Source organism: Synechococcus sp. A15-24 (genome assembly GCF_014280195.1).
Taxonomy (GTDB): domain Bacteria; phylum Cyanobacteriota; class Cyanobacteriia; order PCC-6307; family Cyanobiaceae; genus Parasynechococcus.
In genome coordinates this window covers 1-56650 of record NZ_CP047960.1, presented here as the reverse complement: position 1 = coordinate 56650, position 56650 = coordinate 1, and the positions used below count along the sequence as shown (strand labels likewise).

Genomic DNA, 56650 nt, shown 5'->3' with positions numbered 1-56650 from the left:
GCACCGGCGTGGATGACGCAGTTGCCGATGCTCTCGTGGCCCAGATGCTGTTTCTTGAAGCCGAGGACCCTGAGAAGGACATTCAGATCTACATCAACTCACCGGGGGGTTCGGTGACGGCTGGCCTGGCCATCTATGACACGATGCAGCAGGTGGCCCCTGATGTGGTGACCATCTGCTACGGCCTCGCGGCGAGCATGGGTGCCTTCCTGCTGTCTGGCGGCTGCAAAGGAAAGCGTCTTGCCCTGCCCAACGCCCGGATCATGATCCACCAACCGCTTGGCGGCGCCCAGGGGCAAGCCGTTGATATCGAGATCCAAGCCAAAGAGATCCTTTTCCTCAAGGAAACGCTCAACGCTCTGATGGCCGACCACACCGGTCAGCCGCTGGACAAGATCGCTGAAGACACCGATCGCGACTACTTCCTTTCCCCAGCAGAAGCGGTTCAATACGGCCTGATCGATCGGGTGGTGGACAGCTCCGGGGGCGAAGGAATCGTTACGGAGGGCTGACAAGCCGCTCTCCTGTCCCGATCCTGAGTTTCAGGGAGACCGCCCGGTCGCTTCCTGTTCTCCTGATGTGCCCGGCGTTCGATGGCCAAGTTTGATGCCCATCTGAAGTGCTCCTTCTGCGGGAAGTCGCAGGACCAGGTGCGCAAGCTGATCGCCGGACCGGGCGTGTACATCTGCGATGAGTGCATCGATCTCTGCAACGAGATCCTGGATGAAGAGCTGGTGGACAGCCAGGGCAATCGGGGCCAGGCAGCCGACAACAGCCGCAAGGCAGCGCCTGCTGCCAAGAAGAGTGGCAAGCCCGCGCCGACCCTGGCCTCGATCCCCAAACCGCAACAGATCAAGAGCTTCCTGGATGAGCAGGTGGTGGGCCAGGAGGCCGCCAAGAAGGTGATGTCGGTGGCTGTGTACAACCACTACAAACGCCTGGCCTGGCAGGGAGATGGCCAGGGTGAAACAGAGCAGAGCGCCACCCGGCTGCACAAGAGCAACATCCTCCTGATCGGTCCTACCGGCTGCGGCAAAACCCTGCTGGCCCAGACCCTGGCCGAGATGCTGGATGTGCCCTTTGCCGTGGCCGATGCCACCACCCTCACCGAAGCCGGTTACGTGGGTGAGGACGTGGAAAACATCCTGCTCAGGCTGCTGCAGAAGGCCGATATGGATGTGGATCAGGCCCAGCGCGGCATCATCTACATCGACGAGATCGACAAGATCGCTCGCAAGAGCGAAAACCCCTCGATCACAAGGGATGTGTCCGGCGAAGGGGTGCAGCAGGCCCTGCTGAAGATGCTGGAAGGAACGGTCGCGAATGTGCCGCCCCAAGGAGGCCGCAAGCACCCGTATCAGGACTGCATCCAGATCGATACCAGCCAAATCCTGTTCATCTGCGGCGGTGCCTTTGTTGGCCTCGATGAGGTGGTGCAGAAGCGGATGGGCCGCAATGCCATCGGCTTCATGCCCACGGACGGCCGCGGTCGCAGCCGTGCCAACCGTGAGCTGCAGACCACCCAGGTGCTGCGCCACCTGGAACCGGATGATCTGGTGAAGTACGGCCTGATTCCTGAATTCATCGGCCGGATGCCGGTGAGTGCGGTGCTGGAACCGCTGGATGAAAGCGCCCTGGAATCGATCCTCACCGAGCCCCGCGACGCCCTGGTGAAGCAGTTCCGCACCCTGCTGAGCATGGACAACGTGCAGTTGCAGTTCGAACCAGCCGCCATCCACGCCATCGCCCAGGAGGCCCATCGCCGCAAGACCGGCGCCCGAGCCCTGCGCGGCATCGTTGAGGAGCTGATGCTGGACCTGATGTACGACCTCCCCTCCCAGAGCACGGTGAAGGAATTCACGATCACTCAGGCGATGGTGGAGCAGCACACCGGCGGCAAGGTGCTCCCCCTGCCGGGCACCGAACAGCAGAAGACCGCCTGACGTTCCTCACGCTTCACCATGGCCGCCGCTGACCACCTGCAGGTGCCGCGTCAGCACGGCCTGTTCCACCACCACGGCATCGATCTGGGCGATGGCACCGTGGCGCACTACCTGGAGGGCCGCGAAATCCTGCGCAGTTCCTCGGACGACTTCAGCCAGGGACAACCCCTGACCGTGATCGCCCATGCCGATGCCTCACCGACACGGGTGACCCTGCAGCGGGCCATGAGCCGTATAGGTGAGCAGAACTACAACCTGCTGTTCAACAACTGCGAGCACTTCGCCACCTGGTGCAAGACCGGCCGCCACCGCAGCGGCCAGATCGACTCAGCCCTGGAGCGGGCTCGCCACTGGAGCGGTCTGATGCCGGCCGCCCTGATGCGCGGTTTGGAGGTGCTGGTACAGCGCGGGTTGTTGGATGACAACGCCCGCCAGCTGGCCCGTCAGGGTGTAGCCAAGCTGGAGCGACTGCGACAGAAACTGCTCGGCAAGCTGGAAACCCTGCTGCAACAGGCGGGCGATGGCGGCAACCGAACGCTGCTGCTCAGCGGCCAGAGCCTGGCCGATGAACTGGCGGCGGTGGAGGAGTTGAAGCGGCGGATCGATGCCCTGCTGGAACAGCCAGCTGCCCTGCCGCAGGCTGACAAAGCTGAGTAATCTCCCCGTAACGACTGCAGCGCATGAGTACGGCCTACCAGCCGCTGCATCACAAATACCGGCCCCAACGCTTCGATCAGCTGGTGGGCCAGGAGGCGATTGCCGCCACCCTCGGCCATGCGCTCACCAGCAATCGGATTGCGCCGGCTTACCTGTTCAGCGGGCCCCGCGGCACCGGTAAAACCTCAAGTGCCCGCATCCTGGCGCGATCGCTCAACTGCCTGAACAGCGACGGGCCCACGCCGGAACCCTGCGGCACCTGTGAGCTGTGCACCACGATTGCGACGGGTACGGCCCTGGATGTGATCGAGATCGATGCCGCCTCCAACACCGGCGTCGACAACATCCGCGAATTGATCGAACGGTCGCGCTTCGCACCGGTGCAAGCGCGCTGGAAGGTGTACGTGGTGGACGAATGCCACATGCTGTCCACCGCAGCCTTCAATGCACTGCTGAAAACCCTGGAGGAACCACCGCCACAGGTGGTGTTCGTGCTGGCCACCACGGACCCGCAGCGGGTGCTGCCCACGATTCTCAGCCGCTGCCAGCGCTTTGATTTTCGCCGCATTCCCCTCGATGCCCTCGAGGCGCATCTCAGCTGGATTGCTGAGCAGGAAGCCATCGAGATCCAACCGGAGGCGATTCATGTGGTGGCCCAGCGCTCCCAGGGGGGATTGCGGGATGCCGAGAGCCTGCTGGACCAGCTGAGCCTGCTGCCGCCTCCGATCGAAGCCACCGCGGTATGGGATCTGCTGGGAGCAGTGCCGGAGCAGGAACTGCTGCAACTGGTGCAGGCCATGAGCAGCGCAGAACCGGTGGCCCTGCTGGAAGCCACCCGCAACCTGCTGGATCGCGGGCGCGATCCAGGCGCCGTGCTGCAGGGCCTGGCAGGGATCCTGCGGGATCTGGTGCTGATGGCTGCGGCTCCAGACCGGCCGGAACTGACCGGGGTGTCGCCCCAATTCCGCGACCAGCTGCCGCCCCTCGCCAAAGCCCTGGGCCGCGTCCGCTTGTTGCAGTGGCAGGCGCAGCTGCGGGGCAGCGAACAGCAATTACGCCAGAGCGTTCAGCCGCGGCTGTGGCTGGAGGTGCTGTTGCTGGGCTTGCTGGCGGAGGCTGCAACCACAGTTCAAGCAACAACAACATCAACACCCGTCGCCGCGGCCGTGCCAGCTCAAACAGCTCCAGCGGTTGCACCAACGCCAACACCATCTGCGGCGCCAGCAGCGGCTCCGGAGCTGCCCAAGGTGGTGCCAGCTGCTGCAGAGAACGCAACGCCCAACCTGGCGGAGCTGTGGCAGCAGATCCTCGGCAGCCTGGAGTTGCCCTCCACCCGGATGCTGCTGTCGCAGCAGGGGCAGTTGGTGCGGCTCGATGCCAACCGGGCTGTGGTGCAGGTGGCCAGCAACTGGATGGGCATGGTGCAGAGCCGGGCTGCCTTGCTGGAACAGGCCATGGCCAAAGCCCTGGGGGGATCCCGCCAGCTGGTGCTCGAGGCCAGCAGCGGCGGTGCACCTCCGGTGGTCACCCCACCACAAGCGCCGGTGGTCACCCCTCCGGTGATCAACACGCCAAGTCCAACTCCTGAGCCAACGCCACCAGCCCAGACCAAACCAGCTCCAGCTGCGACTCCGCAACTGCCCGAGGCTGTCTCCCAAGCCCCCAGGCCTCCAGAACCCAAGAGGCCGCCTGCCAACACGAGCGAACCATCAGGGCTCGACCGCCAAGCGAAGAATCTGGCCGATTTCTTCAACGGTCAGGTGCTGGATGTGGACAATACAGAGTTCTAAAGACCTCGACTGGCACGATATCGCTATCATTTAGTACATATTTAGACGCAATATCGTGCCAATCAGACGCCAGCCGTGACGTGCTCGCCTCCGTGGCTGGTTTTGGCCCAGACCAATCGCTTGGGCAGCAACGCCATCCGCAACGTCACCCACGGAATCACCACAAACCAGTGGCTTAGATACACCATCGCCACCAGCAAATGCCACACACCGGGCCGCGGAATCATTGGCCCCTCATTGCGTCCACGACAACCGCGCCAGTAAGCAAGGCCCGACACACCAAACGCCACAAACGACAACGGCCAGTATGTCGGCACAGTGCGGCTGATCACACTCGTGCTCAGGTCGGCAAACGACAACACCGGCAGGCAGTACTGGAGCAGGAAGAAGCAGGCCAGATCCCAACGCTGTCGCAACGTCAACTGCGCTGATATCAGCGTTGGCCAGTAGTCAAAGAAGCGCTGCAAGCCGCCTTCTGCCCAACGCTGCCGCTGCTTCAAGAGGGCCTTCAAGCCCGGCACGGCCTCCTCCTGCACAGGCGGGTCCCAGAGCATGCCCACCAGCGCGCCGTGGGTGAGCAGGCGGAAGCTCAGATCCAGGTCATCGGTGACCGTGTCTTCGTTGAAGCCACCGCTCTCCTCCAGCAGCGAACGGCGAATCAACTGACCGTTACCACGCAGCTCCGCAACGCCGCCATCAGCCAGACGGCCGGTCTGAATCACCGCATCCAAGGCCATTTCCATCGCCTGCGACCGCGTCAGCCAGTTGCAATCGGCATCAATCACCGCCTTACGCAACTGCACTGCTGACCAGCCGCCGTCGAGGGCATAGGGCACCAGCCGCTCCAGCAGATCCTCCTGCAGCTGGGCATCGGCATCCAGCACCAGCAACCAGTCGCCGCTCAGCTGCGCCAGCGCTGTGTTCAACGCACCGGATTTGCCACCGCCGGCATCGCGCGGCCGGTGGATCACGTTCAATCCGGGATGACGTTCCACCAGTTGATCCAGCAACTGGGGGGTGCGATCCAGGCTGCCGTCGTCAATCACCCAGGTGGTGAGGCGATCAGCGGGGTAACGAAGGGCCGTCAACCGCTCCACCAGGCGCGTGACCACACCCTCTTCATCGCGGGCCGCCACCACCACATCCAGGCTGGGCAATGATTCCCGGTCGAGCTCAACCGCCTCAGCCGTATCTCCCCGCTTCAGATCAGCGCGCAGCACGGTGCGCAATCCGTATCCACCCAGCACCATCGCCAGGCTGATGGCCGGCCACAGCGATCGCATCGGATCCAGCCAGTGGGGTGCCGCACCGGCACAGCCACAGGCGAACAGGAAGGCTGCCGACTTCACCCTGCGGTGATCACCAGATCCAGGGGTGGACGCCATGCAACCACTCAGGTGGGGAGGACTCTAAGGGGACTCCAGCGGCGGAAGCAGCGGGCCGTAGACAGTCCCTGGGTAGTAGTGGGCCAGGATCCGCTCGGTTGACCAGCCGCGCCAGGCCAGATCAATGGCACCAGCCTGGGACAACCCGGCCCCATGGCCGAAGCCGCCACCTCGCACCAACCAACGCTGATCACCCTGGGGTTCGATCAAGAACAGGGTGCTGGGCAGACGCCGAATGGTGCGGCGGATGCGATCGAGCTTCAGCACCACCGGCGCACCACCATCCGTGCCGGACACCTGCAGGGCCAGCACCCGTCCACTGTGGCCCCGCGCCAGAACGTCCAGTTGCAAGGGGCCCTTCAATCCGGCAGCAGGCGCTCCAAGGGCCTGGCGGATCCCGCTTGCCGTCAAGGTTCGCGTCCAGCGGAAATGCGGGTGGGCGCTGCCGTAGGCCCCCTCAAGTTCTGCCAGCAGGCTGGCCACCGCAGAGCGCTGCTGCAACGGCAACCCATGGCGTTGCTGCCAGCCGGCATCACCATCAGCTTCCGCCTTCAGGTAAGGCTGAGCGTCCATCGCCCAGGCCTCAGGCCCCGCTGCCATCACACCACCGTTTGTGGCGTGATAAACCGCGCTGATCGGTTTGCCCTGCCAACTGAGCAGTTGCCCCTGGGTTGACGTGATCGCCTGCCGCACCGCTGACCCAGCCTGCCGGGGATCGCTGTACACCTGGCACTGGGTGTCACTGCACAGGTGATAGCCATCAATTCGGAAACGATGGCTGTTAGCCAGGGCCCAGGTGCGAGCCAACACGGTTTGGGCCTGCAGTGCCGCCTCCGGTGAACCCGCGCCGATCTCATGGGGCACCACTCCCTCGAGGTAACGCTCCAAGGGCACCTGTTCCACCAGCGTCCAGCTGCCGTAGGCATCCCGCTGCAAACGGAACGGGCCCTGAAACACCCCTTGGCCCCAACGCAATCCCCCTGGCGCATCGATCTGCAACGGGCCCTTCAGCGTCGTCCCCCCTTCCGGCAGCTGCAGCACCGGCTCAACGGTGAACTCCAATCGGGTGGACCAATCCCGCACCAGCAGATTCTCTGGAGCCAGAGCCCCTGCCGGCGCCCAGACCTCCCAGTCAGCCGGATGGGCCACTTCAGCGGCCACCCCAAGCGCCCGCCAACGCAGCGCCACCCGCTCCGCCGACTCAAAACTGGCGAATGGACCCGCCACCCGACGGGCCAACGCCATCGGTTGCTCCAAAGGAACGGACCGCCAGCTGATCTGAACCGACGCTGCCGACCACCGCCGTCCGGAACGGTCCTCCAGGCTGAGGCTGCCGGATGCTGCCGTCAGCGTGAGTGGTGGCGCATCAACGCAAGCGCCCAGATGGGCCCCCAACGACACCCACAGGAGCGGTTGTCGCCCCGTCACCGCCGGTGGCGCGGCCACCTCGCGATGGGTGAGAGGCTGTTGGGCGTCTGCGGAACGCTGGGATTCGAGGGGAGGCGGGCTGTCCTGGGCGCGGCATCCCGATGCGACCCACAACAAAGTTGTAAGGGCCAGCAACCGAATCATTGGGTAGAGGGGCACATCAAGACGTATTCTTGTTGTTTGTGCCAGGACGAGCAGAGCAATGCCCAAGCTGAAGACCCGCAAAGCTGCCGCCAAGCGGTTCAAGGCAACCGGCACTGGCAAATTCACGCGTCGTCGTGCGTTCCGCAACCACCTGCTGGACCACAAGACCCCCAAGCAGAAGCGTCACCTCGCCACCAAGGCTGTGGTTCACGAGACCGACGAACTGCGGGTGGTGCGCATGCTTCCGTACGCCTGAAGCTTTTTCCGTCCCGATCTGATTCCACCCTTCCAACGTCATGGCTCGCGTCAAGAGAGGCAACGTCGCCCGTAAGCGCCGCAACAAGATCCTGCGGCTTGCCCGTGGCTTCCGCGGCGGCAACGGAACCCAGTTCCGCACCGCCAATCAGCGGGTGATGAAGGCGTTGTGCAACGCCTACCGCGATCGTCGTCGTCGCAAGCGCGATTTCCGTCGCCTCTGGATTGCTCGCATCAATGCCGCAGCACGCATCAATGGCGTGAGCTACAGCCGTTTGATGGGTGGCCTGAAAAAAGCCGACGTTCGTCTGAATCGCAAGATGCTGGCTCAGCTGGCTGTGGTGGATCCCAGCAGCTTCAGCAACGTGGTCGCCACCGCCAAAGGCTGATCAACCCCTGTGAACCTGCTGCCCCAGACCTACCTGCTGGGCCTGGTCGGCCTGCTCGCCATCGCCGCGGTGGTGGTCGGCAGGCAATTGCTGCGTGTGCGTCGTGACGAATCACGGCTGCAGCAGTTGGAACAATCCGGCACGGCCAAGTCTCGCCAGGCTGCCGATCTCTACGAGCTGGGCTCCGTGCAGTTGCGCAAACGGCTGTATCCCCAGGCCACAGCCACGCTGAAACAGGCGTTGAAACGTCTGGGTGATGAACCCGATGAAGCTCGGGCTGTGATCGAAAATGCCCTGGGCTTTGCCTTAGCTGCCCAGAAGAACTACGAGGAAGCCAGCAAGCACTACAAGCTTGCTCTCAAGGCCAAGCCGAATTACCCGGTGGCCTTAAACAACCTGGGATATGCCCAGGACAAACTTCTCAAATCAGAAGAGGCGTTGACGCTCTACCGGCGCACCCTGGAGATCGAACCCGAGAACCAGACGGCGAAGCGGGCCGTCAAAAAGCTTGAGAAACGGGTCTGATCGATTAACGATCAACCAGTCGTCACCAGAGCGGTTGAACGGGCACAGACGTCTCTGCCTGGCAGCTGCTCATGAGAGCGAGGCGGCCACCAAAACCGGTGCTGGGGTCAGCGGTATTGATCAAACGAGGTGACTGCCAGCCGGTGGGACTGAACCCCTGAAGACCAAGAAACAGACCGCCGGGCTCGAGACCAGCAATCAAAGGATCGCCGAGGGGTATCAGATCCAGTTGGTCCGACTTGGCATGGAGATTGCCCTGAACCGGAGTGGTCATTGACCCAATGGTCATGCTGCCGCGCAGGTCCACCATCTGACCCATGGCCGTCACAGCGGTCAACTCCAGGGTCACATCAACGGTAGGATTACCACTATAGGGCTTGAACGTGCCGCACCAGGTGCGGGGAAGCCTGGATGCCAACTCAGCGGCCCTTGCCACAGGGTCAAAGTTTTCCACCTCGCCGTCTTCAATCTCCAGGGGGATCGCCAGCTGAATCGGGTCCAGCGGCAGCTGAGGGTTGCTCTGGAACGGCACCTGACTGCCGACCGGAAGATCCATGGCGAGCAGGACAGGCATGAAGCACGAGAGATGATGGGGTCAAGGTAGGCCTTTTTGCTCAGACGCGTCATGGTTCCCAACCCACCCAGCTCCCCGGCCCAGGGCGATGACCTGATCATCGGCGGCCGCCGCTTCCACAGCCGGCTGTTCACCGGAACCGGGAAGTACCCCTCCATGGAGCTGATGCAACAGAGCATCGAGCGGTCTGCCTGCGAGATGGTCACCGTGGCGGTTCGCCGTGTGCAGGCCGAAGCGGCCGGCCACGCTGGATTGATGGAAGCCATCGACTGGACACGCATCTGGATGTTGCCCAACACCGCAGGCTGCACCAACGCCGAGGAGGCCGTGCGGGTGGCCAGGCTTGGCCGTGAACTCGCGAAGCTGGCTGGTCAGGAGGACAACACCTTTGTGAAGCTGGAGGTGATCCCCGACAGCCGTCATCTGCTGCCGGATCCGATCGGCACTCTCCAGGCAGCCGAGCAACTGGTGAAGGAAGGCTTCACCGTGTTGCCCTACATCAATGCCGATCCCTTGCTGGCAAAGCACCTCGAGGACGCCGGTTGCGCCACGGTGATGCCCCTCGGTTCACCAATCGGCTCAGGCCAGGGATTGAACAATGCCGCCAACATCGCCTTGATCATCGAAAACGCCTCAGTACCGGTGGTTGTCGATGCCGGCATCGGTGTGCCCAGCGAAGCGGCTCAGGCCCTGGAGATGGGTGCCGACGCTGTGCTGGTGAACAGTGCGATCGCGCTAGCCCGAGACCCTGCAGCCATGGCCGAGGCCATGGGTCAGGCCGTGATCGCTGGACGAACTGCCTTCAGCGCCGGCCGGCTTCCCCGCCGCGAGGAGGCCTCCGCCAGTTCCCCCACTACCGGCCTGGTCAGCAGCTGATTCGGTGAAGAGACATGAAGTGACATGAAGCCTGCGACACATTGACGGTCGATGAGCAATTGGACCCATAACGTCCGTCCAGTCGCATCAGTCCCATGCAGGTCACCACGGAAGACGGCGGACGCCTCAATGCTTTCGCCAAGGAGCCCCGCATGGAGGTGATGGACCTGGAGACCAGCCGCAGCCGCGGTCGCAGCTCTCTTCTAATGGCGGTCGGTGGTGTTGTGCTCGTGGCTGGCCTGATGGCAGTCACCGTTGCCATCAGCTGAACCGCAGTCCACGAAAATCCCTGTAGTAGCTTGCCTGGAATGAGCGTTCCGCTCTTTCCAGCAGGAGTTTGGGGTGAAAGTTCTCGTTCTCGGCGGTGACGGCTTCTGCGGCTGGCCCTGTGCGGTGAACCTGGCGGATCAGGGCCATGACGTGCTGATCGTGGACAACCTCAGCCGCCGCAAGATCGACATCGATCTGGAGGTGGAGTCGCTGACGCCGATCGTCAGCATCGGTGAGCGGCTGAAGGCCTGGGAGGAGATCGGCGGCAAGCCGATGCGCTTCGTTCATATGGATATCGCCCACGAATATCAGCGGCTGCTGGATCTGCTACTGGAGGAGAAGCCGAATTCGATTGTTCATTTCGCCGAACAGCGGGCCGCGCCCTATTCGATGAAAAGCAGCGCCACCAAGCGCTACACCGTCGACAACAACGTCAACGGCACCCACAACCTGCTGGCCGCCATCGTGGAAAGCGGGCAGGACATCCATGTGGTGCATCTGGGCACCATGGGTGTCTATGGCTACGGCTCCCACCGCGGTGCCACCATCCCCGAGGGCTACCTCAAGGTGGAAGTTCCCCAGCCAGACGGCAGCCGTTTCGAGGAGGAAATCCTCCACCCCGCCAGCCCGGGCAGCGTATATCACATGACCAAGACGCTGGATCAGCTGCTCTTCCTTTACTACAACAAGAACGACAAGGTCCGAATCACAGATCTGCATCAGGGCATCGTTTGGGGCACCAACACCGACGCCACCGATCGCGACCCACGCCTGACCAACCGCTTCGATTACGACGGCGACTACGGCACGGTGCTGAACCGCTTCCTGATGCAAGCCGCCATCGGTTACCCCCTCACGGTGCATGGCACCGGCGGCCAGACCCGCGCCTTCATTCACATCCGCGATTCGGTGCGGTGCGTCCAGTTGGCTCTGGAGAATCCCCCTACCCAGGGCGAACGGGTGAAGATCTTCAACCAGATGACGGAAAGCCACCAGGTGGGCGAACTGGCCAAGAAGGTGGCCGCCCTCACCGGTGCGCAGGTGAACAACCTGCCCAATCCCCGCAACGAGGCCGTCGAAAACGACCTGATCGTGGACAACCGCTGCTTCATCGAGCTGGGTCTCAATCCCACCACTCTTGATGACGGACTGTTGAAGGAAGTGGTGGAAATCGCCACCAAGTTCGCCGACCGCTGCGACCGCAACCGCATCCTCTGCACCTCTGCCTGGACCAAGACCCAGGCACAAGCCATCGGCACCGCCTCCTGATCCGGTTCAGCCCGTGAAAATCGCCTTCTTCACCGAAACCTTCCTGCCGAAGGTGGATGGCATCGTCACCCGCCTCACCAAAACGGTGAGGCATCTGGTGGAGGCCGGTGATGAGGTGATCGTTTTCTGTCCGGAGGGTTGTCCGGATGAGTACATGGGTGCCCGGTTGATCGGCGTGCCCGCCATGCCTCTCCCCCTCTATCCCGAGCTCAAGCTGGCCTTGCCACGGCCCGCCGTCTCCGAAGCGATCGACAGCTTTCAACCGGACCTGATCCACGTCGTCAACCCCGCCGTGCTGGGCCTGGGGGGCATCTGGCTGGCGAAAAGCAAATCGATCCCGCTGATCGCCAGCTACCACACCCACCTGCCGAAGTACCTCGAGCACTACGGCATGGGCATGCTCGAACCCTTGCTGTGGGAATTGCTCAAGGCCGCCCACAACCAGGCACTGCTCAACCTCTGCACCTCCACCGCCATGGTGCAGGAACTGAGCGACAAAGGCATCCAGAACACTGACCTGTGGCAGCGGGGCGTCGACACCGACCTGTTCCGCCCCGAACTGCGTTCCGACGCGATGCGGGCGCGACTCCTGGGGGGCCAGGACGACCGTGGGGCCCTGTTGTTGTATGTGGGCCGGCTGTCTGCCGAGAAACAGATCGAACGGATCCGTCCGGTACTGGAAGCCCTGCCCCACGCCCGCTTGGCGTTGGTGGGCGACGGTCCGCATCGCCAACAACTGCAAAAGCATTTTGAGGGCACTGCCACCACCTTCGTGGGCTATCTGGCCGGCGAAGAACTCGCCGGCGCCTATGCCAGCGGAGATGCCTTCCTGTTCCCCTCGAGCACAGAAACCCTCGGCCTGGTGCTGCTGGAGGCCATGGCCGCCGGCTGCCCTGTGGTGGGCGCCAACCGCGGTGGCATTCCCGACATCATCACCGACGGTGTGAATGGCTGCCTCTATGAACCGGATGGAGCCGATGGCGGTGCCGCCAGCCTGATCAAAGCCAGCCAACGCCTGCTGGGTGACGCCGCCGAGCGCCAGAGCCTGCGCAGTGCCGCTCGCTCCGAAGCGGAACGCTGGGGCTGGGCTGGAGCCACAGAACAGCTCCGTGGCTATTACCGGCAAGTGCTGGAGCGGGAGCTCAGCGCGGCGGCCTGACCGTCACTCCTGACGGGTTCGGTTCCATTCCGCTAGGACCGCTTTGGCCATCGGCAGGGCATGCACGGATCCACCGCCAGGGGTGTTCTGGGCGAAAGCGACCACAACAATCTCACCATTGGGGTACGGGGCATAGGACCCAAACCAGGCATGGTCCGGACCGCCGGTGCTGTCCTCCGCGGTGCCGGTCTTGCCGGCTGCCGTTGGAATGCCTGGTCCGTTGAGTCCAAACCCCGTTCCCGCCGACACCACCTTGCGCAACCCCGCTCGGATCGTGGCCAACGTGGACGCTTTCATCGGCACCTTGCCGCGGTGATCAGCATCCAGCCAGTCGGTTGTTCCCTGGGCCAGATGCGGTGTCACCAACCAACCGCCATTGGCAAACACGGCGTAGGCACGGGCCAACTGCAACGGCGTGATCTGCACCACGGACTGACCGATCGACGCACTGGCCATGTCCTCAGGAATCCAGGGAACCGTCCCCGGTTCCGCCCAGCCACGACCCGCCGCGGCCCAGGTCTCATCGCCCACCAATCCGACACTTTCCTCCCAGCCGATCTCGATGCCGGTTTTCTGTTGAAAGCCCAGCTGATCAGCCGCCCGTTTCAGCGCCTTGGACCCGGCACCGACTCCCACTTGATAGAAAAAGGTATTGCTGGAGAAACGCAGGGCATCGGCATACCCGATATGGCCGAATCCCACACCGTTGTGATCGGGGAAGCAATGGCCGCCGTAGGTGATGCAAGCCGTGGTGTGCAACTTGGTGTCCGACGGGAACTTGCCTGATTCCATCCCGGCCATCGCCGTGACCGGCTTCCAGGTGCTGCCGGGGTCGTAGGGGTTCATCGCCCTGGACAGCAATGGCTTCTTTGGATTGGAAAAAAGCGCGTCGTATTCCTTCTGTGTGGTGATCAGCTTGGAGAAGAAATTGGGGTCAAACCCCGGTTTGCTCGCCAGCGCCAAAATGGCTCCATCCTTGGGATCAAGGGCCACCACCGCCCCACCGGGCTTGTCCGCCAGCGCTGTTTCCGCCGCCTGCTGCAGATCGAGATCCAACGTGAGGGTGAGGTCCTGCCCCGCCACGGACGGGCGATCACCCAGATTCCGCTGCACCTCCCCCATCGCGTTCACCTCCAGCATCTGACCGCCCCACTTGCCGCGCAGATGGGACTCGTAGGCCGCTTCCACCCCCGTCCGTCCGATGCGGTCGCGGATTCTGTAGCCCCGTTCGGCAAGGGTTTCGTACTCCGATTCCGTGATCGGCTGGGTGTATCCCAGGGCATGGGCAGCCAGAGTGCCATGGGGGTAGTGGCGCAGGATGTCCACATCCACCTGGGCCCCCTTGAGACCACGCGCTTGCTCGCGGAAGCGCAGCACCTGCTCTGGGCGTAGATCCAGGGCCAGGGTGGTGCGATAGCCATCCCGATCCGGTCCGCGCTGACGTTCCTGATCCAGCTTGGCGGGGTCGAGGTTCAGCAGCCGCGCCAGACGATCCCTTAGATCCGGCCAGTCCGCGTCTCCCACGAGCCGTGGCTCGAGATACAGCGAGTAGCTGAGTCGGCTGGTGGCCAGCACCCGTCCCTTGCGGTCCAGCAAACGTCCACGGATCGGCGACCGCGGCACCAGACGGATGCGGTTCTCATCGGCCAGTTCCCGATAGCGCGCCCCCTCCAGCAACTGCATCCACACCAGGCGACTCACCATGGCGCCGCAGAACAGCAGCACCACCAGCAACAGCACCAACGGTTGCTGACGTAGGCCGGTCTGCCGCTGCTGGATCAATCCCGCCACAGTTCAGTCGGCCTGGAGCTGAGCCTTCAGGGCTGCCAGGCGTTGATCAATGCGCTGCAAGGTGACCAACAACTCCTCCCGCTCATCTTCGGGCTCCTCCACCGACACCACCACGGGCATCACAGGATTACCCAGTCCAGGGCTAACGGCATCAAGCTGTTCGCGCACACTGCGGGCCGTGGGCTCTCCCTCCTGGCGCAGATCATCCAACGGGTCTGCGGACCCCGTCGTGAAGGCCTCCACCACCTTCGATGGCCCCCCCTGACGGGCCCGCTCCACCACCGCCAAACCCACAGGCAAAATCTCCTGCATCAACGACAGACGTAGTTGGTCGAGGGGATTGTCCGAGCCGGATTCGGCGGCCATGGGGCCTATTCAGCGAACCCCAGTCTGTACTGACGGCAGGGTGAGTGTCGGGCAGGCCGACGGACTGGCACCAAGTGACCAACCACCAACCGCGCTGAGCACCATCAGCATCACCATCGGCACCAGAGCCTTGTGGGTGGTGTCCATGGCGATCCACTCCCGCCAGGCCTGCCAGGTGCGGTTGCGCTCGAAACGGCGATGTTCACGGACCTCCTCGCGGCTGCGGCGACGCAGCGCTTTATCCACCCAGCGCTCGAAGGCCTTCTTCTTAGTAATCGTCATCTTGCGCTCCACCTCGAGCATCTGGCCGGACCCCAGCTCGGGGTGGAAGGTGCTGATCAGGTCCAGGCTCTTAAGGAACATCTCCACCGCACCGTCATGGACAGCGGTCTGGTGGTCATCCAACTCACCCCAATCCAGTTCGGGATAGAAGCGACGGCGGTTGGCGGTGATCTGATCCTCCGTCAACTGGCCCGGTTCCCGCAGCCAGCGGTCGGTGTTGCTGTCGAACCGTCTCCAGTACAGGAATGGGTTCAGGTAGACGGTGCGCCCACCCAGCTGAATGCTGTCCTGCTGCAAACGCCGTTGCAGCTGCAGGTCCTGCGGTTGGGTCGCCGTCACATCAAGGAAGCCGGTGGCCCAAGGTATCGACCCCGGACCACTGGATCCAGCCCTATTCCCACTCGATCGTGCCCGGCGGTTTGCTGGTGATATCCAACACCACCCGGTTCACCCCCTTCACCTCATTCACGATGCGATTGGAGATGGTTTCCATCAGGTCGTAAGGCAACCGTGACCAATCGGCGGTCATACCGTCTTCGCTGGAGACGCAGCGCAGCACAATCGGCCAGGCATAGGTCCGCTTGTCCCCCATCACCCCCACCGAGCGGACGGGCAGCAACACGGCGAAGGCCTGCCAGATCTCGTGATAGAGCCCTGCCTCGCGGATTTCCTCCCGCACGATCAGGTCGGCATCCCGAAGGCAGTTGAGCTTCTCGTCGGTGACCTCCCCCAGGATGCGGATCGCCAAGCCAGGGCCGGGGAAGGGATGGCGGCGGACGATCTCCTCCGGCAGGCCCAAGGCACGCCCCACCTTGCGCACCTCGTCCTTGAACAACTTGCGCAGCGGTTCCACCAGCTTGAACTGCAGATCCTTGGGCAATCCGCCCACGTTGTGGTGGCTCTTGATCTTCACCGCCACCCTCTCACCGGTCTTGGGATCGACGTTGGTACCGGCGCTCTCGATCACATCCGGATAGAGGGTTCCCTGCGCCAGGTAATCGAACGGTCCAAGGCGCTTGCTCTCCTCTTCGAACACACGAATAAATTCCGTGCCGATGATCTTGCGCTTCTCCTCCGGATCGGTGATGCCCTTCAGCTTGCCGATGAAACGTTGGCGGGCATTGATGTACTCAACATTGATGTTGAACTTCCGATCGAAGAAGTCCATCAGGAACTCCGGCTCCCCTTTCCGCATAAAGCCCTGATCGATGAACATGCAGGTGAGCTGATCACCAATGGCTTTCTTCAGTAGGAAAGCAAGGGTTGAAGAATCCACGCCACCGGACAAGGCCAGCAGGACCCGCTTCTCGCCCACCTGCTCCCGGACCACTGCGACGGCCTCATCTATGAAGGCGCTGGTGGTCCAGTCCGGCTCACAGCCACAGATGTGGTAGACGAAATTGCGGATCAGGGCCATGCCGCAGGTGGAGTGCACCACCTCGGGGTGGAACTGCACGCCGTAGAGGCGACGCTGTAGATGAGCAACCGCGGCTTCCGGGGTGTTGGCGGTGTGCGCCAGGCGAACAAATCCCTCGGGCAGGGACTTCACCGAGTCGCCATGGCTCATCCACATCGTGGATCCACCGGTGACGTTGGTGAGCAGATCGGTGGGATCGTCCACCTCCAGCGGTGCCTTGCCGTATTCGGCCTTGCCGCTGGCGGCTTCCACCACACCCCCCAGCTGCTGAACCATCAGCTGCATGCCGTAGCAGACCCCCAGCACCGGGATGCCCAGCTCCCAGATCGCCGGATCACAGAGTGGCGCGTGCTCGGCGTACACCGAACTGGGACCGCCGCTGAGGATGATCCCCTTCGGCTGCATTGCCCGCAACTCCTCCGCTGAGGTGCTGTAGCCGAGCACCACCGAAAACACCTCGGTTTCGCGCACGCGGCGGGCGATCAACTCCGAGTACTGGGAGCCGAAATCAAGGATGACGATGGCCGGCTGACGCTGACCGTCGGACGAAGGCTGGGACATCGCTCCTGAAAGGTTTCTCTCGCTCGCAGTCGAGCGTCAATCCTTCAGCGTAAAGAAGCGCTCTTCCGCCATCGGCCCACGCCAGCGCAGCGTCCTGCTCCGGTCAAACAGAACAGCCGCAATGCGCAAGGGCCAATCGCCATAGCGGGCGATGTAAGCCTGGCTGCGCTGTTCCACCGTCGCCGCCAGCAACCGCCCCAGATCCGTCGCCGTTTCAGGATTCAGGCGTTGGAATGCATCCTCCACCGATGCTGCGGAACGCAGTTGACGCAGCTCTTCGAGGCTGAGGCCTGCGTCGAGCCCCAGTGCCGTCAGCACTTCCAACCGGCCGTCTGCCAGGTGGTGGTGGGTGTGAAAGATGCCACCAGCCAGTTTGATCAATTTGCCGTGGTAACCCAGCAGCAACAGATCCTTCACACCGGCTTCCGCAGCAGCCACAAGCACCGGTCCAAGCCAGTTGCCCACCTTCAGCAATGGCGATAGCCCCGCCCGTCGCGCCAGATCCAGACCGTTTTCACCGATCACCAGCGCCACAGACCCTCCGAAGCCCGGATCGGCCACCAGAGCCCGAAGCGCACGAAGCACCTGCTGCAACTGCTCCGGTGCCGCGCTCTGCTGCACCTCCGCCTGGGTTCCGATCAGTGCCAAACCATCCACCACACCGAAGGCGGCATTGCTGGTGCGCTCCGCCAGGCTGCGACCGCAGGGCAGCACCGGTTCCACCACCAGGCCGCGCCCGGGAGGCAGCAACGGCAGCAGGGTGCATTCCAGCAGCTCTCGGGCATAAGTCGACAGGCAGGCATCTCCGCCGGGACCAAACCGTCCGACCCCCTCACCGGGCATCAGCACAAGGCCTTGATCCGCACTGGGGGTCCAGGCGACGCGCACCCAGATCTCCAGATCACGGGTGAGGTCCAACCCTGGGCCAGGATCACAGCGGCTGATGGCCAGAGCCTGGTCGTCGCTCAACCGAGCCGCCGAACGCACCGTCACCAGCAGAGGCTCACCACCATCGGGCTGCAACACCTGCTGCTTTGGCTCAAACGGGTTCCCCAACAACGCCTGCAGGGCTGCCCGCGCCGCTGAGGCCACCCACACCGGCAAGGTGAGGCCACCGGACGTACCGCTTGAAGCAGAAGGTGCGATGGGACATGAGACGCTGTTTTCTAGACTGGCCGATTGGCTCCCTCCACGCCGTGCAGGACAAGCTCACCCTGATGATTCCGGGCCCGACCCCGGTGCCCGAGTCAGTGCTCAAGGCCATGGGGCGCCACCCGATCGGCCACCGCAGTGGTGAGTTCCAGGCCGTTGTTCAACGCACCACGGAACAGCTGAAGTGGCTGCACCAGACCCAGGGTGATGTGCTGGTGATCACCGCCAGCGGCACCGCCGCCATGGAAGCCGGCATCATCAACACCCTCAGTCGCGGCGACAAGGTGCTCTGCGGCGACAACGGCAAATTCGGTGAGCGCTGGGTGAAGGTTGCGCGCGCCTACGGCCTGGAGGTGGAGGTGATCCAAGCCGAGTGGGGCCAACCCCTCGACACGGAAGCCTTCCGCCTGGCCCTGGAAGCCGACAGCGCCAAGGCGATCAAAGCAGTGATCCTCACCCATTCCGAGACGTCCACCGGAGTCATTAACGACCTGGAGACCATCGCCCGCCATGTGAAGGCCCACGGCACCGCCCTGACCATCGCGGACTGCGTCACCAGCCTCGGGGCCACCGATGTACCCATGGACGCCTGGGGCGTGGATGTGGTGGCCTCCGGATCCCAGAAGGGCTACATGCTTCCACCCGGCCTCAGCTTTGTGGCCATGGGCGAACGGGCCTGGCAGGCCTATGAACGCTCGGATCTGCCGAAGTTCTATCTGGATCTGGGCCCATACCGAAAAACCGCCGCCAAGAACAGCAACCCCTTCACGCCGGCGGTCAATCTCTATTTCGGCCTGGAAGCTGCTTTGGAGATGATGCAGAAAGAGAGCCTGGAAGCAATCTTTGCCCGTCATGCTCGCCACCGGTCAGCCGCCCAGGCGGGCATGAAAGCGATCGGGCTGCCGTTGTTTGCGGCTGAAGGCCACGGCAGTCCAGCCATCACCGCTGTAGCTCCCGATGGCATCGATGCCGAGCAATTGCGTAAAGCCGTGAAGGAGCGCTTCGACATCCTCCTCGCCGGCGGTCAGGATCACCTGAAGGGCAAAGTGTTCCGCATCGGCCACCTTGGTTATGTCTGCGATCGCGATGTCTTGACCGCCGTGTCCGCCATTGAAGCCACGCTTCAGTCGTTGGGTTTACAAAGCGGCAGCATGGGAGCAGGCGTCGCAGCAGCAGCAGCAGCGCTCAGCTGAAACAGAAGACGGCGAGAGTGATCTTGCCAGTTTGCGGGTGTAATTCAGTGGTAGAATGTCAGCTTCCAAAGCTGAACGTCGCCTGTTCGAATCCGGTCACCCGCTTGATCATCAAAAACTCAGCCACGGGGTTTGATGAGCTGCAAAACCTGCGGTCCACTGCCTTGTGCGCGACGCTCCTGATCAAGAGCTTTCAGGATTAACGACCCTGCTTCCGAATATTGACCAACTTCAGCTATGAGCTTGGCTTTATTAAATAAGCTCTGAGCAGCTTGTGAATACGCTTCACGCTGATCAGACAGTGATTCAGTCTTCGAAGACGAGAGCATCAATATCAGCAGTGAACAATATTCCTGTAATCTAACTGGCAAATTTTCAACTTTCCACTGATCGCTTGTCAGGTTCCCGGCTCTTCAGCATTGCCGCCAAGGTCTGCAATTCGATCACGGAGGGTGGAACAGCGCGACATATCGCCTCGTGCCTCAGCAATTGCCAAAGCAAACTCAAGTTTCTCAAGCTGGTGACCACCTTCAATGAATCCCGAACGGGAGGACCCGACGGACATGCTGTGAAGCGTGGTGGTGGAATGGGTCACGGTGCAAGCACCTGAGGCAGGGATGGTGGGGGCCATAGTTGCCTTTCTTTTTATTTTGGCACCTCCTGCCACCCCTATGCGGCCATGTCACCGTGGTGGTGATGGACGTGGTGATCATGCGCCTCATCTCTGAGGTCTGAAGGGTGCAGCGCGAGTGAAGAATCCAGCGTGTCCGTGGATTGCAACAACTGGCGGGTTTCCTGCAGCAGCTGCTCGATGCCATCGAGTGTGGCCAGCTCCTCGTCCGGCACCTCATGCACGGACTGAAACTGCTGACGCACCTGAAGCTCCAACGCTTCCTGGCGTTGCTCCAATTTCACCAAACGCTGGGTGATGGCGGTGATGGTCTGAGCTAGGTCTTCAGCGGTGCGCGTGATCCTGAACGACACAGATGAGGTCATGGCCGGGGACAACACTGCGCCGATGACAACACAGGAACGTCGGTGGCTCAAGATCAAGGAATCCCACGCCACCGCATCCGATGCCCCCTCTGGCAACGCTGCTGCTTTACACGCTGGCCGGCACGACGGTGGGGTTGCTGGCGCTGCTGAGCGGGATTCCCGCCGCGCCTCTGGCCGGTGCGCTCCTGGGCGCTGGTCTGCTGAGCATGAGCGGCAGCCTGGAGCAGGCCTCCTGGCCATCAGGAACCCGCACAGCCCTGGAAATCGGAATCGGCACCGTGATCGGAACCGGCCTCAGCCGAACCTCCCTTGATCAATTGCAGACGCTATGGCGGCCTGCGCTGCTGATCACACTCACCCTGGTACTCACCGGCATCGTGGTGGGCCTGTGGAGCAGCCGCCTGCTGGGGATCGATCCCGTCATCGCTCTTCTGGGAGCTGCCCCTGGCGGCATCAGTGGCATGAGTCTGGTGGGGGCGGAATTCGGCGTCGGCGCAGCCGTGGCTGCACTGCATGCGGTGCGCCTGATCACCGTTCTGCTGGTCTTGCCGCTGGTGGTCCGACTGTTCAGCTCTGGACAGTGACCATGCCATCGATACCTTGAGATCAACTCAGCCACGGTGTCCTTTCATGCCCCGCTCCATCGCCCATCGGATTCTGTGCAGCGCCGGCGTGATCGTCGGATTGCTGGGTGGATCCAGCGCAGTATGGGCAGGCACCGACAACGAACAAAAGGGTGCCCAGGTGTATTGCTTCATGCGCAGCAGCGGCAATGCCCATGACGTGAGCTGGAACGCCGCCTACGCCCTGATCAAGCGGCAGAGCAGCGGCCTGTTCAAGACATCACCGGAACATGCCTCTGTGATGATCACCGAAGCTGTGGTCAAGGACCCCGGCACGTTCCCTGACTGCGGTCAGTTCCTCGGCGATCTATTCGGCGGGGCAACCACCGCCACTGCAGCAAGCCTTGGCAGCACATCAACGGCAACCCAGACCGACACCTCCGTCAGCAGCGATGGTTACGCCGCCAGCGAGGCCGAGCGTTACAGCTACTGAACACCGCTGGCGTCCTCACCTCGCACTGGCCCTTGGTCTGCTGCTGATCAGCGGCTGTCAGAGCGCACCGCAACCAACGCCTGACTCGACCCTGGCCACCAGCAGCTGCCTGGAGGACCTTGCATCCAATCAGCTGCATTCAGCACTTCAACGCTGCAACGGCAGCGTTGAAGCATTCCGGGATCAACCGGAACCCTGGCGGGATCGCTCGCTGGTGCAGACCCTGCTCGGTCAGCACGACCAGGCCTGCCGTGATGTGGAACAGGCCATCGCTCTCATGGATGACCGCGCGGATCCGATGCTCCGCCATGAACTCACGGTGCGTCAGGACACCTGCAAACAACGCCGCACCATCAACGGCAAGGATTGACGGTCGAGCGTCAAACGACGGGGACCCAACAGGATCTCAATCCGTTCCGCCTTGCTGGCTACCAAACCATCCACAAGCTGATCCGCCGGCCCCAGCTGCAACCAGTGACAGGTGAGCACCTCATCTGCCATCCCCAGGCGATGACAGCGGTCTTCGGCCTGCGCCACATCACCCGGCGTCCAGGGGCGCTCCAGCAACACCACATGCCTGGCGCGGTGCAGGGTGAATCCAAGAGCCCCGGTACCAAAAGTCGCCAGCAGCAGATCCTCTCCCCCCTGCTGAAAGCGATCCACCGCCTGCTGCCGCTCACCCGGCCGTTGACGACCGGTGAGCAGGGCTCCACCCAACCGCTGCTGCAACAACTGCAGCGGTTCCACAAATCCGCTGAACAGCACCACCGCCTCGCCGGCTTGCAACAGCGTTCGCAGGAGGGATTCCGCCCCAGGGAGCTTGAACTCGGCTGCAACCCGGCGCAGTGCGGTCAGCACCGCCAACGGTTCCGCATCGGACCGCACCTCACCCTTGAGGGCTCTACGCCGAAAGTCGTCCACCACCAGATCAATGCGATGGTCGAACCCAAGAGATTCGGCATCTGACAACGCAATGGTGTGCTCACGGCGTTGCTTGGGCGGCAGCTCCAGCACCTGAGCCTTGCGGCGATGGAGGATCAGTGGTCGTGTGAGACGGCGTAATTCTTCGAGCTGGGTGGCACCACTGGCCTGCCAACGCCGTTGCCCCCGCTGCTCACGCCAATGCCCCTGGCAATACCGCTCCTCAAACTGGCGTTGATCCCTGGCAATCGGATGGTCCATCGCAGCAAGCAAGGGATAGAGCTGAGCCGGACGACCGTTTTTCATCGGTGTGCCCGTGAGCATCCAGATCGCTCGTAGCCGGGGGTGACGCGCCAGCCGCAATAGGGCTGCCGTGCGGTTCGCCTGCAGGGATTGGGCGAAATGCGCCTCATCCACCACCAACAGCGTTCCAGCCGGTGGAAGCTCAGCAGGCAACCGCGCCCAGCTCACCAACTCCGGCTGGAGATCCACCGTCTCCGCTTCCCGTCGCCAATGGGCATGCAGCCCCACCGGCGCCACCACCATCACTCTCAGCTCAGCGCAGCGGACCATGGCTCTGACCGCCAGCAGTGCCGTCAACGTTTTGCCAAGCCCCATCTCATCGGCAAGAACAGCTCCGCGTCTCGCCAGCAGCCAACGGGCTCCACTGCGTTGATGGGGGAGTGGCCGCCGGCCATCCCGCAACGCCATCGTCAGATCGGCGGCCGCCACCAGATCACGGTGGGGAGGCAATGGCGGCAAGGGGTGGTGACACCACTCCAGCCATTGCTGCAGTTGAGGGGTGACAGGAAATCGCGTCGCAAAACCCTGGATCAATGCTTCAGCTGCCGCCAGAGGAAACTCCCAGCCCCTGGACGGCCCCATCCAACGACCACGGGGCCGGATCCGCCGCAATTGCGCCTGGGTGACGGCGTCAAACGGACAGACCACACGGATGAGTCCGGCAGCCGAGAGGTCAAGCCCGCAGGAGAGCGATCCGGAATCGGAAATCCAATCCCCCACAAACCATCATTTTAGTTTGGCTAAGGTGGAACACAAGGGCTCGCAAAAATCTTCAACTCTTTGGCCAAAGATCGCCAAAAATGCAGCCTTCGACACATTGACGGCCGGCACTTCCGAGGCAAACTTTGTTCAACCGAAAACATTCGGATGCATAACCGGGATGCAGTTTTTCTAGATGAACTCTGTCCCAAATTGCGCGTCCGACGCTGGAGACAATCACTCCATATTTACACCGGTAAAAGTTGCATTTATTGCGGCAAACCTTCTGAATCCATTGATCACATTCTCCCCCGTGCCCGTGGTGGCTTAAGCGTCACTGAAAATTGCGTCCCTGCATGCCTGTCCTGCAACGGTCATAAATCCGATGCCGATGTTTTCGACTGGTACCGCCGACAGCGCTTCTATGACCCAAGACGTGCCATGGCCATTCGCGCCTGGATGGATGGCGATCTGCGCCTCGCCCTGCGGTTGCTGCAGTGGGCGCACCCCCAGGACGCTTCCTTGCCAAAGCCTGATGGTGGCATGGAATTGAGCTATCAACCGGCCTGAGGTTCACCAGACACGGCAAACCTCAGCAGAATGGTGACGCTGGCAAATGGACGCCTGAGCTCGAGGATCTTCCGGCGCCAAGGTCATCGCTCCGACCAGAACAGCCAGAGCGACAATGACCCGTGTTCCAATCACGCGTCGTTGAGCTGGTGCGGTTGGCAGACAACTCGCAGTCATCACGGCAGCGGCGAACTAATACAGGTGTACTGATGCTGGCTGATCTTGTCAACCGATCCCAACCACTCGCCTCGGATGCACGAGTGCTGGTACTCGGTGGCGGTTTCAGCGGTGGTCACGTAACACGGCTGCTCAGGGCCCTCGGCACCACCGTGCGCTGCAGTCGCCGCAGCCTCAGCTCTCCAGGAGCCGATCTCCTCTTCGACAGCACAGCCAGGCTGATCCTAACGTCGAGCGATCTGGACGGCATCACCCACGTGCTCTCCACCATTCCCCCGACAGCCGAGGGACACGACCCGGTGCTCACCCACCTCGGGTCGCAGCTGAAAGAGCGATCACTCACCTGGGTTGGCTATCTCTCCACCACCGGGGTCTACGGGGATCAGCAGGGGCGCTGGGTGTCGGAGGACGATCCCGCTAATCCAGGCCAGCCGCGCAGTCAGCGGCGCTACGCCTGTGAACAGGCCTGGCTGGACTCCGGCCTCCCGGTGCAGATCCTGAGACTTCCCGGCATCTACGGACCCGGCCGCTCGGTGCTCGACAGTCTTCGGGCCGGAAAGTCACGGCGAATTCTGAAGGCCGATCAGGTGTTCTGCCGCATCCATGTGGATGACATCGCCGGCGCCTGCCTGCATCTGATGCATCAGGCCACATCAGGCCAATGGCCGGCCATCGTCAATGTCAGCGATAACTGCCCTGCAGCGCCTCAGGAGCTCCTGCAATACGGCGCAGCCCTGCTGAGCTGCGAGCTTCCCAAAGAGGAACCGTTCGAATTAGCGAGCCGTTCAATGTCTGCCATGGCACGGTCGTTCTGGAGTGAGAACCGCCGGGTACGCAACACCCTGCTGTGCCAACAGCTCGGCTATGTCCTGCTCCATCCGGATTTCAAAGCCGGCCTGCAGGATTGCCTGCGAGAGGAGGCTAAGTCCCGCTCCTGATCGCCGATGATCAAACGATTGAAATCAAAGGGCTCTGAGTTGTCAGGTGCCGGAAGGCCGAGGTCATCTGTGAGCTTGAGCCAGTCAATCACCAACCATTGTTGGCGCAGTCCTGTTGCCAGACCCACCAGCATCAGGCCTAGAAGCAACAGTCTCAGCACAGACCATGCGATCACCGTTGGACCCCAACGCTAGCCAGCAGCTGCTGATCGCCCTTGGCGATCCCGCAGGCATCGGCATGGAGGTCACCCTCAAGGCACTGGCGAGCAGCAGGCTTCCTGCGTCACTCCAGCCTGTTCTGGTCGGCTGCCGTCGCAGCCTGATGGCCACCCACGCCCGCCTCCTGCAGCAGGGCATCACAGCTGTCGCCGATCCCGATCAGCTGATCATTGACGACCAACCCCTGGAGGTGTCCGTTCAACCCGGACAACCGACAACAACCGGTGCCGCAGCGGGCTTCCGTTGGCTGACCCGCGCCGTTGCGTGTGTGCAGCAAGGACACGGTCGGGCCCTGGTCACCGCACCGATCGCTAAGCACCTCTGGCATGCCGCAGGCCATCACTATCCCGGGCAGACGGAACGGCTGGCTGAACTCGCCGGTTCAGCGCAATCCTCAATGCTGTTCACAGCCATCGCACCACATGGGACCTGGAGACTCAATACGTTGCTGGCCACCACGCACCTTCCCTTCAGCCAGATCGCCGCAGCACTGACGCCGGAACTGGTGGAGCACAAACTGAACGTGCTGCTGGACTTCTGCCGGCGGTTCCGGCCCGACCCTCATCTGGTGGTGGCAGGTCTGAACCCCCATGCCGGTGAAGCGGGTCGGCTCGGACAGGAGGAGGACACCTGGCTGACTCCACTGCTGAAGCGCTGGCGTCAGAACCATCCTTCCGTGCGGCTGGATGGCCCCGTCCCGCCCGATACCTGTTGGTTGAGCGCAGCTCAGGCCTGGAACCAACCGGACTGCTCAGGCCCGGATGGATATCTCGCGCTGTACCACGATCAGGGCCTGATTCCAGTGAAGCTGATGGCGTTTGACGCCGCCGTCAACACCACCCTGGAACTGCCCTTCCTCCGCACATCACCCGATCACGGCACAGGATTCGATATCGCTGGTCAGGGTTTGGCCCGACCGGACAGCATGATCGCGGCCCTGCAGGCGGCTTGGGATCTCACAGCGGCCTAGGCCGGCCGCACGCGCATCAGCACCTGACCGAATTCCACTGGTGTGCCGTTGTCCACCAGGATCTCCACCACCTCTCCACTGACTTCGGCTTCGAGCTCGTTCATCAGTTTCATCGCCTCCAGGATGCACACCGTCTGGCCGACATCAATGCGATTGCCGACTTCAATGAACGGTGCCTCTCCCGGTGCCGGTGCGCGGTAAAACGTGCCCACCATCGGAGCCGTGATCTCCAGCAGGTCACTGCGGGTGGCTGTGGCTGCAGGAGGTGGCGACGAAGGCTCAGCCGCGACTGGTGCTGTGGCGGCGGTCACAGGGGCCGACATCACCGGGGCCATGACGGCCTGTCCCGGCAGGTTGCGACGGATCTCCAGCCGGAAGTCATCACCCTCCAGCCGAAACTCCTGAATGTCGCTCTCGCCCAGCACCTCAAGCAGGCGGTGCAGTTGTTCGTGATCAAGCTGCATGGTCATCCGTTCTCGCGACCCAGATAACTGTCGCTGCGGGTGTCCACCTTGATCTTCTCGCCGACGGACAGGAACAGGGGCACCATCACCTGAGCACCGGTTTCCAGGATGGCTGGCTTGGTGCCGCCGGTGGCGGTGTCACCTTTCACGCCGGGATCGGTTTCAGTAATCTCCAGCACCACGGAATTCGGCAGTTCCACCTCAAGGGGACTGCCGTTCCAGGACACCACATTCACCTCCATTCCCTCCTTGAGGTATTTGCGGCTTTCCCCGATCTGATCGGCACTGAGACGCGTCTCCTCATAAGTGGACATGTCCATGAAGACGTAGTCCTCACCTTCCATGTAGGTGTGCTGCAGAGAAGCCTTTTCCAACAAGGCCTGGGGCAACATCTCCCCCGCACGGAAGGTCTTTTCCACCACGTTGCCGGTCTTCACCGCCTTGAGCTTGGAGCGCACAAAGGCAGATCCCTTGCCAGGCTTGACGTGAAGGAACTCCACCACACGCCAGACGGCACCATCGATCTCAATCGTGGTGCCGGTTCGGAAGTCGTTGCTGGAGATCATTCCGGCCGAACGGTTCAACGGACTATACGGCTGTGCCAAAGTCCCGTCAGCACTGGGGTTCCCCCTTGGCCCATCCGCGTTTCAAGGCCGCTCTGATCGCCTTGCTCGGCTTCGCCCTGATCAACCTGGCAGCCCCAGCCTGGGCTGCTCTGCCCCAGGGCAATGCTGTGAAGGATCCGGCGGCGATCCTGCGGGATTCCCTGCCCTTCCAACAGGACGACATTCGCGAACTGCAACATCGGCTGGAGCTCACCAGCGACGATCTGCGTGCGAAACGCTGGGGTGCCCTTGCCAAGACGGTGTCCCGCAGCGAAGCGCTGCTCAGCACCCGCCGCAATTCCATCCTGGAAGCCGTCCCCGCTTCAAGGCGTGATCGTGCTGAGGCCTTTCTGAAACAGGTGGATCAGGGTCTGCAAGCCATGCAGGAACGGATCAACGAGGTCGACAAGCCTGGCTTCATCCGCGATCGTCGCCAGACCCTCAGCCGCATCGGTGATGTGGAAGCTCTGCTGGTGGAGGATGGATTCCAGCGGGAGATCCCCTCTGAATTCGATGCGCTGCCGCGGCTGCAGGGCCGCGCCACCCTCACCATCAGCACCAGCCAGGGGGATCTGACCACCGTGGTGGATGGCTACAACGCCCCACTCACCGCCGGTGCCTTTGTCGATTTAGCTCAGAAAGGGTTTTACGACGGACTTCCCTTCGTCCGGGCTGAAGATTTCTACGTGCTGCAGAGCGGAGATCCGGAGGGTCCGGAGCTCGGTTACATCGACCCAAAAACCAGACAGGAGCGGCACGTGCCGCTTGAGATCCGCGTCCCGGAACAGGAGGACACCATATACAACGATACCTTTGAGGATGTCGGCCTGTTCAAGGCCACCCCAACCCTTCCTTTCGCCACCCTTGGAACCCTGGGATGGGCCCATTCGGATCAGGCCCTGGATGATGGCTCCTCCCAGTTCTTCATGTTTCTCTACGAGGCTGAACTGACGCCAGCAGGTCTGAACCTGGTGGACGGCCGCAACGCTGCCTTCGGCTATGTGGTGGACGGTTTTGACGTGCTCGAGGAGCTTGGGGTGGATGACTCCATCGTTTCGATCACGGTGACCGACGGCGCCGACCGGCTGTTGAGCCACGCATGACCCCCACCCTGGCGGAGCTGGGGGAAGCGGAGCTGCTCAAGCGCCTGGCCCGGTTCGCTCCACCAGGGCAACTCGACGACGACACCGCCTGCCTCGGGTCAGATCCACGACCCCTTCTGGTGAACACCGATGTGCTGGTGGATAACATCCACTTCAGTGATGCCACCACCAATGCACACGATGTGGGATGGCGCGCCGTCGCCGCCAACCTGTCCGATCTAGCCGCCAGCGGTGCTGTGAGCGTTGACGGCATCACCGTGGCCCTGGTGGCGCCGGGCACCACCCCGTGGAGTTGGGTTGAGGGGGTCTACAACGGCATCAGTGCAGCTCTTCAGCAGCACGGCGGAACGGTGCTAGGGGGTGACTGTTCGTCAGGCGTAAGCCGCTTGCTGTCGGTAACGGCCCTGGGGCGTCTCGGACCGCTGCGGCTGCTGCGCAGTACCGCCCAACCTGGAGACGTGCTGGTCAGCAGCGGGCCCCATGGCCTCAGCCGCCTGGGTCTGGCGCTGCTCCAGAACGACCCGCAGCTTCAAGCCACTTGCCTCAACGCCTCTTTGCAGAGCCAAGCGATCAGCCAGCACCAACGACCCCGACCGCGGCTGGATGCCCTCAATCAACTGCTCTCATGCAAACCCGCTCACCTGCCCTGGCGGGCAGGCGGAACCGACAGCAGCGACGGACTTCTGACCGCTGTTCGGGGGCTCTGCAGCAACAGTGGCACAGGGGCACGTCTCGACCGAAACCGTTTACCGAAAGCTCACGGGTGGCCCAATGGGGACCCTTGGGAGCGGTGGTGCCTGGCAGGCGGGGAGGATTTTGAACTGATCCTCAGCCTCCCTGAAGCATGGGCCGATGCTCTGGAACAGGCCTTGCCCGGCTGTCAGCGCTTCGGCCGGATCACCGACACTGCAGGATCCGTCATATGGAGTGACGACAACTCCCCCGTCATGGACGAGGGCTTTGATCATTTCGCGCAGGGCTGACGGACGCCCATCGGCCAAAAAAAATCCCTTCCCGAAGGAAGGGATGAATGGATCAATGGAACCTAATCACTTCCAGTTCCGGGCCACCACTTCAGCCAGATCAACGACGCGCTGGCTGTAGCCCCACTCGTTGTCGTACCAGGCCAGGATCTTCACAGCCTTGTCGCCCATGGCGTAAGTGAGGTCGGCATCAAAAATGGTGGATTCGTTGGTGCCGGCGTAATCGGTGGAAACCAGGGGGAGGTCGCTGTACTTGATGATGCCCTTCATGCCGTTCTCGGAAGCGGCCTTGATCACAGCCTTCACTTCGTCAACGCTGGTGGCACGGGACGGTCCGAAGGTGAGGTCAACGGCAGAGACGTTGGGGGTGGGTACGCGCATGGCGAAACCGGTGAGCTTGCCCTTCACCTCGGGGTAAACCAGGGCCACAGCCTTGGCCGCACCGGTGGTAGTGGGAACCATGTTGAGAGCAGCAGCACGGGCACGGCGCAGGTCACGGTGGCTGTTGTCCAGGATCCGCTGGTCGCCGGTGTAGCTGTGGATGGTGGTCATCAGACCCCAGTCGAGGCCGAAGTTCTGATCCAAAACCTTGACGATGGGGGCCAGGCAGTTGGTGGTGCAGCTGGCGTTGGAGAGGATGTTCCAGTCCTCATGGCGGTACTGATCGTCATTGACGCCCACCACGAAGGTGCCGACGCCATCACCTTTGCCAGGGGCAGTCAGGATCACCTTGCTGGCGCCTGCCTCGATATGCATGCTGGCTTTTTCGTCGGTGTTGAACACACCGGTGGATTCGATCACCAGGTCGACACCCCAGTCCTTCCAAGGGCAGTTCAGGGGGTTGCGGTCAGCGAAGAACTTGATCTCCTTGCCGTTGACCACCATGGTGTCATCGGTGGTTTCGATCTTGACGCTGGGATCGAGCTTGCCCAAGATCGAGTCGTAGGTCAGCAGGTGAGCGCTGGTCTTGGGATCAGAGGTGGAATTCATCCCCACGATCTCGAGTCCGGTATCTGCTCCGCGGCTCAGCCAACCCCGCATCACATTGCGACCAATTCGGCCGAATCCATTGATCGCAACGCGCAGGGTCATGGCAGGAGCGGGATTGCCGCGTAAGGGTTTTGGCCGCCGATCATACAGAAATTGGCCAAAAATCTGAGTTTTTTCTTTTGGAGCTCAACCGCAAAGCCGATCCGATCCGTCTCAATCCAGGGAGGACGCAACCTCTGAACTGACTTATCTTTCGTGCCTCTGATGCCGATCCTTGTCCCGTCCGCTTGAGCGCCAGCACCCCGTGCATTTCATTGGCGTCGGCGGGATTGGAATGTCTGCTCTGGCCAAAATCCTTGTTGATCGTGGGCATCCGGTGAGCGGATCCGATCCACGGGACACACCAACCTCCCGTCAGCTAACGCAGCTCGGTGTGACGATCGTCCATGAACAGACCGCAGCGACGATCGAAACACTCCTCAGCGACGGCCGCAGACCCATCGTTGTGATTTCAACAGCGATTCCCACCAGTAATCCGGAACTGAGACGCGCCCGTGATGCCGGACTGGAGATCTGGCATCGCTCGGATCTGCTGGCTGCGCTGATCGATCAACAAGCCTCGATCGCCGTGGCTGGCAGCCACGGAAAGACCACCACCAGCACCTTGATCACCACCCTCTTGATGGAGGCCGAAGAAGATCCCACAGCCATCATTGGCGGCATCGTCCCCTGCCTCGGCAGTAATGGTCATGCTGGTCACGGCCGGCTGCTGGTGGCCGAAGCCGATGAATCCGACGGCTCGTTGGTGAAGTTCCGTCCTCAGCTGGGTTTGATCACCAATCTTGAGCTCGACCACACCGACCACTACAACGGTCTGGATGACTTAATCATCACGATGCGGCGCTTCGCCGACGGCTGCGACCAGGTGCTGGCTAACCGTGACTGCCTCATCCTCAAGGAACACATCCAGCCCGATGCCTGGTGGTCTGTGACCTGCGCCGATGGCGTGGATTTCGCAGCCCTGCCGCTCCAACTGGATGGCGATCGCTGCCACGCGCGCTTTTACGAAAACGGCGCGCCGGTTGGGGACTTCATGCTGCCCCTGCCTGGGTTGCACAACCTCAGCAACGCAGCTGGAGCGTTGGCAGCCTGCCGAATGGAAGGTGTGCCTTTCGAGCGGCTGGTGAAGGGACTAACCGCCTTGAAACCGCCCGGCCGTCGTTTTGATCTGCGGGGCACCTGGGAGGGTCGACACATCGTCGACGACTACGCCCACCATCCCAGTGAGGTGAAGGCCACCTTGGCTATGGCGCAACTGATGGTGAGCAGTGGCCGCAGCCCGTTGCCCAGCCCGCCGCAAAGGTTGCTTGCTGTGTTTCAGCCTCACCGCTACAGCCGCACCCAGGAGTTCCTCGAGTCGTTTGCCAGTGCATTGCAGAACTGTGATTCCCTGCTGCTGGCGCCGGTGTACAGCGCCGGCGAAGAACCGTTGAGGGGGGTTTGCAGCCAGATCCTGGCCGATCGGATCCAGGAGCTCAAGCCGGATCTCGAAATTGCCGTGGCTGACAACCTCGACCATCTCACCCAATTGGTCAAAACCCGCAGCCGGCGTGAGGACCTGGTACTGGCCATGGGCGCTGGGGATGTCAATGGCCTCTGGCCACGGTTAGCGGCCTGATGCTCAGCACACGCCTTGCCCTGCGATCCAGCATCCCCCTGGCGGACTTCACCACCTGGCGGGTGGGCGGTCCGGCCCAATGGCTGCTGGAGCCCGCGTCGCTGGACGAGACCCTGGAAGCTCTGCAATGGGCCCAACAGGAGCACCTCCCCTGCCGTGTGATCGGCGCCGGCTCCAATCTGCTGATTCATGACGACGGACTGCCGGGCCTGACTCTCAGCCTGCGTAAGCTGCAAGGAGCGTCCTTGAACGCAGACAACGGCGTGGTGGAAGCCCTGGCGGGGGAACCGATCCCAACCTTGGCCCGCCGTGCCGCACGCGCTGGGCTGAATGGTCTTGCCTGGTCCGTGGGCATTCCTGGCACCGTGGGCGGGGCCGCGGTGATGAATGCGGGTGCGCAGGGGGGCTGCACAGCGGAGTGGCTGGAATCGGTCCGCGTTGCTCCGCTTGATGGGGGCGAGAGCTTTGAACTCAGCCGCGACGAGCTGGACTTCGATTACCGCCACAGCCGTCTGCAAGACGAGGAGTTGGTGGTGCTGTCCGCCCGCTTCCGCCTTGACCCAGGCCATGACCCTGAGGAGATCACCCGCATTACCAGCGGCAACCTCAGCCATCGCACCAGCACCCAGCCCTACACACAACCGAGTTGCGGCAGCGTGTTTCGCAACCCAGAACCCTTAAAAGCAGGCCGGTTGATCGAAGGTCTCGGGCTGAAGGGCAGTCGCATCGGCGGTGCCGAAGTCTCCACCCTTCACGCCAACTTCATCGTCAACACCGGTGCTGCAACGGCGGCCAACATTGATGAACTGATTCAAAGCGTCCAGCAACAGGTGGAGGCAGCCCATGCCGTGCGCCTTCATCCCGAAGTGAAACGCCTTGGATTCACCGAAGCCGCTTAACCTGCCGACTCCGTCAACAGCACCATGGCAGGGTTCGGACTACCCAATTTCGGCCAGCTCACCGAAGCCTTCAAGAAAGCACAGGAGATTCAGCAGAACGCACAAGCGCTCCAGGACGAACTAGACGGCATGGAAATTGAGGGCAAGAGTGCTGACGGTCGGGCCAGCGTTTGGCTTTCCGGTAATCAACAGCCCCTGCGGGTGCGCCTGGATCCCGAACTGCTGAGCGCCGGTCAGGAAACCTGTGAAGCGGCCACGCTGGAAGCACTCCAAGCGGCCTATGAACAATCCACCGCCACGATGAAGGGGCGGATGGAAGAGCTCACCGGTGGACTGAATCTCAACCTGCCCGGGATGGGCGGCTGAGGTCAGAGCATTCCTGGAGAGCGTCCTCGTAAAACGCAAACCGCTCCCAATCCCTGTTGATCCCACAGCCTGGTTCCTGCCTGTGCAGGCAGTTGCGGAATCGACAGGGCCAGGGGCTCAGCTGGGTACGCAATTCAGGAAACAACACCCCCAGTTCCGAAGGATCATCCGGCAGATCAGGTCGATTGAATCCAGGGGTATCCGCCACTCGAGCGCCAGGGGCAATTGGGAACAGCTCCACATGACGGGTGGTGTGGCGACCCCGCTGCAGTCGACCGGACACCGCACCAACCCTCAGGGCCAAGTGGGGCATCAACCGGTTGAGCACGCTGCTCTTGCCCACCCCAGAGGGACCACAGAGCACCGCCAGCTCGGTGTCCTGCAACCGTTGGCGCAATGCATCAATTCCCGCGCCGGTTTGGCTGGAGACCACCCAAGCGTCGTAACCCCATCCCATCAATCGCTCAACCAGATCGGAGCGTTGGTCCTCCTCCACGAGATCACCTTTGGTCAGCAGGAGCTGGACAGGCAATCCCGTGCGTTCTGCAGTCAACAGAAACCGGCTGGCCTGATCAGGATCAAAAGCCGGCTGATCGACGGCAAGCGCCACCACCACCAGCGAGACATTGGCCACCTGGGGACGGGTCAGCCAGCTGCTGCGCGGCTCAACCCCAGACACCACCGCACGGGCCTGAACAGGATCGATGGCCTCCACCCGCACGCGATCTCCGACGTGAACCGCTTCTCCCCGGTGACTGAGGCGCGTGCGGCGGGTGCAGAGCAGTCGCGAGGGACCCTGCTCAGGCGCCTGATCCAGTTCCACGTCCAGATAGTTGGCCTGCAACGCCACCACGATGCCGGCCGCTTCACTCACGACAGCTCAACCAGCACAGGTGATCTCCAAGGCCACCCAGGCCACATCCTCGGCGGTGACCTCCACCCGATGACCAGCGTCCTTGAGCCCAGGGATCACCATCGCTTCCGGTTCCCCCCGATCCAGATGCACCTGAAGCTGATCACCGGCCTGGAGTGACTCAAGCGCCAATTTGCATCGGATGAAATTCACCGGACAGGGGGTGCCGCGTAAGTCCAGGGAGCGGGATGACCCCATCACTTCTGACCGAACAGTCGAGCAAACAAACCACTGTTGTGGTGGTGGTGCTGCTTGCCTCGAGCAGAATGATGTCCCGCTAACTCCTCGAGCAGCTTCCGTTCGGGATCCGACAGACGGGTGGGGAGCTGCACCGTCACGTGCACCTTTTGATCCCCGCGGGCCACGGGGTTCCCCAACTTGGGAATGCCCTTGTTGGCCAAGGTCAACACGCTACCGGGCTGGGTGCCCGGTGGAATCTCCAGAGCTGTATTGCCATCGACGGTTTCCACTTCGATCGAGTCCCCCAGGATGGCCTGCAGATAACTGACGTTCACGGTCGACAGGATGTTGAGCCCATCCCTGCGCAGCCTTGGATGTGACTTGACCGTGAGGAAGACGTAGAGATCGCCGGACGGGCCCCCACGCAGACCGGCATTGCCTTCTCCGGAAACCCGCAGGCGGGTTCCCGTGTCCACCCCAGCCGGAATGTTGATGCGCAATTTCTTGCGCACCTGATGCACACCCTGTCCGCCGCAGGCGTTGCAGGGATCAGCGATCACCTGCCCGGTTCCACCGCAATTGGGGCATTCCGCCACCTGCGTGAAGCTTCCGAAAGGTGTCCTGGTCGCCCGCCGCACCTGACCGGCTCCTCCGCAGGTGCCGCAGGTGGTGGGACCACTACCTGCCTTGGCTCCGCTGCCACCGCAGGTGTCACAGGTTTCGAGATGGGGGATCTTGATCTCCTGTTCCTGACCGAAGACCGCCTGCTCGAAATCGATCGTGAGGTCGTAGCGGAGGTCATCCCCCTGCTGAGGTCCGCGACGTCCGGAGCGACCGCCGGCAGCACCACCGGGACCTCCGAAGCCCTGGAAGAAGGTCTCGAACAGGTCGGCGAAACCACCCATGTCCCCCATATCGGGAGCGCCGGCGGCACCCCCGAGACCAGCTTCACCGAACTGGTCGTAACGGGCACGGGTCTGGGGGTCGCTCAGCACCTCGTAGGCACGACCAATCTCCTTGAAACGGTCTTCCGCTCCAGGCTCCTTGTTGATGTCCGGGTGGTACTTACGTGCCTTGCTGCGATAAGCCCGCTTCAGCGCATCGGCATCGGCATCCCGTCCGACCCCCAGCAGGTCGTAATAGTCCGCCATCAGGACGCCTCCGCGTCAGCCGAGGCAGCACCCTCAGCATCCGCCGACGGACCTGGACCCATCGACACTTTCACCAGGGCATGGCGGAGAACCTTGCCGTTGAGGTGATACCCGCGCTGCAGCTCTTCGATTACGACATCTTCCGGCTGTTCGGTGCTTTCTTCGCGAAGCACCGCTTCGTGAAGGGTGGGATCAAACAATTGACCAACCACCTCCATGCGAGCCACGCCTTGCTGCTTCAGCACATCAACCAATTGCTTGTAGAGACCCTGGTAACTGCGGTGCAGCGCCTGCGCCTCTTCACCCTCAGGATTCAGCTGCTGCCGCGCCCGCTCAAAGTTGTCCACCACAGGCAGGATCTCGCTGAGGGTGGAGCAGACCAGCTGCTGACGGATGTCGTCCTGATCCCTGCTCTGTCGCTTGCGGAAGTTGTCGAAATCCGCTGCGATGCGCATGTACTGGCTCTGCAGCGTCTCGTGCTCCTGCTTCAGGCTGTGCAATTCCTGCTCAAGCTGCTGAAGACGTTCGGCCGGGTCGGTCAGGGAACCCTCAGCCGGCGTGTCCGTGGAAACCACCTCGGGTTCCGTGGCAGCGGATGCCGCATCCAACGGCTCAACGCTCGGATCCTGCGCTGGGGTGGAAGCCTCGCCGCTCATGCTGACCGCTGGGGAATTGCTGCTTAGACATGTTGAAGGGCGACGTTCACCTCACACAAGCTGCGGAAGCCCGCACCTCCATCAGATGACCTGCCGATGTTCACGGTGTTCGATCAGATCCAGTGACCTGCTTTGCCGCAGCCTGGCCAGCGAGCCAACCACTGGTCCAACAGTGCTGGAAGTTGAATCCCCCCGTCACACCATCCACATCCATCAGCTCACCTGCCAGATGCAGGCCAGGGCAACATCGGCTCTCCATCGTGGCCAGATTGACCTCACCCAAATCAACACCGCCGGCGGTTACGAATTCCTCCCCGAAAGGACCGCGACCCTTCACGGGATACCGACAGAGCTGTAGCTGATCGAGCAGACCTTGTTCCACCTTCGCTGGACAGTCCGCCCAACGCTGATCAGCAGCAGCGCCAACCTCCCTCAACATCGACATCCACAAACGTCGAGGCAGATGAGTAGCAAGTGGTCGTGAAGCAGCCAGCGTGCGGCGTGCGGCCTTGGTTCGTTGCTCTCGCAACGCCGCCAGCAGGTTCGCCTGGGACCAACCACTGCACCAGCTCGCGTTTAAGGTCGCTCGATATCGCGATGCCTGAAGGGCTCGAGCCGCAAACGCCGTAAGCCGCAACGTGGCCGGACCACTCAAGCCCCAGTGAGTGATCAGGACCCGACCGGTCTGCCGGAATCGCTCCCCACCCACCTCAAGCGTGAGGAGCACATCATTAAGAGCAACACCAGCGCAACCCTGCAACTGGGGAGCATCCAACGTCAGTGAAAACAACGAAGGCACAGGGGGAATCAGCCGATGCCCCAACTGCGCCGCCAACCGTCGTCCGCTGGGGTGACCACCCGTAGCCAACAGCACACGATGGGCGTGAAACACGCCACCACCTCGGCAGGAGGCAACAAATCCATCGCTGAGAGCACCAGTCAATGACTGAACGGGAGAACCGGTGATCAACTGAACCCCAGACCGTCGCGCAGCCGTCCTGAGGCAATCCACCACCGCGGAGGAGCGATTGGCCTGAGGAAACATTCGGCCATCGTCTTCTTCCACCAGATCCAGGCCACGGTCGGCAAACCATGTAACGGAATCACCACTGGCAAAGCGGCTGAACGGCCCCCGCAGGGGGCGCTGGCCACGGGGGTAGTGGCCCACCAGCTCGCCAGGATCCCAACAAGCGTGGGTAATATTACAGCGACCACCACCACTCAACCGAACCTTCGTGAGTGGCTCGGCCGTGGCTTCCAGGACCAGCACGCGCTGCAGACCCGCTTCAGCGGCTGTAATCGCCGCCATAAAACCGGCAGCGCCGCCACCGACCACCAGCAGATCAACTTCAGCCAGCGGGTAGGAAGACAAGGGCAACGCCGTTGTTGCAGTAGCGCTTACCCGTTGGTCGGGGTCCGTCATTGAACACATGGCCCTGGTGACCACCGCAGCGGCTGCAGTGGTATTCCGTACGGGGAATGATCAATTTGAAATCTACTTTCGTCGCAATCGCACCCTGCAAGGGCTGCCAGAAGCTGGGCCAACCGGTGCCGCTGTCGAACTTCGCCTCCGAGGAGAACAACGGCTGATCGCAACCGGCGCAGTGATACGTGCCGCTGCGCTTCTCGGCATTCAGCGAACTGGTGAAAGGACGCTCAGTGCCTTCGTTGCGGAGCACGTCATAGGCCTCGGTAGACAACCGCTGACGCCACTGCTCTGTAGTGAGATCCCAGGTTGCATCAGCAGCCTTGGATGCAGCCAGCACAGGCCGCGGCCACCAACTGCTGCCAAACACTCCGGCGATGGAGCCCAACAACAGGGAACGGCGAGACAGGTAAACAGCACTAACGGGCATCGCAGCTTTTAACGGTCGTCGCTGAGGGTTCTAATGGATCCATGACCGCCACCGAAACCGCTGCCTACCGCTTCAGCGTGGCGCCGATGCTGGATTGCACGGACCGACACTTCCGCGTGTTGATGCGGCAGATCAGTCGCCATGCCCTGCTGTATTCCGAAATGGTGGTGGCTCAGGCTCTGCACCACACACACCGCCGCGACAAGCTGCTGGATTTTGATGCCGTCGAGCATCCGATCGCCCTGCAGGTGGGAGGAGACGATCCGACCCTTCTGGCTGATGCCGCACGGCTGGCCAGCGACTGGAACTACGACGAGATCAACCTCAACATTGGCTGTCCGAGCCAGAAAGTACAGGCCGGCAACTTTGGTGCCTGCCTGATGGCGGAGCCAGACCTCGTGGCTCGCTGCGTCGAAGCGATGTCCAACGCCACGTCCCTCCCGGTGACAGTCAAACACCGCATCGGCATCGATGATCTCGACAGCGATGATCTTTTAACCGCCTTCGTGGATCGGGTGGCGAGCGCCGGAGCAAACCGTTTTTCCGTGCATGCCCGCAAAGCCTGGCTGGACGGTCTGGACCCCAAACAGAACCGAACAATCCCACCGCTGCAACACGACCGCGTGCAGGCACTGAAGCAACGACGACCTCACCTCACCATCGAACTGAACGGAGGGTTGGAGTCACCTAAAGACTGCTTGAAGGCTCTAGAAAGCTGCGATGGAGCCATGGTGGGCCGGGCGGCCTACTCCCATCCCCTGCGATGGGCAGCGATGGACCACCTCGTCTTCGGCAAACCACCCCGAGATGTTCTTGCCTCCGATGTGGTGACCGGTCTGCTGCCCCATGCTGCTGCCCACCTCAGTCGTGGTGGTCGACTCTGGGATCTTTGTCGCCACCTGGTGCAAATGGTGGAAGGTGTGCGAGGAGCCAGGCACTGGCGGCGTGAGCTGGGTGAACGAGCTCAACGGCCTGGAGCCGATCTCACAGTGCTGGAAGAGGCCGGCCGGCAGTTGCGCGAGGCCGGCCTCTGAGGGGATCAGCCCTCAGCACCTCCGTAACCGGAATAGTCATCACCGCCACCGCCGCCACCGGATGAGCCGCGACGACGACGGCTGCGGCCATCGTCGTAACCGCCACCACCTTCACCACCGCTGTCACGGGCGCCATAGCTCCGATCTTCCCAGCCACGGGCACCGGAAGGACGATCACCAGCATCACCGCCACCGCCGCCTCGGTAACCACCGCCGCCACCGCCATAACCACCGCCGCCACCGCCATAACCGCCGCCTCGGTAACCACCGCCGCCACCGCCATAACCGCTGCCGCCATCGCGACCACCACCGCCACCGCCGCCTCGGTAACCACCGCCGCCACCACGAGGAGCACTGCCCCGTGGCTCAGCTTTATTGATCCGAAGGGGGCGGCCCATCAGCTCGGCACCCTGAAGCCCTTCAATCGCCGCGTCTTCGACAGCTTCATCCGCCATCTCGACAAATGCGAAACCGCGCTTACGGCCGGTGTCCCGCTCCAGGGGAAGCGCACAGTTAGCGACTTCGCCGAACTGGGCAAACAGTTCAATGACATCCTCCTGCTCAGCGCGGAAGGGAAGGTTGCCGACAAAAATGCTCACGTTCTGAGTGGACCGAGTACGAAAAACAACCGAAGAGGCTTGTGCCTTTGTCAAAGGAGCATGACTTGATCAAGACATGACATCCACTTGACCTATTCAGCGTAGACCCGGTTACGCAAAGCAGTCATCAACCAAATGCAGATCCTTTAAGGCGTTCCTGCCAAAGCATGACCTGCTCATGAACCCGATCAAATCCTGTTCCTCCTTCACTGCGACGAGCCGACACCACCGCCCGTGGAGCGAGTGCCTCGTGCAGATCGCCCTCAAAGGCAGGGTGGAGCTCCTTCCATTGCTCGAGGCTGAGTTCCCGCAGAAGACAACCCTGCTCAAGGCACCGTCGAACAACAGCCCCGACCAATTGATAAGCCTCGCGAAAGGGAACACCACGAGCCACCAAATAATCAGCAACATCAGTGGCATTGGAAAAATCGCTTTCCACCGCCTGATTGAGACGGTCGATGCGGAACTCCAACCCCTCCTCAAACAAGATCGCCATCGCTTCCACACAGTCACGTGTGGTCCGATAGGCATCAAACAGCGCTTCCTTGTCTTCCTGGAAATCCTTGTTGTAAGCCAAAGGAAGGCCTTTGATCATCGTCAGCAGTCCCTGCAGATGGCCAAAGACACGGCCGCACTTACCCCTGACCAACTCGGGCACATCGGGGTTCTTCTTCTGCGGCATCAAGCTGCTGCCCGTGGCACAGCGATCGCTCAGCCGCACAAAACCAAATTCCTCCGATGCCCAGGCGATCACCTCCTCTGCCAGACGGCTCAGATGAGCCATCACCAGGGATGCAGCCGCTGAAAATTCGACGCAAAAATCACGGTCGCTGACGGCATCGAGGCTGTTGGCGTAGATCGCTGCGAAACCAAGATCCTCAGCCGTCCGGCGGCGATCGATCGGTACGGGTGTACCTGCCAGAGCTGCAGCCCCGAGCGGACAAATGTTGACGCGCCCACGAATGTCGCCAAGACGCTGACGATCCCGTTGCAGCATCTCGATGTAAGCGAGCAGATGATGCGCCAGACACAGCGGCTGAGCCCGCTGTAGATGGGTGTAACCGGGAATCATCGTGGACTGGTGCCGATCCGCCTGATCCAGCAAAGCCCTTTGAAGTCGTTGCAGATCGCCATCGATCTCATCGAGCCTGCGCCGGAGCCACAGCCGAAGATCCGTCCCCACTTGATCATTGCGGCTGCGGCCCGTGTGGAGCTTTTTGCCCACGGAACCCACCAAAGCGATCAACCGCCGCTCCACGGCGAAATGAACATCCTCATCCGCAAGGCCTGGATTAAAGCGACCGTCGGCTGCCTCCGTGCGGATCATCTCCAGCCCTTCCACCAGCTGAACGGCCTCCTCCTCTGCAATCACCCCGCAACTCGCAAGCATCCGGGCATGGGCAATGGAACCGTCCAGGTCCTCCTGAAGCAGCGTTAGATCAAAACCGATGGACGCATTAAACGCTTCGATGAAGGGATGGAGTCCCTGTTCGAAACGATCACTCCATGCGCCTGCAGCGCCACCGGTCACACCACCCGCCATGGATTGCTCTGCCAATCCCTTCAGCTTGTCAGGCGGCTGATGGATGGCGACACACTCGGCAGACTGACGGCCTCAGGAACCTTCAAAACGACCATGGACGCATCATCCTCAAGGTGGTGATCCGCTCCGACGAACCGATCAAGTCGATCGAAGAGATGATCCAAAATCCCTTGAGCCCCCTGACCACTGCGGCAGGCACCGTCGAGAGTGCGAATCAAACGGGCCTCATCAAATCGATCACCCGTGATGCCAGGAGCCTCTGTCACACCATCGGTGTAATAGAGGAGAACATCTCCGGGATCGAGCCGAACCTCCCCAAGGCCGTAATCCGCTTCCGGCTGCAAGCCGATTAACAACCCAGCAGCATCCAAGCGGCTAATACTCCGGCGTTCGGCCCGCCACAGCAGAGGTGGATTGTGGGCTGCATTTGCATACCGCAAACGACGGCTGCGGGGATCGAAATCCGAATAAAACAGGGTCACGAACCGGTGGGACTGAGCCAGGTCCTCCTGAGCCAATTGATTCAGGTCGTGCAGGATCCGATCGGGCGGCAAACCGCTGAGGACCTCAGCCCGGAGCATGCCCCGCAGCATGGTCATCAACAGACCAGCTGGAACACCCTTTCCCATCACATCACCCATCACCAAGGCCCAACGGCCGCGTTCCCGACGGCGCCCGATCAACTCCGGCCGAGTAGGAATGAAATCGTAGTAATCACCTCCCACCTGAAAAGCCGGTCGGCAGCGTGCCGCCAGTTCCACGCCCTCAATCACTGGGCAGTGATCCGGCAACAGTTGAGCTTGGATCTCCGCACCGATGCTGAGCTGGCGATCCACCCGCTCATGGCGGCGTGCCTCCTGCAGCATCTGGTCGTTTTCAATCGCGACCCCGGCAAGATCTGCCACCAACTGAACGTGACGACGATGGACATCAGTCCAAACGAGATCTCCTGACGGTTCGAACACGTACAAGCGCCCACGGGAGCGTCCCCTTGCGACCAACGAGGTGGCGAACAGTCCCGCCCCAGGACACAGCCGCTGAACCAGACGATCCATCAGCAGCAGCTGGTCGTCATCGGTGCCAAACCCTGCACCATGACCTGGCTCAAAAGCCGCCAGACGTTGCAGAAGTTCCTGACTGCTTTCCGCGGGAACCGCCTGCAGTTGCTCCCGCCAAAGTCGCCCATCGGACTGGAACGGCACCAGAATTGCCCCTTGCACCCCGACGAGACGGGCCGCAACCACCGGCACCAACTCCAGGAACCGATTCAGGTTGGTGAAGCTGCGCTGGGCAAACGCCAGGGACACCAACAGATCCTGATTGCGGCGTTGCTCACGGCTGAGACTGTCGAACAACTGCCGCAGCGACGCCATAGCCTGCGGAGGTGGTGCAACACCTCTCAGTGAAGGAGTGAAATGCCGACGAGGCGGCTTGCTGCTCAAGGCTCAGCCCCTCAGGAGCCGAAACGTAGCAACGCTTCAGCGTCCGGCCAGCAACGCTTCAACGAATTCATAGCTGTTGAAGGGTCGAAGATCCCGAATGCCTTCACCGGCCCCGATGAAGCGAATCGGCAGTCCAGCTTCCGAGGACACCGCCAGCGCAACACCCCCTCGAGCCGTGCCATCAAGTTTGGTGATCACCACGCCCGTGAGACCAGCGGCTTTGGCAAACGCCATAGCCTGACGAAGTCCGTTCTGCCCCTGGCTGGCATCAAGGATCAACAGCGATTCGACCTTGGCCTCCGGCGCCAATCGATCAATGATCCTGCGAACCTTCTGCAATTCCTCCATCAGGTTGTGCTTGGTCTGCAAGCGGCCAGCGGTATCCACAAGCAGTAAGTCAGTTCCCCGTGAACGGGCAGCACTAATGGCATCGAACACCACAGCCGCCGGATCAGCGTTGCTGCTGGGATTGGAAACCACTGGCACATCACTGCGCTCTCCCCAGACCTGAACCTGCTGCACGGCAGCGGCACGAAAGGTGTCCGCTGCTGCGATCAAAGCTGAATAGCCACTGCGCACCGCAAGGTTGGCCAACTTGCCAAGGGTCGTGGTCTTGCCGACGCCATTAACACCAACCATCAACCAGATGTTGAGCCCATCCCGTTCAGGAGCCAGCAACTGAGCACCACTGGCGGCAATCGGTGCATCCAACAAACCGCGAAGCTGCTCCTTGAGGAAACGGATGCCTTCGGCAGGATCCACCACCTCCACGTTCATGCGTTGACGCAGAGCATCAAGAACCTGATCCGTCGCCTGAACCCCAGCATCAGCGCGGAGCAGAAGCGTTTCGAGATCATCGAGGACCTCGGGGGTGAGTGGATCGTCACCCAGGCTCTCGAGCAGACCGCTGACAAACCCCTGCCGGGTTTTCTCCAGGCCGCGGCGGAGTCGACCCAACCAGTCGATCTCCTCCAGGGAGATGTCATCAACACGACGTCCCTGGGCAGCCAGCACCTCCGCTGACCAGGTGAAGTCATCATCGAAGTCACCAAGGGTGGGTTCATCCGAGACCTCAGGTGTCTGGGCTGACGAAGGAGTCGGAGTCGGCTCGGGTTCAAGAGCTCTGGCGTTCTGGTCCTGCTGCCGTTGCTGCCGCTGAGCCGCAGCCTGTTCAAGCAGAGACAGACCCAGACTGGATGTGGGAGCTGGAAGCGGCTCTGGTGCAGCCGTTGGCAGCGGTGGTTCTGGATCAACGGACTGTTGTTCAACCGCAGCAGGCTCTGGCTCCGGTAAGGGGGTCGGAAGAGGTGTTGATGTCGGAGATGGCTCGTCCTCTGAGGCCTGAGCCTGTTGCGCTTTGAGACGGGCATAGGCCTCGCGGGCCCAGGCCATCGCTTCATCCTCAGGCGATGCCACCGATTCAGCTGTCGGTTCCGGCGTCAGCTCAGGAGAAGGCGTCGGTGTTGGCTGCGGCTGTTCACCGCCACCGCGATTGAACCAGTCGTAAACCATCAGCCCACCGCCTTGGATGCGGCATCGTGGAAACGCCTCAATACGCCATTGATCATCCGGCGACCCTGCTCATCGCCATAACGGTTCGCCAGTTCGACCGCTTCACTGAAGGCCACAGGTGCGGGTGTACCCAAATCACGGAGATCAACAACCGCCAATCGCAGAATGTCGCGATCGAGACGGGGCAGCCGACTCAGCCGCCATCCCTCCATCACAGAATCAAGCTCTGCATCGATGCGATCGCGTTTGTTAAGAACACAGGACACGCGCTCCATCGCCCCACGACGAATCTGTTCCTGATCCCCCAGCATCAACAATCGAGGCAATTCAAGGCTGGCGGAGAGTCCATTCAGCACTTGCTCAGCCATGGTCAGACAGCTGCGCAGATGATCCCGGCCCGTTGGCAAGGCAGCGTCAGCACCGGACTGAAGTTCGCTGTAGAGAAGACTCTGCTGAGCCTGCTCCAATTCGGCAGCACTGGCATCCAGTGATTCTCGCCAGTGCTGCATCAGGCTCTCCAATGCCTGCTCCAGCACAGAATCCATGGCCAGATCGACCGCCGGAATGGGTTTCTGATCGGAGACCTGACCGAGCACGAGCAAGGCCAGCTCACGGGCGAGGGATCGGGTGGCCATGAATCAACTGGAGGGAGAAGCGGATGCCCGCAACTGGGCAATCAAACTGGAAAAACTACGGTTCGCTGGAGCTTCCTGATCATCAGGATTGACGATGCCAGCGGAAATGATGGTGCGGAATGCTTCCTCAACACTGATGTTGAGCTCACGCACCCCTTGTTCGGGCACCAAGGTGTACCAGCCCGTTGTTGGATTGGGTGCCGTCGGGATGAACACACTCAACAACGGTTGATCGAGATCCGAACGCAAAGACGGCCCCACTTCACCAGTGACAAAGCCGACACTGAACAATCCCTCCCGCGGATATTCAACGAGGACGACGCGGCGAAAACGGGTCGAGTTGTCCCTCAGAAATGTTCCGAGCAGCTGCTTCAGCGTTTTGTAGACCGAACCTGCAAGAGGAATACGGCTGAGGGTGCCCTCTCCGAACTCCAGCAACCAGCGACCAACGATGTTTCTGGCCATGAGTCCGATCAACAGGATCCCCATCAAGGGAACTGTGAGACCCAGCGCCAGGTTGATCAGGTCCTGAAGCAGTGGATTCAGGGTGATGAATGGGTTGAGTTGCTTTGGAACGGAGGTAAGAAACGCCAGCACAAAGCGGCTGACCACCGTGGAAAGCCAGATGGTGGTCGCCAATGGGATGACCACCAGCAATCCGGCGATCAGATCATTTTTGAGATCCTGTCGAAGCCTCGAGGACAACGGCAGATCAGGCCTGGGGTTGGTCTGGACCAAGGAGCCTCTGCACCCGGGATCGGTTGAGTCAGACCAACCTAACCAGCGATCAGAGCACCGCCGTGAGGGCCAGCATTACAAAAGCCACTGCCAAAACAGCGGCGCTGGCGGTTCCACCAATCAACCGTTGCTGGCTCTGGCGGTTCTGTTGACCTTCAAACTTTTTCAGCTGCTGATCCATTTGAGCGATCTGCTCATCAATCATGGTTTCAGCCGCCTTGATCTTGTCCTCATCGCTGGCATCCGCAGCCAACTGCCCGGCTTGAGCCAACTGTTCACCAACCGCCTTGACCCGTTGGTCGTCGTCTCTGAATTGCCTGGCTTCCTTGAGGGCCTGGCGGCCCTGTTCAAGGTTCTCAGCCTGTGCTGGATCACCGGCGGCTCCATCAAGTGAGAACGGAATCGCCACCAACATGCCCACAGCCAGCAGGGCTGAAAGAGCGCAGATCAGCCACCGCAGGGGCGTTTGGCGACGAGGGGGATTGTCCAACCGAGCCCCCATCAAGGCCACCAACAGCCCGAGAAAACCCAAAGGAGCCAGGGCCACCAGCGCGCCAGTGACTTGGGGTCGTGTGGTGTCATCCGACCAATCGACCCCAACCAGAACGGCGGCCAATTGCAGCAACAGGATGACCACCATCGTGAGGCCGAGCCAACGCAGCAGCGGTGCCAGACGGCTATCCCCTGCTCCCATGTCCGTTGCTGCCACCTGACAATGCGTATGTCCGACGATCCTAGGAACGATGTCGGAACTGCTAACCACATCAGATCAGCAGCTGAGCCTGGCGCTTAAGCAGCGGGCACTGGCCGAAGGATTCTCACCGGTCGGAATCGCACGGCTTCCGGGAAGCAAAAGGCTCCAGCTCAGAACAGCCGCATTGGAGCGTTGGCTCGACGCCGGTCATCAGGCTGACATGGGTTGGATGGCCGCACCGCGCAGGAAGGACCCGACAACATTGTTAAAGGGTGCCCGAAGCCTTCTGGCGGTCGGTCTGAATTACCACGTGGACGTGCAGGCGGCACCAGGCTCACTTCGTGTGGCTCGTTACGGATGGGGAAGGGATTACCACCGGGTCGTGGACCAGCGGCTCCGCCGCGTGGGGCGTTGGTTGTCAGACCTGCGTCCAGATTGCGAATGGAAAGCTTGTGTGGATTCCGCACCGCTGCTGGACAAGGCATGGGCGGAGGAAGCCGGTCTGGGCTGGATCGGTAAACACAGCAACCTCATCCACGACCAACGGGGGTCGTGGATGGTGATCGGCCATCTGCTCACCACCTTGGATCTCGAACCCGATGAACCGGCCCGAAGTCTCTGCGGTCGCTGCAAAGCCTGCATGGATGCCTGTCCGACAGACGCCATCACAGAACCGTTCGTCGTCGATTCCCGCCGATGCATCGCGTTTCATACCATCGAAAATCGAGATGCTGAGCTTCCTGATCAGATCGCTGATGCCCTCGGCCCTTGGGTCGCCGGCTGCGACATCTGCCAGGAGGTTTGCCCCTGGAACCATCAGCGGCTGCCGAGCAGTGAGGATCCCGAACTGCAACCGCGCCCCTGGCTTCTCAATCTCAACAAAGACACGCTGGACACCTGGGACGCCTCAACCTGGGACACCCACTTGCAGGGATCAGCTCTCCGTCGGATCAAACCCTGGATGTGGCGACGCAACGCTGCGGCAGCACAACCGGATCCTCCCTCTAGCCTTTGAAAACCGCTGACTCGGACGTGTGTTCAACAACAGGATTCGTCAACGCTTCCTGATTGCGTTGCTGAGCGCTGCAGCGATCGTCGGCGCACCGTCAGCAAAAGCCGTTGTTCCCTATGTCTACGTTCCAAGTTCAGAAGAACTGACGGGATCAGCCATCGGTATCGGACGCACGGCAGCTCAGTTACTCCAGATGGGTCAACCCAAGGAAGCGGCAAAGCTGGCAGCTCTTGCCGTTCGCTTGGATCCACAAGATGAACGCCTTTGGTCCGTCCTCGCGGAGGCGCAACTGCGCAGTGACGACCTTGACCAGGCCAGCCAGTCCCTGGCTCGGGCCAAAGAGCTCAATCCAGACAAAGCAGGACTCTGGTTTGCTCAAGGAGCACTTGCTCTGAGGGATGAGCGACCGGAGGAAGCCATCCCTTTGATTGAACGCGGGCTGGAGCTTGATCCAAAGATCCCTGCTGGCTATTTCGATCTTGGTAATGCACATATCATGCTGGACGATCTCCCCAGCGCTCTGGATTCTTTTGAGAGAGCAACAAATTTAAAGCCTGATTTTTGGGAAGCGCTCAACAATCAGGCGCTTGTGCTTTACGAAATGGGAAATGCCGATGAAGCGATCCGTCGTTGGCGTTCTGTGCTCACAATCGAAGAAAATGCAGAGCCTTTACTCGCTCTTGCAGCAGCACTACATCAGCAAGGAATCGATTCAGATATTCCCCTAAAAATGGCTCGTAAAGCCCTGAATCAAGAACCCAACTACGTCCTGACCCCTCATCAAATTGAACAACTCTGGGGCGTGAAGATCCGCCAAGCCACCGCCCGCCTCCTAGCCCTTCCGGAGATGGTCAGCAGTGTGGAACGGGCTCAAGCCAACGCCACCTGGAAAAAACGCCAGTGAACCTCTGTAGGCTGAGCCCCTTCCGCGACAGGTCCAGCGGACGACATGGCTGAGGAGCGCGTTGAATCAATTGCTCTGCATCAGGAGATGCAGCGCTCCTACCTCGAATACGCCATGAGCGTGATCGTGGGACGGGCCTTGCCCGATGCCCGCGACGGCTTGAAACCGGTGCAACGCCGGATCCTCTACGCGATGCAGGAACTGGGGCTCACCCCAGACCGGCCGTACCGCAAATGCGCCCGCGTCGTCGGGGATGTCCTCGGTAAATACCATCCTCACGGCGATCAAGCGGTTTACGACGCCTTGGTCCGACTTGTTCAGACCTTCGCCAGTCGCCACCCACTGCTGGATGGTCACGGAAACTTCGGATCCGTCGACGATGACCCGCCGGCAGCCATGCGCTACACCGAAACGCGCCTGGCACCGATTGCTCACCAGGCATTGCTGGAGGAAATCGGCGACGACACCGTTGATTTCGCTCCGAACTTCGATGGGTCCCAGCAGGAACCGACCGTGCTGCCGGCGCAACTGCCCTTTCTCTTGCTGAACGGCTGTTCGGGCATTGCCGTGGGCATGGCCACCAGCATCCCTCCCCACAACCTCGGCGAAGTGGTGGACGGCCTGGTGGCCTTAATCCGTCAACCGGAGCTCAGCGACAGCAAATTGCTGGAACTCATTCCAGGGCCTGATTTCCCCACGGGTGGGGAAGTACTGCTGAGCAGTGGCCTACAAGACACCTACCTGGTGGGACGGGGCAGCATCCCGATGCGAGGGATTGCCCACATCGAAGAAGTACAACCTGGCAAGGGTCGCCACAAACGCAATGCCGTTGTGGTGACGGAACTCCCTTATCAGCTGAGCAAGGCCGGCTGGATCGAAAAGCTGGCGGAATACGTGAATGACGGCAAGATCGGCGGCATCGCCGATATCCGCGATGAAAGCGACCGCGAGGGAATGCGGGTGGTGGTGGAGCTGCGACGCGATGCCGATCCAGCCAAGGTGCTGGCGGATCTGCAACGGCGCACGGCACTGCAGAGCAACTTCGGAGCCATCCTTCTGGCCCTTGTTGATGGTCAGCCCCGCCAGCTCTCCTTACGCCAGTTGTTGCAGACCTTCCTGGATTACAGGGAACTGACCCTGATCCGGCGCACCAGCCATGCGTTGCGCAAAACGGAAGACCGCCTCGAGGTGGTCGACGGTCTGATCACCGCGCTGAACAACCTTCAGGCAGTGATCACGATGATTCAAGAAGCGCGCGATGCCGCTTCGGCGCGAGCCAGCCTGATGGTGCGCCTCGATCTGAGCGAACGCCAAGCTGACGCCGTTCTGGCCATGCCACTGCGACGGTTGACTGGTCTGGAACAGGAAAGCCTGCGTCAGGAACTCGAGGAGTTGCAAGCGGAACGGGAACGTTTGCGTCTACTGCTGGACAACCGGGATCAACTGCTCGATGCAATGGTCCAGGAGCTGAAGGGACTGAAAAAGCGCTTCAGCACGCCGCGCCGGACGCGACTGGTGGAAGGTGGCGATGCCCTGATGGCGGAACGGGCCGCCAGCCAGCGACCCAATACTGAGCTGCTGCGTCAGCAGGCCCTGGCAGCCTTGCCTACCGATGCACGACTGCTCATCCAAGCTGATGGGCAGGTGAAGGTGATGAGTCCCCAGGTGCTGGGTCGCATGCACCTGTCCGAACCTTGTGCCGTGGGTGACCACCCCTCTCCGGCACAAGTCATCCTCCCAATCGAACCATCACCCCGACTCCTGGGGGTCAGCGCCAGTGGTCGCGTTGCTTTGGTCCGCTGGGAATTCGCCGGACAACAGCCTGGATCCCTGGAGAAATTTCTACCCAGCGGTCTGGACGGTGACCCATTGATCGCCATCGTGGAACTCCCCGTGGGTGATGGCGCAGAGCTGAGCCTTGGGCTACTCAGCAGCGATGGACGTTTTAAGCGACTCCCCCTGACCGACGTTCTTGACCTCTCTGGCCGAGCCATCAGCGTGGTGAAGTTGAAGGAGGGCGTGAGCCTTTGTTCAGCCGTGATCTGTCGCGAACACAGTGATCTGGTCTTGGTCAGCAGTATGGGGCGTCTGCTGCGGCTGCCTGTGAATGATTCGGTGCTGCCCAAGATGGGGCGTCTGGCGCAGGGACCGATGACCATGCGTCTTCTTCCTGGAGAAGAACTCGTGGGGAGCCTGTCGATCGACGTAGCTGAAACAGATCCAACCCTGCTGCTGGTCAGCCGCAAAGGTCAGATGACGCGGATCGACCTCAGTCCACTGCGTCGTTGCCAACGGGGAGATCTGGGGTTCATGGCGGTTGTGCTCAGTGCCGATGAAGACTCCGTGGCTGGACTTTGTTCCGGAGATTCCCTGGCCGGAATCGTGACCGATCAGAAACGCCATGGACGACTGGACGCCGGTGCAGTTGAAGTAACAGCAGCAGGCCAGTCCTGGGGCAATCAACTTGATCTGAACAGCAAAGAACAGGTGGTTTCAGTGGTGGCCCTGAAAACCAGCTGATCAAGACTTCGCGGCAATCCCCGCAGGCTCCATCATCAATTTGCTGGACAGCAACGTCTGATCCATGGGGATCGGGTACTGCCCGTCAAAACAGGCGCTGCAGAAATGGCCGGACTCAGACTTCGCAGCCTCGAGCATTCCTTCCTTGCTGAGATACGCCAAGGAATCCACCTTGAGGTGATCCTTGATCTGCTCAAGGGTCATCTGAGCGGCGATCAGTTGATCCTGGGTGTCGGTGTCGATCCCGTAGAAGCAGGGATGCGTCACCGGAGGCGAACTGATCCGCATGTGCACCTCAGTGGCACCGGCATCCCGTAACGCCACCACCAATTTGCGGCTGGTGGTGCCACGCACGATCGAGTCATCAATCACGATCAAGCGCTTTCCGGCCAGTACATCCGGCAGAGGGTTGAGTTTCACCCGAATGCCCGCTTCCCGCATCGCCTGGGTCGGCTGGATGAACGTACGGCCGACATAACGGTTCTTGATCAGACCATCGCCATAGGGAATGCCGCTTTCCTGAGAAAAACCGATGGCTGCAGGAATGCCGGAATCGGGAACACCGATCACCAGATCAGCCTCCACGCACGACTCTCGAGCAAGGGTTCGTCCAATGCGCTGGCGGTAGCTGTAGAGGGACTCGCCGAAGAACTGACTGTCCGGCCTGGCGAAATAAATCATCTCGAACACGCACAGGCGGTTCGGTTCCTCACTCCAACGCCGGCGCTGAGGCTCTGCTGATCCGAGTTCAAACCGGACCAATTCACCGGGCTGGACATCGTCGACGTAGCGGGCGCCGATGATCTCCAAGCCACAGGTCTCACTGCTCACCACCCAATGACCAGTGGCTGGATCCCCCAGCGTGCCGAACACCAAAGGACGGATGCCGTGACCATCGCGTACAGCAAACAGACCATCCGGAGTTCCGATTGCAAGGCTGAACGCACCCCGACACAGCTTGAGCGCGGCCTCGATGGCAGCTGACCAGTCGAGCCCACGATCCACCGCCTGCTGCACAGCGAAGGCGATCAGTTCCGAATCCGTTGTTGAGGTGAACTCCGCCTGTCCGTCGTCCACCAACTCCCGCAATTCGCGGGCATTCACCAGGTTGCCGTTGTGGGCCAGAGCAAAGGCCCCCAGCCGCGTCATCAGCACCACAGGTTGGGCATTGCACACCCGACTGCTGCCCGTTGTGGAGTAGCGGTTGTGGCCGATCGCCAGGTCTCCGGGCATGCGGGCCAGCACGTCCTGATCAAACACCTGGCTGACCAGACCCATGTCCTTGTGAAGGCGAACCTTGCCTTCGTTGAACACAGCGATGCCAGCCGATTCCTGGCCTCGATGCTGCAGGGCATACAGACCGAAATAAGCCAAGTTCGCCACCGGTTGTTCCCCGGCCAGAACGGCGAAGACACCGCAGGCCTCTTCCATCCGATCGGGACGCTCTGCCTCCAGCACGTGCACTGAGCGCCTCGACTTCAGAATTCCTTCAGGATTCTGCCTCACCCCCGATCCGGCGCGGCAAACCCTCCTGATGGGCCCGCTTCAGATCAGCCAACGACAGCTGTACATCCTTGTCACCGCAGTGGATCCGGAATGTTGAACCATCTCTCACCACACCGAGCTCAGTGATGGGAACCGTCGACTCAGCCGCAAGCTGATCCCACTGCGGCCGGCATTCAGCTTTCACTGAGATCGCCACCCGGGCACCACCTTCAGCAAACAACGTTCGCGCCAGGCCCTCAGGTCGCCCATTGAGCTTCAGGTCAACGCCAAGAGCTGACGCAATACTGCTTTCCGCCAGGGCTACAGCGAGACCGCCATCGCTGCTGTCGTGGGCAGAGGCCAACAAACAAGCAGCAATGGCCTGCTGCAACAGCTGCTGAACCTCACGTTCCAACTCGAAATCCACCCGTGGTGGCCGACCCGCCAACACCCCGTTGACCAGCATCTGATAACTGCTGCCGGCAAGACCAAGGCGGTCATCCCCCTGTTCATGCGGTGCTACGCCCAGCAACAACACCGAATCGCCGGGTTGTCGCCAACCCAGACCAACCACCCGCTCGATGTCCTCCACCAAGCCGACCATGCCCACCACCGGGGTCGGATGGATGGGTTGAAGCGTGCCGTCATCACGGCGGGTCTCGTTGTATAGGGAGACGTTGCCGCCGGTGACCGGTGTGTTCAGAGCACGGCAGGCCTCCGCGATCCCACGGCAAGCCATGGCCAGCTGCCAGTACCCCTTGGGTGTTTCCGGCGAAGGGAAATTGAGGTTGTCGGTGATCGCCAATGGTTCTGCACCGACGCAACTCAGGTTGCGGGCAGCTTCAGCAACGGCCGCCTGAGCACCACGCTCGGGATCCAAAGCCACCCAACGGTTGGGGCAATCCACCGTGGCAGCCACACCCCGCTGCACAGAGTTCATGGATCCATGGTCCTGCTGCGGACGCAAGCGCACCACAGCGGCATCCGCGGCTCCAGAGGAGACCACCGTATTGGCAAGCACCTGCTGGTCGTACTGGCGATGCACCCACCGCTTGCTGGCGATGGTCGGATCATCAAGCAAGGTCAACAGAACGCTTGCAGGGTCGTCCAAAGCAGGGAGCTGACTCTCCTGCCATTGCCAAAGCTCCTGAAGATCCGCAGGAGGCTCCTGCAACAGCTCGTGCTGCTCAATGGGCGTGTCATCCGCCAAAGCGGTGGCCGGCACCTCAGCGGCCACCTCGCCGTGATGCAGCACGCGCACCACGGGTTCCTGCAGGACCTGACCCACCACAGCGGCCTGCAGACCCCAGCGTCGGAAGCGCTGCATCAGCGCTTCTTCACGGCCGGCCTTCACCACAAACAACATCCGCTCCTGGGACTCCGAGAGCAGAAATTCGTAGGCCGTCATGCCTTCTTCGCGGGCCGGAACCCGATCGAGGTCGAGCTCAACCCCCAGACCACCTTTGGCCGCCATTTCCGAACAGCTGCAGGTGAGTCCGGCAGCCCCCATGTCCTGAGCAGCCACCACATCACCACTGGAAAATGCCTCCAGACAGGCCTCGATCAACCCTTTTTCCAGGAAGGGATCGCCAACCTGAACGGCAGGGCGGTCATCCAGGGAATCGGCACTGAGTTCAGCACTGGCGAAGCTGGCGCCGCCCATGCCATCCCGACCGGTGGTGCTGCCCACATAAACCACAGGATTCCCCACCCCCTGGGCGCAGGACTTGACGATCTCTTCGGTCTCCATCAGACCCAACGCCATGGCGTTCACCAGAGGATTCCCCCCGTAGGAGGGATCGAAAGCCACTTCACCACCAACGGTGGGCACACCAACGCAATTGCCGTAATGGGCGATGCCGGCCACAACGCCTTCGATCAGCCCGACGTTGACGGGGTCCTCCAGGGGGCCAAAACGCAATGCATTCAGCAACGCGATCGGACGAGCTCCCATGGTGAAGATGTCCCGCAGGATGCCGCCGACGCCGGTGGCGGCACCTTGAAAGGGCTCCACCGCTGAGGGATGGTTGTGGCTTTCAATCTTGAAGGCCAAGCGATGGCCTTCCCCCAGGTCGACCACACCGGCATTTTCACCAGGACCCACCAAAATTCGGGGACCTTCCGTTGGAAACCCCCGCAACAGCGGCCTGGAGTTGCGATAGCAGCAGTGTTCGGACCACATCACCCCGAACATCCCCAACTCGGCACGGTTGGGCTCCCGTCCAAGCCGCCGACAGATCTCCTGCCAATCCGACGGTTTCAGACCTTCCTGTTTCAGAGCCGCATTGACGTCGTAGGCAGGGGAGGACACGCGGGACTGACCAGCAGCTATTCCCAGTGTTGCCGACGGCGGGATCACACCCAGGGATCTTCGTCACGCTGACGGCGACCATCCCGCCATCCCTCCTCATCCCAGATTTCAGGACCGTCCTGCGAGCTCGGTTGTGGCGGTTCAGCACGCTGCGTTTCGTCCCAGAGAGGATCCTCCAGCCAACCTTCCAGTCGATCCCCAGCCCGATCGCCCATGTCACGCAACTGCTCGCGCCAGCGTTGGGTACGCCGCAACAGATCCTGGCGAACACTGGCGCGCGTCATCGGCAGATCATCCAATCCTTCTAAGGCGGTGATCACCCGGCCGGGTTGATGGTCCACGATCCGTTCCGGTGTCAGCCGCCAACGGGAACTTCCTGGAAGACGAGGATCGCTGCGGGCCACCAGATAGTGGTCGATCTCCCCAGTTGATGGCTCAAACACCAGGTCCACCACAGCACCAAGGCGTTCTCCATCACGTGCCAGCAGATCCGACTCCAGCAGGGTCGGCAGTCGATCCAAGGTGGCTGGATCAGTGACCGCCGGCTCACCTCGCACATAGATCTGCTGATCCGTGAGACCACAGCATTGATCCAGACGCCACACCTCACGGGTCATCCGCAACGCGGACGGCCGGCTCACCCAACCCAACAGACGATGCACCGGTGGATGAATCCAAGCCATTACACCGGGGCCATGGTCAAGCCCTAGATCGCAGCGCACGGTGTGCTGCAGCAGATCACTGAGCAGAAGCTGGTCGGGAAGCGCCAATTCAGGAGCGGATCTGAACCGGCATCACGAGATAGGTGAAGCCATCACCATCCTCCATAGGACGCAACACCGCTGGAGTGGTGGGGGCATTGCAGTGCAGAACCACCCGATCTCCGGCCATGGCTTTCAAACCGTCGAGCATGTAGCGGACATTGAACGCGATCTGAATCGCATCGCCGCTGAGACCTGCAGCAAGAGACTCAGAACCACTGCCAACATCCTGTGCATCGGCACTGATCAGCACCACACCTGATTCGGGCTGGCTGCTGAATTTGACGACGTTGTTGTGCTGATCGGCTAGGACTGCGATGCGTTCGAGAGCTCCCACCAGAGCACGGCGATCCATGGTCAACGTGCGGCTGAACCCATCGGGAATCAGCTGGCGGTAATTGGGATAGGTCCCCTCCAGCGTGCGGCTCGTGACCATCTGATCAGCCGCGAGGAACACCACCTGACCCCGATCACAGAACAGGCTGATCGGATCCTCCGACCGCCACCCGGCCACCAACCGCTCCACCTCACGTAGGGATCGCGCCGGCAAGGTCACGGCAAATGCAGCACCCTCGCCCTCCGTACCCTCAGCTGCTGCCTGAAGGGCATCGTTCACCTGCAACACCGCCAATCGATGACCATCGGTAGCGGCAGCCTCCAGATTTGTATCGGTGAAGCTGAGATGAACGCCTGTGAGCAACTGTTTGGCTTCATCACCACTGCTGGCAAAAAGGGTTCCCTTCAGTGCCTGCACCAACCCAGACGCTTGCAGTTTGAGGGTCAAGCCGCTTTCCACCATCGGTAGATCCGGGTAATCGTCTGCCGGCATGCCCCGCATCTGGTAGCTGCCGCTCAGGCTGTTGAGTTGCACCTGCTCTCCGGATTCCTCCGTGGTGAGCGTGAGCGGGGAATCACTGGCCAGTCGCGACACGATTTCACCGAGCAGCCGAGCCGGGAGCGTGATGGCTCCACTGGTCTCGACACTGGCAGTGAGCGAGGTCTGGATGCCGAGGTTGAGATCAAATCCAGTGAGGCTGAGGCGATCGGTGCCGGCATCGGCCGTCAGCAGCACATTGGCCAGAACCGGGTGTGTAGGGCGAGTTGCCACAGCACGGCTCACGAGCTGCAGAGCGGCGTTGAGTTCGGACTGGGAGCACACCACCTTCATCGTGCTGCAGGCCTGTTCGCTGGGTATCGATGCCCCACCGTTTCACAGCCGAGAACGAAGCGCAATGGCTGGTTGAGCCCAACCGTTCTTCGGCTGTTTTGTTTTAGTTCTTTTTAAGAAGTAAAACCAAAACAGTCGTCGTAGGGCCTGGGGAAATGGGGAACACTGACCAT

58 protein-coding genes, 1 tRNA gene and 1 pseudogene (1 of these 60 cut by a window edge) are annotated in these 56650 nt (G+C 61.5%); 28 read left to right on the top strand and 32 right to left on the bottom strand.

Annotated elements, in window-relative coordinates; genetic code table 11:
* The 4 genes from clpP to SynA1524_RS00285 all read left to right on the top strand — a co-directional run.
* Positions 1-512, top strand: partial view of an ATP-dependent Clp endopeptidase proteolytic subunit ClpP gene (gene clpP / locus SynA1524_RS00300; RefSeq protein WP_186498456.1) — the 3' portion only. The gene continues 163 nt to the left of window position 1, outside the view; 512 of the gene's 675 nt are visible here — the last part of the coding sequence; the start codon falls outside the window, past its left edge; its stop codon occupies positions 510-512.
* 81 nt (positions 513-593) lie between these two features.
* Positions 594-1943: an ATP-dependent protease ATP-binding subunit ClpX gene (gene clpX / locus SynA1524_RS00295; protein WP_186498455.1), complete on the top strand. Its 1350-nt coding sequence runs from the start codon at positions 594-596 to the stop codon at positions 1941-1943.
* Between the two features lie 18 nt (positions 1944-1961).
* Positions 1962-2600, top strand: a complete 639-nt coding sequence (locus tag SynA1524_RS00290) for a lecithin retinol acyltransferase family protein (protein ID WP_186498454.1) — start codon at positions 1962-1964, stop codon at positions 2598-2600.
* Between the two features lie 23 nt (positions 2601-2623).
* Positions 2624-4390: a DNA polymerase III subunit gamma/tau gene (locus SynA1524_RS00285; protein ID WP_186498453.1), complete on the top strand. Its 1767-nt coding sequence runs from the start codon at positions 2624-2626 to the stop codon at positions 4388-4390.
* A gap of 62 nt (positions 4391-4452) precedes the next feature.
* Here SynA1524_RS00285 and SynA1524_RS00280 read toward each other — a convergent pair whose 3' ends face one another.
* Both SynA1524_RS00280 and SynA1524_RS00275 read right to left on the bottom strand, forming a co-directional pair.
* A complete protein-coding gene (locus tag SynA1524_RS00280; RefSeq protein ID WP_186498452.1) occupies positions 4453-5775 on the bottom strand; it encodes a glycosyltransferase family 2 protein in 1323 nt (440 codons plus the stop codon).
* Positions 5776-5799: 24 nt separating this feature from the next.
* Positions 5800-7347: a SpoIID/LytB domain-containing protein gene (locus SynA1524_RS00275; RefSeq protein WP_186499417.1), complete on the bottom strand. Its 1548-nt coding sequence runs from the start codon at positions 7345-7347 to the stop codon at positions 5800-5802.
* Between the two features lie 58 nt (positions 7348-7405).
* Between SynA1524_RS00275 and rpmI the strand changes: the two genes are divergently transcribed.
* The 3 genes from rpmI to SynA1524_RS00260 are packed head-to-tail and all read left to right on the top strand — an operon-like array spanning position 7406 to position 8516.
* A complete protein-coding gene (gene rpmI / locus SynA1524_RS00270; protein WP_011126936.1) occupies positions 7406-7603 on the top strand; it encodes a 50S ribosomal protein L35 in 198 nt (65 codons plus the stop codon).
* A gap of 40 nt (positions 7604-7643) precedes the next feature.
* Complete coding sequence (rplT, locus tag SynA1524_RS00265; RefSeq protein WP_186498451.1) at positions 7644-7991, top strand: 50S ribosomal protein L20; 348 nt, start codon at positions 7644-7646, stop codon at positions 7989-7991.
* A gap of 9 nt (positions 7992-8000) precedes the next feature.
* Positions 8001-8516 (top strand): tetratricopeptide repeat protein, encoded by a 516-nt coding sequence (locus SynA1524_RS00260; RefSeq protein WP_186498450.1) that lies wholly within the window; start codon positions 8001-8003, stop codon positions 8514-8516.
* Between the two features lie 22 nt (positions 8517-8538).
* Here the strand turns inward: SynA1524_RS00260 and SynA1524_RS00255 are convergent, their stop codons facing one another.
* The gene (locus SynA1524_RS00255; protein ID WP_186498449.1) at positions 8539-9090 is read right to left on the bottom strand and encodes a hypothetical protein; all 552 of its coding nucleotides are present in this window, start codon (positions 9088-9090) and stop codon (positions 8539-8541) included.
* A 51-nt stretch (positions 9091-9141) separates the two neighbouring features.
* Between SynA1524_RS00255 and SynA1524_RS00250 the strand changes: the two genes are divergently transcribed.
* The 4 genes from SynA1524_RS00250 (at position 9142) to SynA1524_RS00235 (ending at position 12664) form a co-directional block, all read left to right on the top strand.
* Positions 9142-9966, top strand: coding sequence for a thiazole synthase (locus SynA1524_RS00250; RefSeq protein WP_186498448.1), 825 nt, complete (start codon positions 9142-9144; stop codon positions 9964-9966).
* A 95-nt stretch (positions 9967-10061) separates the two neighbouring features.
* Positions 10062-10235 carry a photosystem II assembly protein Psb34 gene (gene psb34, locus SynA1524_RS00245; RefSeq protein WP_186498447.1) on the top strand — a complete coding sequence of 58 codons (174 nt, stop codon included), beginning with the start codon at positions 10062-10064 and terminating at the stop codon, positions 10233-10235.
* A gap of 73 nt (positions 10236-10308) precedes the next feature.
* Positions 10309-11505, top strand: coding sequence for an NAD-dependent epimerase/dehydratase family protein (locus tag SynA1524_RS00240; protein WP_186498446.1), 1197 nt, complete (start codon positions 10309-10311; stop codon positions 11503-11505).
* A gap of 13 nt (positions 11506-11518) precedes the next feature.
* Complete coding sequence (locus tag SynA1524_RS00235; protein WP_186498445.1) at positions 11519-12664, top strand: glycosyltransferase family 4 protein; 1146 nt, start codon at positions 11519-11521, stop codon at positions 12662-12664.
* A gap of 3 nt (positions 12665-12667) precedes the next feature.
* Here the strand turns inward: SynA1524_RS00235 and mrdA are convergent, their stop codons facing one another.
* The 5 genes from mrdA to cbiD are packed head-to-tail and all read right to left on the bottom strand — an operon-like array spanning position 12668 to position 18227.
* Entirely contained in the window at positions 12668-14455 is a 1788-nt protein-coding gene (mrdA, locus tag SynA1524_RS00230) for a penicillin-binding protein 2 (RefSeq protein WP_186498444.1), read from the bottom strand.
* A gap of 3 nt (positions 14456-14458) precedes the next feature.
* Positions 14459-14821: a hypothetical protein gene (locus tag SynA1524_RS00225; protein WP_186498443.1), complete on the bottom strand. Its 363-nt coding sequence runs from the start codon at positions 14819-14821 to the stop codon at positions 14459-14461.
* Positions 14822-14830: 9 nt separating this feature from the next.
* A complete protein-coding gene (locus SynA1524_RS00220; protein WP_186498442.1) occupies positions 14831-15442 on the bottom strand; it encodes a DUF8672 family protein in 612 nt (203 codons plus the stop codon).
* A gap of 52 nt (positions 15443-15494) precedes the next feature.
* The gene (gene guaA / locus SynA1524_RS00215) at positions 15495-17081 is read right to left on the bottom strand and encodes a glutamine-hydrolyzing GMP synthase (RefSeq protein ID WP_186498441.1); all 1587 of its coding nucleotides are present in this window, start codon (positions 17079-17081) and stop codon (positions 15495-15497) included.
* Between the two features lie 36 nt (positions 17082-17117).
* Entirely contained in the window at positions 17118-18227 is a 1110-nt protein-coding gene (gene cbiD / locus SynA1524_RS00210; RefSeq protein ID WP_186499416.1) for a cobalt-precorrin-5B (C(1))-methyltransferase CbiD, read from the bottom strand.
* A 50-nt stretch (positions 18228-18277) separates the two neighbouring features.
* Between cbiD and SynA1524_RS00205 the strand changes: the two genes are divergently transcribed.
* Together SynA1524_RS00205 and SynA1524_RS00200 are read left to right on the top strand one after the other, a co-directional pair.
* A complete protein-coding gene (locus SynA1524_RS00205) occupies positions 18278-19426 on the top strand; it encodes a pyridoxal-phosphate-dependent aminotransferase family protein (protein ID WP_186498440.1) in 1149 nt (382 codons plus the stop codon).
* A 33-nt stretch (positions 19427-19459) separates the two neighbouring features.
* Positions 19460-19531: transfer RNA gene (locus tag SynA1524_RS00200), tRNA-Trp, on the top strand.
* A 14-nt stretch (positions 19532-19545) separates the two neighbouring features.
* Here SynA1524_RS00200 and SynA1524_RS00195 read toward each other — a convergent pair.
* The 3 genes from SynA1524_RS00195 to SynA1524_RS00185 all read right to left on the bottom strand — a co-directional run bounded on the left by SynA1524_RS00195 (position 19546) and on the right by SynA1524_RS00185 (position 20422).
* Positions 19546-19755, bottom strand: coding sequence for a hypothetical protein (locus SynA1524_RS00195; RefSeq protein WP_186498439.1), 210 nt, complete (start codon positions 19753-19755; stop codon positions 19546-19548).
* A gap of 68 nt (positions 19756-19823) precedes the next feature.
* Positions 19824-20057: a DUF8683 family protein gene (locus SynA1524_RS00190; protein WP_186498438.1), complete on the bottom strand. Its 234-nt coding sequence runs from the start codon at positions 20055-20057 to the stop codon at positions 19824-19826.
* Positions 20058-20095: 38 nt separating this feature from the next.
* A complete protein-coding gene (locus SynA1524_RS00185; protein ID WP_286188608.1) occupies positions 20096-20422 on the bottom strand; it encodes a chemotaxis protein in 327 nt (108 codons plus the stop codon).
* A gap of 71 nt (positions 20423-20493) precedes the next feature.
* Here SynA1524_RS00185 and SynA1524_RS00180 point away from each other — a divergent pair.
* The 3 genes and pseudogenes from SynA1524_RS00180 to SynA1524_RS00170 all read left to right on the top strand — a co-directional run.
* A pseudogene (locus SynA1524_RS00180) lies at positions 20494-21006 on the top strand (AbrB family transcriptional regulator); the annotation flags it as partial.
* Between the two features lie 46 nt (positions 21007-21052).
* Positions 21053-21478 (top strand): DUF6554 family protein, encoded by a 426-nt coding sequence (locus tag SynA1524_RS00175; RefSeq protein WP_186498436.1) that lies wholly within the window; start codon positions 21053-21055, stop codon positions 21476-21478.
* Positions 21438-21848 (top strand): tetratricopeptide repeat protein, encoded by a 411-nt coding sequence (locus tag SynA1524_RS00170; RefSeq protein WP_286188607.1) that lies wholly within the window; start codon positions 21438-21440, stop codon positions 21846-21848. The genes SynA1524_RS00175 and SynA1524_RS00170 overlap by 41 nt, the downstream gene beginning before the upstream one ends.
* Here SynA1524_RS00170 and SynA1524_RS00165 read toward each other — a convergent pair.
* A complete protein-coding gene (locus tag SynA1524_RS00165) occupies positions 21803-23422 on the bottom strand; it encodes a DEAD/DEAH box helicase (protein ID WP_186498435.1) in 1620 nt (539 codons plus the stop codon). The genes SynA1524_RS00170 and SynA1524_RS00165 overlap by 46 nt on opposite strands.
* A gap of 147 nt (positions 23423-23569) precedes the next feature.
* Between SynA1524_RS00165 and SynA1524_RS00160 the strand changes: the two genes are divergently transcribed.
* The 3 genes from SynA1524_RS00160 (at position 23570) to pdxA (ending at position 26275) form a co-directional block, all read left to right on the top strand.
* The gene (locus SynA1524_RS00160; RefSeq protein WP_186498434.1) at positions 23570-23971 is read left to right on the top strand and encodes an HNH endonuclease; all 402 of its coding nucleotides are present in this window, start codon (positions 23570-23572) and stop codon (positions 23969-23971) included.
* 209 nt (positions 23972-24180) lie between these two features.
* Positions 24181-25086: an SDR family oxidoreductase gene (locus SynA1524_RS00155; protein WP_186498433.1), complete on the top strand. Its 906-nt coding sequence runs from the start codon at positions 24181-24183 to the stop codon at positions 25084-25086.
* A 166-nt stretch (positions 25087-25252) separates the two neighbouring features.
* A complete protein-coding gene (gene pdxA / locus SynA1524_RS00150) occupies positions 25253-26275 on the top strand; it encodes a 4-hydroxythreonine-4-phosphate dehydrogenase PdxA (RefSeq protein ID WP_186498432.1) in 1023 nt (340 codons plus the stop codon).
* On the opposite strand, the gene accB is transcribed toward pdxA, so the two are convergent.
* Both accB and efp read right to left on the bottom strand, forming a co-directional pair.
* Entirely contained in the window at positions 26272-26745 is a 474-nt protein-coding gene (gene accB / locus SynA1524_RS00145) for an acetyl-CoA carboxylase biotin carboxyl carrier protein (RefSeq protein WP_186498431.1), read from the bottom strand. The genes pdxA and accB overlap by 4 nt on opposite strands.
* Entirely contained in the window at positions 26742-27305 is a 564-nt protein-coding gene (gene efp, locus SynA1524_RS00140; RefSeq protein WP_186498430.1) for an elongation factor P, read from the bottom strand. Before efp ends, accB begins: the two co-directional genes overlap by 4 nt.
* 65 nt (positions 27306-27370) lie before the next feature.
* Here efp and SynA1524_RS00135 point away from each other — a divergent pair, with 65 nt between their 5' ends.
* A complete protein-coding gene (locus SynA1524_RS00135) occupies positions 27371-28447 on the top strand; it encodes a peptidylprolyl isomerase (RefSeq protein ID WP_286188606.1) in 1077 nt (358 codons plus the stop codon).
* Positions 28444-29430, top strand: a complete 987-nt coding sequence (gene thiL / locus SynA1524_RS00130; protein ID WP_186498428.1) for a thiamine-phosphate kinase — start codon at positions 28444-28446, stop codon at positions 29428-29430. The genes SynA1524_RS00135 and thiL overlap by 4 nt, the downstream gene beginning before the upstream one ends.
* 66 nt (positions 29431-29496) lie before the next feature.
* Here thiL and gap read toward each other — a convergent pair whose 3' ends face one another.
* The gene (gene gap, locus SynA1524_RS00125) at positions 29497-30522 is read right to left on the bottom strand and encodes a type I glyceraldehyde-3-phosphate dehydrogenase (RefSeq protein WP_186498427.1); all 1026 of its coding nucleotides are present in this window, start codon (positions 30520-30522) and stop codon (positions 29497-29499) included.
* Between the two features lie 172 nt (positions 30523-30694).
* Between gap and murC the strand changes: the two genes are divergently transcribed.
* From murC to SynA1524_RS00110, 3 genes are read left to right on the top strand one after another with little or no spacing between them, the layout of a single operon-like run.
* Positions 30695-32098 carry a UDP-N-acetylmuramate--L-alanine ligase gene (gene murC / locus SynA1524_RS00120; protein WP_186498426.1) on the top strand — a complete coding sequence of 468 codons (1404 nt, stop codon included), beginning with the start codon at positions 30695-30697 and terminating at the stop codon, positions 32096-32098.
* Positions 32098-32997: a UDP-N-acetylmuramate dehydrogenase gene (gene murB, locus SynA1524_RS00115; protein WP_186498425.1), complete on the top strand. Its 900-nt coding sequence runs from the start codon at positions 32098-32100 to the stop codon at positions 32995-32997. The genes murC and murB overlap by 1 nt, the downstream gene beginning before the upstream one ends.
* A gap of 24 nt (positions 32998-33021) precedes the next feature.
* Positions 33022-33363: a YbaB/EbfC family nucleoid-associated protein gene (locus SynA1524_RS00110; protein ID WP_011126905.1), complete on the top strand. Its 342-nt coding sequence runs from the start codon at positions 33022-33024 to the stop codon at positions 33361-33363.
* Here the strand turns inward: SynA1524_RS00110 and rsgA are convergent.
* The 6 genes from rsgA to msrB all read right to left on the bottom strand — a co-directional run bounded on the left by rsgA (position 33338) and on the right by msrB (position 38119).
* Positions 33338-34237 (bottom strand): ribosome small subunit-dependent GTPase A, encoded by a 900-nt coding sequence (gene rsgA, locus SynA1524_RS00105; protein WP_186498424.1) that lies wholly within the window; start codon positions 34235-34237, stop codon positions 33338-33340. The genes SynA1524_RS00110 and rsgA overlap by 26 nt on opposite strands.
* 6 nt (positions 34238-34243) lie before the next feature.
* Positions 34244-34474 (bottom strand): sulfurtransferase TusA family protein, encoded by a 231-nt coding sequence (locus tag SynA1524_RS00100; RefSeq protein ID WP_186498423.1) that lies wholly within the window; start codon positions 34472-34474, stop codon positions 34244-34246.
* Positions 34474-35607: a molecular chaperone DnaJ gene (gene dnaJ / locus SynA1524_RS00095; RefSeq protein WP_186498422.1), complete on the bottom strand. Its 1134-nt coding sequence runs from the start codon at positions 35605-35607 to the stop codon at positions 34474-34476. Before dnaJ ends, SynA1524_RS00100 begins: the two co-directional genes overlap by 1 nt.
* Positions 35607-36263 carry a nucleotide exchange factor GrpE gene (gene grpE / locus SynA1524_RS00090; RefSeq protein WP_186498421.1) on the bottom strand — a complete coding sequence of 219 codons (657 nt, stop codon included), beginning with the start codon at positions 36261-36263 and terminating at the stop codon, positions 35607-35609. The genes dnaJ and grpE overlap by 1 nt, the downstream gene beginning before the upstream one ends.
* 100 nt (positions 36264-36363) lie before the next feature.
* Entirely contained in the window at positions 36364-37686 is a 1323-nt protein-coding gene (locus tag SynA1524_RS00085; protein WP_186498420.1) for a BaiN/RdsA family NAD(P)/FAD-dependent oxidoreductase, read from the bottom strand.
* Entirely contained in the window at positions 37613-38119 is a 507-nt protein-coding gene (gene msrB, locus SynA1524_RS00080; protein WP_186498419.1) for a peptide-methionine (R)-S-oxide reductase MsrB, read from the bottom strand. Before msrB ends, SynA1524_RS00085 begins: the two co-directional genes overlap by 74 nt.
* 41 nt (positions 38120-38160) lie before the next feature.
* Here msrB and dusA point away from each other — a divergent pair, with 41 nt between their 5' ends.
* Positions 38161-39153, top strand: coding sequence for a tRNA dihydrouridine(20/20a) synthase DusA (gene dusA / locus SynA1524_RS00075; protein WP_186498418.1), 993 nt, complete (start codon positions 38161-38163; stop codon positions 39151-39153).
* A gap of 5 nt (positions 39154-39158) precedes the next feature.
* On the opposite strand, the gene SynA1524_RS00070 is transcribed toward dusA, so the two are convergent.
* From SynA1524_RS00070 to SynA1524_RS00040, 7 genes are all read right to left on the bottom strand, one after another.
* Complete coding sequence (locus SynA1524_RS00070) at positions 39159-39752, bottom strand: RNA recognition motif domain-containing protein (RefSeq protein ID WP_186498417.1); 594 nt, start codon at positions 39750-39752, stop codon at positions 39159-39161.
* A 127-nt stretch (positions 39753-39879) separates the two neighbouring features.
* On the bottom strand, positions 39880-41295 hold the full coding sequence (argH, locus tag SynA1524_RS00065) for an argininosuccinate lyase (RefSeq protein ID WP_186499414.1): 1416 nt from the start codon (positions 41293-41295) through the stop codon (positions 39880-39882).
* 20 nt (positions 41296-41315) lie between these two features.
* A complete protein-coding gene (locus SynA1524_RS00060) occupies positions 41316-42737 on the bottom strand; it encodes a PP2C family protein-serine/threonine phosphatase (protein ID WP_186498416.1) in 1422 nt (473 codons plus the stop codon).
* Between the two features lie 36 nt (positions 42738-42773).
* On the bottom strand, positions 42774-44249 hold the full coding sequence (gene ftsY, locus SynA1524_RS00055) for a signal recognition particle-docking protein FtsY (protein WP_186498415.1): 1476 nt from the start codon (positions 44247-44249) through the stop codon (positions 42774-42776).
* On the bottom strand, positions 44249-44884 hold the full coding sequence (nusB, locus tag SynA1524_RS00050; protein ID WP_186498414.1) for a transcription antitermination factor NusB: 636 nt from the start codon (positions 44882-44884) through the stop codon (positions 44249-44251). Before nusB ends, ftsY begins: the two co-directional genes overlap by 1 nt.
* Before the next feature lie 3 nt (positions 44885-44887).
* Positions 44888-45622, bottom strand: coding sequence for a DUF502 domain-containing protein (locus SynA1524_RS00045; protein ID WP_186498413.1), 735 nt, complete (start codon positions 45620-45622; stop codon positions 44888-44890).
* 49 nt (positions 45623-45671) lie between these two features.
* Complete coding sequence (locus tag SynA1524_RS00040; RefSeq protein ID WP_186499413.1) at positions 45672-46316, bottom strand: HpsJ family protein; 645 nt, start codon at positions 46314-46316, stop codon at positions 45672-45674.
* A gap of 49 nt (positions 46317-46365) precedes the next feature.
* Between SynA1524_RS00040 and queG the strand changes: the two genes are divergently transcribed.
* Genes queG through SynA1524_RS00025 form a run of 3 tightly spaced genes read left to right on the top strand, consistent with a single transcriptional unit; the run spans position 46366 to position 50752 of the window.
* Positions 46366-47331: a tRNA epoxyqueuosine(34) reductase QueG gene (gene queG, locus SynA1524_RS00035; protein WP_186498412.1), complete on the top strand. Its 966-nt coding sequence runs from the start codon at positions 46366-46368 to the stop codon at positions 47329-47331.
* Positions 47332-47350: 19 nt separating this feature from the next.
* On the top strand, positions 47351-48232 hold the full coding sequence (locus SynA1524_RS00030; RefSeq protein WP_186498411.1) for a tetratricopeptide repeat protein: 882 nt from the start codon (positions 47351-47353) through the stop codon (positions 48230-48232).
* A 45-nt stretch (positions 48233-48277) separates the two neighbouring features.
* Complete coding sequence (locus SynA1524_RS00025) at positions 48278-50752, top strand: DNA gyrase/topoisomerase IV subunit A (RefSeq protein ID WP_186498410.1); 2475 nt, start codon at positions 48278-48280, stop codon at positions 50750-50752.
* On the opposite strand, the gene purF is transcribed toward SynA1524_RS00025, so the two are convergent.
* Genes purF through dnaN form a run of 4 tightly spaced genes read right to left on the bottom strand, consistent with a single transcriptional unit; the run spans position 50753 to position 56477 of the window.
* Positions 50753-52183 (bottom strand): amidophosphoribosyltransferase, encoded by a 1431-nt coding sequence (gene purF / locus SynA1524_RS00020; RefSeq protein ID WP_286188751.1) that lies wholly within the window; start codon positions 52181-52183, stop codon positions 50753-50755.
* A gap of 58 nt (positions 52184-52241) precedes the next feature.
* Positions 52242-54548, bottom strand: coding sequence for a phosphoribosylformylglycinamidine synthase subunit PurL (gene purL / locus SynA1524_RS00015; RefSeq protein ID WP_186498408.1), 2307 nt, complete (start codon positions 54546-54548; stop codon positions 52242-52244).
* A 44-nt stretch (positions 54549-54592) separates the two neighbouring features.
* Positions 54593-55318: an RNA methyltransferase gene (locus tag SynA1524_RS00010; protein WP_186498407.1), complete on the bottom strand. Its 726-nt coding sequence runs from the start codon at positions 55316-55318 to the stop codon at positions 54593-54595.
* A gap of 1 nt (position 55319) precedes the next feature.
* Positions 55320-56477 carry a DNA polymerase III subunit beta gene (gene dnaN, locus SynA1524_RS00005; RefSeq protein WP_186498406.1) on the bottom strand — a complete coding sequence of 386 codons (1158 nt, stop codon included), beginning with the start codon at positions 56475-56477 and terminating at the stop codon, positions 55320-55322.
* Positions 56478-56650 lie beyond the last annotated feature (173 nt).

Coding starts and splice junctions, on each gene's coding strand:
- clpX (WP_186498455.1), top strand. CDS start 594: ATGGCCAAGTTTGATGCCCATCTGAAGTGCTCCTTCTGCGGGAAGTCG.
- SynA1524_RS00290 (WP_186498454.1), top strand. CDS start 1,962: ATGGCCGCCGCTGACCACCTGCAGGTGCCGCGTCAGCACGGCCTGTTC.
- SynA1524_RS00285 (WP_186498453.1), top strand. CDS start 2,624: ATGAGTACGGCCTACCAGCCGCTGCATCACAAATACCGGCCCCAACGC.
- SynA1524_RS00280 (WP_186498452.1), bottom strand. CDS start 5,775: ATGGCGTCCACCCCTGGATCTGGTGATCACCGCAGGGTGAAGTCGGCA.
- SynA1524_RS00275 (WP_186499417.1), bottom strand. CDS start 7,347: ATGATTCGGTTGCTGGCCCTTACAACTTTGTTGTGGGTCGCATCGGGA.
- rpmI (WP_011126936.1), top strand. CDS start 7,406: ATGCCCAAGCTGAAGACCCGCAAAGCTGCCGCCAAGCGGTTCAAGGCA.
- rplT (WP_186498451.1), top strand. CDS start 7,644: ATGGCTCGCGTCAAGAGAGGCAACGTCGCCCGTAAGCGCCGCAACAAG.
- SynA1524_RS00255 (WP_186498449.1), bottom strand. CDS start 9,090: ATGCCTGTCCTGCTCGCCATGGATCTTCCGGTCGGCAGTCAGGTGCCG.
- SynA1524_RS00250 (WP_186498448.1), top strand. CDS start 9,142: ATGGTTCCCAACCCACCCAGCTCCCCGGCCCAGGGCGATGACCTGATC.
- psb34 (WP_186498447.1), top strand. CDS start 10,062: ATGCAGGTCACCACGGAAGACGGCGGACGCCTCAATGCTTTCGCCAAG.
- SynA1524_RS00225 (WP_186498443.1), bottom strand. CDS start 14,821: ATGGCCGCCGAATCCGGCTCGGACAATCCCCTCGACCAACTACGTCTG.
- guaA (WP_186498441.1), bottom strand. CDS start 17,081: ATGTCCCAGCCTTCGTCCGACGGTCAGCGTCAGCCGGCCATCGTCATC.
- SynA1524_RS00195 (WP_186498439.1), bottom strand. CDS start 19,755: ATGCTCTCGTCTTCGAAGACTGAATCACTGTCTGATCAGCGTGAAGCG.
- SynA1524_RS00190 (WP_186498438.1), bottom strand. CDS start 20,057: ATGGCCCCCACCATCCCTGCCTCAGGTGCTTGCACCGTGACCCATTCC.
- SynA1524_RS00185 (WP_286188608.1), bottom strand. CDS start 20,422: ATGACCTCATCTGTGTCGTTCAGGATCACGCGCACCGCTGAAGACCTA.
- SynA1524_RS00175 (WP_186498436.1), top strand. CDS start 21,053: ATGCCCCGCTCCATCGCCCATCGGATTCTGTGCAGCGCCGGCGTGATC.
- SynA1524_RS00170 (WP_286188607.1), top strand. CDS start 21,438: ATGGTTACGCCGCCAGCGAGGCCGAGCGTTACAGCTACTGAACACCGC.
- SynA1524_RS00160 (WP_186498434.1), top strand. CDS start 23,570: ATGCATAACCGGGATGCAGTTTTTCTAGATGAACTCTGTCCCAAATTG.
- SynA1524_RS00155 (WP_186498433.1), top strand. CDS start 24,181: ATGCTGGCTGATCTTGTCAACCGATCCCAACCACTCGCCTCGGATGCA.
- pdxA (WP_186498432.1), top strand. CDS start 25,253: ATGCGATCACCGTTGGACCCCAACGCTAGCCAGCAGCTGCTGATCGCC.
- accB (WP_186498431.1), bottom strand. CDS start 26,745: ATGACCATGCAGCTTGATCACGAACAACTGCACCGCCTGCTTGAGGTG.
- efp (WP_186498430.1), bottom strand. CDS start 27,305: ATGATCTCCAGCAACGACTTCCGAACCGGCACCACGATTGAGATCGAT.
- thiL (WP_186498428.1), top strand. CDS start 28,444: ATGACCCCCACCCTGGCGGAGCTGGGGGAAGCGGAGCTGCTCAAGCGC.
- gap (WP_186498427.1), bottom strand. CDS start 30,522: ATGACCCTGCGCGTTGCGATCAATGGATTCGGCCGAATTGGTCGCAAT.
- murB (WP_186498425.1), top strand. CDS start 32,098: ATGCTCAGCACACGCCTTGCCCTGCGATCCAGCATCCCCCTGGCGGAC.
- SynA1524_RS00110 (WP_011126905.1), top strand. CDS start 33,022: ATGGCAGGGTTCGGACTACCCAATTTCGGCCAGCTCACCGAAGCCTTC.
- SynA1524_RS00100 (WP_186498423.1), bottom strand. CDS start 34,474: ATGGGGTCATCCCGCTCCCTGGACTTACGCGGCACCCCCTGTCCGGTG.
- dnaJ (WP_186498422.1), bottom strand. CDS start 35,607: ATGGCGGACTATTACGACCTGCTGGGGGTCGGACGGGATGCCGATGCC.
- grpE (WP_186498421.1), bottom strand. CDS start 36,263: ATGAGCGGCGAGGCTTCCACCCCAGCGCAGGATCCGAGCGTTGAGCCG.
- SynA1524_RS00085 (WP_186498420.1), bottom strand. CDS start 37,686: ATGACGGACCCCGACCAACGGGTAAGCGCTACTGCAACAACGGCGTTG.
- msrB (WP_186498419.1), bottom strand. CDS start 38,119: ATGCCCGTTAGTGCTGTTTACCTGTCTCGCCGTTCCCTGTTGTTGGGC.
- dusA (WP_186498418.1), top strand. CDS start 38,161: ATGACCGCCACCGAAACCGCTGCCTACCGCTTCAGCGTGGCGCCGATG.
- argH (WP_186499414.1), bottom strand. CDS start 41,295: ATGGCGGGTGGTGTGACCGGTGGCGCTGCAGGCGCATGGAGTGATCGT.
- ftsY (WP_186498415.1), bottom strand. CDS start 44,249: ATGGTTTACGACTGGTTCAATCGCGGTGGCGGTGAACAGCCGCAGCCA.
- nusB (WP_186498414.1), bottom strand. CDS start 44,884: ATGGCCACCCGATCCCTCGCCCGTGAGCTGGCCTTGCTCGTGCTCGGT.
- SynA1524_RS00040 (WP_186499413.1), bottom strand. CDS start 46,316: ATGGGAGCAGGGGATAGCCGTCTGGCACCGCTGCTGCGTTGGCTCGGC.
- queG (WP_186498412.1), top strand. CDS start 46,366: ATGTCGGAACTGCTAACCACATCAGATCAGCAGCTGAGCCTGGCGCTT.
- SynA1524_RS00025 (WP_186498410.1), top strand. CDS start 48,278: ATGGCTGAGGAGCGCGTTGAATCAATTGCTCTGCATCAGGAGATGCAG.
- purF (WP_286188751.1), bottom strand. CDS start 52,183: ATGGAAGAGGCCTGCGGTGTCTTCGCCGTTCTGGCCGGGGAACAACCG.
- dnaN (WP_186498406.1), bottom strand. CDS start 56,477: ATGAAGGTGGTGTGCTCCCAGTCCGAACTCAACGCCGCTCTGCAGCTC.